Source organism: Micromonospora sp. NPDC048986, assembly GCF_040649335.1.
GTDB classification, from domain to species: Bacteria; Actinomycetota; Actinomycetes; order Mycobacteriales; family Micromonosporaceae; genus Micromonospora; species Micromonospora alfalfae.
Genome location: NZ_JBEZFJ010000016.1, coordinates 1 through 55256, shown reverse-complemented (window position 1 = coordinate 55256; position 55256 = coordinate 1). Strand labels below are relative to the sequence as shown.

Sequence of the window (55256 nt, the reverse complement as noted above, 5' to 3'; positions counted from 1 at the left end):
GAGATCGCGCGAACGCATCGAGAAATACACGTACTGGTGTACCCGCATGACCCCGATCGTGGCAGTGAACCGGCACAGCAAACACCCGCAATACCAGGGCATGCCCGATCCGTGCCCGACACTGTTGTCAATAACGGAGTCGGCGGTGGTGGGTGTGCGCCGCTGCGAGCCGGCATGGCAGGTCAGACGTGTTCCGTGGGTCCGTCGCCGGGGCGTACTCCCGTCGACGGACCTCAGCAGCAGACGGAGCCTACGGTTTGCGGGCGAGGAGCCCGACGAAGGTGTGATAGGTGTCGGTCTGCACCGTGGCCGGTGCGTCCGGCTCTGGGCGCCACTCGGCCAGCGGCACCAGCCCCGGCTCCAGCACCGTCAGCCCGTCGGCGAGCGAGAGGATCTCCTCGTCGGTGCGCCAGCGGCCGGTGCCCAACGATTCGTTGAAGACCCGCTCGACTTCGCGGGCCTTGCGGGAGCCTTCCGGGTCTCGTTCGCCCGGGTCGCGGAAGTGCGAGATCGCCACGTAGCTGCCGGAGGGCAGCGCGTCGATCAACGCGGCGGCGACCGCCTTCGGGTCCTCGTCGTCGCCAAGGTGGTGCAGGATCGCGAAGAGCAGCAAGCCGATCGGCCGGTCGAAGTCGAGGAACCGGCGTACGTCCGGGTGGTCGAGGATTTCCCGGGGCTCCCGGATGTCCGCCTGGATCACCGTCGCGGTGCCTTCCGCGGCGAGCAGGGCTCGCCCGTGTGTCAGGACGATCGGGTCATTGTCCACATAGACCACCTGAGCCTTCGGGTTCTGCTCGGTGGCGACCTCGTGCACGTTGCCCTGGGTGGGCAGCCCCGATCCGATGTCGAGGAACTGGTCGATGCCCGCCTCAGCGACAAGGAAGCGGATCACCCGACGCAGGAAGGCCCGGTTCGCCTGACCGGCGGCCGGCCCGTCCGGGGTGATGCGCAGGGCGTGCTCGGCGACCCTCCGATCGGCCTCGAAGTTGTCCTTGCCACCCAGGAAGAAGTCGTAGACCCGGGCCACGCTGGGAATGTTGGGGTCGATACCGGGGGGTGCCGCCTTGTCGCGGGTCACAGGCGTCTCCATTCGATGGGGATTGGCGCAGGTCGAGGTCTGCGGCGGTGCCGGCGTTCCGGCGAGTGTAACGATCGGGCGGGTTGAAGTTTGCCCCACTGGTATCGCTCCCAGTGAATCGTCCCATCGGTAATGGCGACACACCGGGTCGCGGCCGGCGGCCGGCCGCGACCCGCTCCGCCCGAACGACGCGGCCCCGGCGTCAGGAGCAGTTCTTGCCCTTGTTGATGCAGGTGGCGATGCGTTGCATCGTCTGGGCTGAGTTGACGTTGACGAAGTCGTTGTGGTCGGAGAAGGGGTTGTGGTTCTCCTCGGGGAAGGAGTCGAGGGCGTACTGGCCCTTGACCTGCACGTCGCGGGCGATGTCGTAGGCCACTGTGATCCGCAGTTGCGGGATCGCCCGGAAACCCTGTGGGCAGGCGCCGGTGGCCTTGTCGGCGAACGCGACGTGGTTGCGGTGGTTGTCGCTGTCGACGTTCCTGCCGTCCCAGCAGCCGGGGAAGTCGTGGATACGCTGCACCTGACTGCCGGCGGGGCAGATCGGGTACTTGTCGGAGAGCCGGTCGGTGAAGCCCGAGCAGGTCCAGGTGGCGCGGGCGTTGGCCGGGCCACGGCTGGTGGGCTTGGCGTCGCCGGTGAGGGCCCGGAGGAACTTCGGCATCGGCACCACAGGGCTGACGGGGTTGCCACGGTATTCGATCAGCACCTGCGCCGGGCGGACGATGCCGCCGGTGTTGCCGGGCAGCTCAAGGTTCGGTCCCTGCGGGTCGGGGAGCGCGGCGGCGGTGGTGGGTGCGCTGCTCGGTGCCGCCGGGGTGCTCGGCGCCTGGTCCAGCGTGCAGCCGGCGAGCGCGTCGAGACCCTGCGGGCGGGGGGCCTGCCGCCCGATCGCGGTGGCGATCCGGTCGAGCACGGCGACCCGCTTGGCGCGCAGCGGTTTGAGGATGGCGTTGTCGACGAAGGCCGGGCCGCCCTGGCCACGACTGGTGACCAGGCGCTCGTTGGCCTCGGAGATCTGCCGGTCGAGGTCGTCGAGGTTGCGGTTCACCTCGGCAAGCGCCCGATCGGGTACGCCGGGCAACCTGTCCCGCACGGCCGGGCACTGGATGCGTGGATTCGCGGCCTGGGCCGCCTTGACGCTCGCCCGGTGGGCGCTGCCGGGCATCCGGGCGTGCATGTCGTCGTAGCTGACGTCACAGTCGACAAGCGAGACCAGGCCAGGCTGGTTACCGCCAGCGGCGGTGATCGTGGTGCTGATCTGCTTGATCATCGCGGCGCGGCGGGCCCGCAGCGAGTCGATGACCTCCCGGTTGAATGCGGCGTCGATGCGGCCCCGGCTGGCGGTCATCCGGTGGTTCGCGGCGGCCTGCTGGCGATCCAACTCGGCCAGCAGACGGTCGACGGTGCCGCGGGCCCCGGTGGGGACGGCGCGCAGCCGTTTGCCGACCGAGGGGCAGACGACCATGGGTTGGGTCTGGGCGAGGGCCTGCTGGAGTTGCTTGCCGCCGCGGACGGTCTTGTCGATGCGCACCACCGGCCAGAAGTAGGACGACTTGTCGCCGTTGCGGCAGGTGGTGCCGGAGGCGTCCAGATCGGCGTCGGAGGAGTTCGCGGTGATGGCCAGGTTGCCGACGAAGTCGTGGACGTGTTCGGCGCCGTTGCGGATGCCGGGCTGGGCCACCGGATTGTCCGGGCTGAACTTGCCGTTGCCGTTCGTGCCGCAGTCGACGGTGAACCTGCCGGTCGACGCACCGGCGGCCGGCCTCGGGTTCTGCACGTTCGGCGGCACGTTCTCGATCGACACGAACTGGTCCAGGCTGGTGGCGGCATCCGCGACGCCCTTGCCGCCACCGGAGACGAAGGTGGCGGTGAGCGCGCCGGTGGCCGCCAGCACGAGCGCGGCCATGGCGAGTCGGGCCGGCCGGGTCTGGCCCAGTGCGGTCCCGTTCTTTCTGCGGTTCATCGGAATCTCCTCAAAGCCGGAAAGAGCTCCGGTGCTGTGCTGTCTCCCCTCGGTACGGGCCAACGGGCGGTCAACGGTCAGCGGTCACCGGGCACGTCACGGTTCGGTAAGAAGTCGGGCATGAGCCGCGCCGATCAGTGGCCGAGGCGTGAGACGCGTTGGCGATCATCGATCCCTTGTTGCATCGTCGACGTATGGCAGGCGTTCGCTCGTCCTCGCTGTTCCGCCGTCTGCGGCCGGGCCTGCTGGCCGCCGTCGTGCTGTCGACGGCGGTGCTCGGCACCGCTCTGAGCGCCGCACCGGCGGCCGACGCCGGCACCGTGACGCCCGCCGCGTACCCAGAGGTCGCCCCGGCGCCCGCTGGGGCCGCGGTGTCCGTCGCAGCGCCGGCCGGGACCGCCCCGCCAACGCCGACGCCGACAGCGCCGTCCAGTACGCCGAGCACCGCGCCCGTCCCGCCGAGCCCGCCTACGAACCTGACCGCCAGCGAGGTCCGGACCGGGTCGATCACCCTCACCTGGACGGCCGCCGCGTCCAGCTGCTGCGCCATCACCGGCTACGACATCACGTACTACCAGGAGTTCGGCGACGTCATCTTCAGCGCTACCGCCGGCGCGGTCACCACCACCACGATCACCGCCCACGTTGGGCCGGGTATGCAGCTCTCGTTCCGAATGATCGCCCGGGACAGCCTCGGGCAACGTTCGAACTGGTCGGACATGCTGACCGTGGTCACACCGGTGACGGACACCGGCCCGGACACCACCCCGCCGGGCGCGCCGCAGAGCCTGACCGTCGGCGAGATGACCGCCTCGACGGCCACGTTGTCCTGGTCGCCGTCGACTGACAACGTCGGCGTGCTCGGGTATGACGTCTACCGGTTCGACGGCTGGTTCATCTCCAGGCTGATCGCCACTGTGCCGGGTACGACGTACACGACGTCGCTACCTGCGTCGACGCCGCAGCGCAATCTGTACTACGTGCGGGCCCGCGACGCGGTGGGCAACGTGTCGATCGCGTCCAACACTGTCGAGTTGCCCGCGACGCCCCCGCCGCCCTCCACCTGCCGGGTGACCTACCGCAACCAGTCCGAGTGGCCGGGCGGCTTCGTGGCCTCAGCGACGGTCCACAACGCCGCGACGACGCCGGTCGACGGCTGGACCGTGACCTTCAGCTTCCCCGGCGACCAGCAGGTCACCTCGGGGTGGAACGCCACGATCGGCCAGACCGGTGCCACCGTGACCGCCCGCAACGTCGACTGGAACCGTGTCCTCGCGCCGGACGGCTCGGTGACCTTCGGCATCCAGGGCCGGTGGGGCGTCAGCGACGCGCCGCCGACCGGTTTCTCGCTGAACGGCACCCCCTGCACAGTGGGCTGAAGGAGTCTCGTGGACACCAAACCGGTCACCCCCCACCGCCGCCCCAGGGCCCTGCTCGGGGCCGTCACGGCCGGCATCCTCGTCGTCGCCACCACGCTCGGCGGCACGCCCGCACCCGCCTCCGCCGCGAACACGCTCACCATGCGCGGCGCCGACGTTTCGTCGTTGCAGCGCAGCCTGGACCTGGGTGCCAGGTACTACGACGCCGGCGGGGTCGCCCGCGACCCGCTGGACATCCTGAAATCCGTCGGCGTCAACTACGTCCGGCTGCGCGTCTGGAACAACCCCATCAGCGGCTACAACAACAAGAGCGCGGTGTTGGGCCAGGCGAGGGCGGCCAGGGCGAAGGGCCTCAAGGTGCTCGTCGACTTCCACTACTCCGACACCTGGGCCGACCCCGGCAAGCAGTACAAGCCGGCCGCCTGGGCCGGACACAACCTGAGCCAACTGCGTACCGACGTCTACGCCTTCACCTACGACGTCTGCTCCAGCCTCAGGGGGCAGGGCACCCCACCGGACAGTGTGCAGATCGGCAACGAGATCAACGTGGGGATGCTGTGGAACGAGGGCAAGGTCGTCAACAACGACTTCGCCCCGCTGGCCGGGCTGCTGAAGCAGGGCTACAACGCGACAAAGGCGTGCGGCAGTGGCATCCCGGTGATGATCCATACCGCAAACGCCGACAGCAACGCCAACGCCCGGTGGTTCTACGACGGCATCCGCGCCCAGGGTGTGCAGTGGGACATCACCGCCCAGTCGTACTACTGCATGTGGCACGGCAGCCTGGCGAACCTCTACAACAACATCGTCGACCTGCGCGGGCGCTACGGCAAGCCGGTGGTGATCGTGGAGACCGCGTACCCCTTCACCCGCAACAACGCGGACAGCGAGCCGAACGCCATCGGCGACGCGACCTGCGACGGCATCAGCGCGACCTGGGCCGGGCAGGCCCAGGAGTTCGACTGGGTGCAGAACACCGCCCGCAACGCGGGCGCCATCGGTGTCTTCTACTGGGAACCGACCTGGTACGCCGTCCGCGGCAACGGCTGGGACCCGGCCAACATCAACGGCACCGGAAACCAGTGGGACAACATGGCCGTCTTCGACTGGTCCGGGCGGGTGAACCCGGGCGTGCGCTGGACGCCCTGACCACTTCTGCGCGCGCGTAGAAACCGAGTGCAGCCACTACGACGATCGTCGTAGTAATGACACGAACTCAGGCCGCGCCTGCCCGCGTCTCGGTGCCGGCGGCAGCCACCACCGCCGAGAGTAGGCCGGGAAACCGGCGTTCGATCTCGTCCGCGCGCAGGGCGTTCATCTTGGTTGTTCCCACGTAGTATTGGCGGATCACGCCGGCCTCGCGCAGCGTGTTGAAATGGTGCGTCAGCGTCGAGACCGACACGGGCGTCTCGAACGTGCCGCAGCTCATGTCCGTGCCGTTGCTGGCCAATTGGGACACCACCGCTCGTCGTACCGGATCCGCCAACGCCTCCATGACCTGCTGGAGGGAGACCTCGGACAGGTCGGGGTGCTTCACGGTCCGGGCGGCACTACGAGGGCGGGGCACGGCAACTCCTTAGAACGGGCGCATCGCAACCCAGCCATCGTGCGACGCTAATCAAAGTATCCCGGACCGATCAGACCCGGGCCCCGTCGGATCGTCGCCCTGTCGGGCCGGGGATAGGCAGAACGCCGATAACGGCGCCGATCTGCCGCAGGCTGGTGATGAGCGCTCGGAAGGCGCTCGTGGCATCCAGGAAGAGAAACCAACATGATCTTGCAGAAGCATGCGATCGGTGGTCAAGGGCTGGTCGCCTCGGTCGAGGGACTCGGCACCATGGGCATGACCGCGATGTACGGCACCCCGGACGACGCCGAGTCCGCCGCCACCGTTCACCGCGCACTCGAACTGGGCGTGACCCTGTTCGACACCGCCGACATGTACGGCCCCCTCACCGGGGAGGAACTGCTCGGCCGCGCACTGAGAGGGCGTCGCCACCAGGCCATCATCGCGACAAAGTTCGGCGGCGTGACGCTCGACGATGCCGGCCGCATCATCGGCGGCGCCAACGGGCAGCCTGACTACGTCCGCAAGTCGCTCGACGGATCGTTGCGCCGGCTCGGCACCGACTACGTCGACCTGTACCTCCAGCATCGGGTCGACCCGAACGTACCGGTCGAGGAGACCTTCGGCGCGCTCGGCGAACTCGTCGCCGAAGGCAAGATCCGCTACCTCGGGATCAGCGAGGCGTCGCCGCAGAACATCCGTGCCGCGCACGCCACCGCGCCGCTGTCGGCGGTGCAGACCGAGTACTCGCTGTTCACCCGCAACGTGGAGACCAACGGCGTGCTCGACACGGTGCGTGAACTGGGCATCGGGTTCGTGGCGTACGCACCGTTGGGCCGTGGTTTCCTCACCGGCTCAGTTCGTAGTCTCGAAGACCTGCCCGAGAACGACTGGCGTCGTACCTGGCCCCGGTTCGCCGAGGAGAACCTGCGGCAGAACCTGCTCCTGGTGGACCGGATCCGCGCCATCGCGGAACAGGCGGGTGTCACGCCCGGCCAGCTCGCGTTGGCCTGGGTGTTGGCGCAAGGTGACCACATCACCGCAATTCCGGGCACCAAGCGCCGCACGTATCTGGAGGAGAACGTCGCCGCCGCGCAGCTCAAGATTGACGCCGGCTTGCTCGATGAACTGAGCGCCGCCGCTCCGGTCGGTGCCGCCGTCGGCGAGCGCTACACCGGACCGGCGATGGCCGCGATCCAGGAGTAGCTTCCGACATCGACGGGATTGGCGGCGCCACCAGCGGTGCTGGTGGCGCCGCGATCCGGAAGGGCAGTTCGTGGCACGAACCGAACTCGGCGACTTCCTGCGGGCTCGCCGACAAGCGCTTCGCCCGGCCGACGTCGGGCTCCCTTCACGCGGGCGGCGCCGCACCCCCGGCCTCCGCCGTGAGGAAGTCGCACTCCTGGCAAACGTGTCCGTCGACTACTACGAACGACTCGAGCAGTCGCGCAACACCAGCCCCTCGGAGGCTCTACTCGGCAGCCTGGCCCGGGCGCTGCGACTCTCCGTCGACGAACGGGACTACCTCTACCGCCTCGCCGGGCATCCGGCGCCGACGGCCTCCACCATCAGCGGGTACGTCGATCCCGCGATGATGTTCCTCCTCGACGCACTCACCACGGTGCCCGCGCACGTCATCGACGACCGCACCACCATCCTCGCCCAGAACGCCCTCAGTCGCGCGCTGCTGGGCTCCTGGACCGACGGCGACGACCGGCACTCGAACGTGACCTGGCGCTGGTTCACCCACCCCGAATCCCGCGCGCTCAACGTGCCGGAGGAACACGAGGCGATCGGCCGCGGTTACGTGGCCGACCTACGGGCAGCCGCCGCGCGCGGCGGCCACGACCCCGTATCCGAGCAACTGATCGCCGATCTCACCACCGTCAGCCCGGAATTCGCACAGTACTGGTCCGACATGCAGGTCGCCCCGCTACAGACCACCCGCAAAATCCTCGTCCATCCGCAAGCCGGGCGGCTGGACGTACAGTGCGACTTCGTTCTCAGCACCACCACGGGTCAGCGCTTGGTCATCTTCCGGCCGCAACCCGGCACGGCCACCGCCGACAGTTTCGACTTCCTGCGCGTCCTCGGCGAACAATCCTTCGATCGCTCCTGAATCGCTACGCCGATTCCGTCACTGTGCTGCGGCGGCCCGCTCCTGTGCGGCGTCTGCTCCCCAACTGGCCAGCAGCCGAAGCGCCTCTTCCGAGAGCGACCCGGGCTCGGCGTGGTAGGTGCTCAGCAACTGCTCCAGATCACCGGGGAGCGCGAGTGTCTCGTAGCGAAGAGTCAACTCACCCACGAGTGGGTGTGACAGGCGCATGATGCCGTGCGTCTTCTTCTTGACGTCGTGGGTGGCCCACAGCCTGCGGAAGTCTTCGCTCTTCAAGGACAGTTCGCCGACCAGGGACGCCAGCAACGGGTCGTCCGTGTGCAGGCCGGCACCCAGCCGTAGCTGTCCCACCACGTCGTACGCCTTGGCTTCCCAGTCAGGGAACAACGTCCGGGAAGCCGGGTCGAGGAAAGTGATCCTGGCCCAGTTCCGGTCCGCTGAGGCGCGAGCCGCCCAGTCACCGAAGAGGGCGGAGGCGGTCTGGTTCCAGGCCAGCACATCGGTGCGGGGGCCCCATACGTACGCTGGCACACCTTCCAGGGCGGCGAGCAGGTCTCGGATCTCGGGCCGCACCTGCTGGCGCGGTGGCCCGGGCCGGCGCTGAGGCCGTTTGGGCTGGGCGAGTCGCACCAGATGGGCGTGCTCGACTTCGGAGAGTTCGAGTACGCGGGAGATCGCGTCCAGCACCTCACGCGAGACGTTGCGGGCGTTGCCCTGCTCGAATCGCGTGTAGTACGCCGCGGAGACCCCCGCGAGTTGCGCGAGTTCTTCCCGGCGCAGGCCCGGGACGCGGCGGCGTCGGCTGTGGTCGGTCAGCCCAACATCTGCCGGTTTCCGGCGTGCCCTGCGGGTGCGCAGAAACTCGCTCAGTTCGGCGGCTGAGGAATCGCTCTGGGTGGCGTGGCCAGTTGCCATATCTCAATTGTTCCACGCTGTGGGCAGCCCAGCCTGTCCCTGCCAGTGATAGTCACACGAGACGTAGACCAAGCAGGTGGCTGGTTAGCACTGCGCGCCTGAAGCAGACTCGACGTGTCCTGAGGAAACAGTTTTCAAGCCCATCCGGGCCACGCAGGATTTCCGTCATCGGTCCACCCGGATGGGCTCACCGCCCTATTTCTGAAAGAGCACCATGACCACCACCGCATTCACAGGCCCGAGTCCGACGACCGCACGGCCGGGCCGCCTTCCGGGAAAAGCATTGTTCGGCCTTTTCATGGCCGGCTTTATCAGCATCCTCACCGAATGCCTGCCGGCGGGCCTGCTGCCGGAAATGAGCCGCACTCTGCACACGAGCGTCTCGCTCACGGGCCAGACGGTGACGATCTACGCGCTCGCCACAGCGCTCGGCGCCATCCCTCTCGCGTGGGCGACAGCCAGCTGGCCGCGCAAGCACATCCTGCAACTTGCCCTGGCCGTGGTCGCCGTCACCAACGCGCTCACCGCGCTGTCCGATGACTACAGGCTGACGATGGTGCTGCGCTTCGTCGCAGGTCTGGGAACCGGACTCATCTGGCCTCTTCTCGGCGGCTACGCTGCCCGGCTCGCGCCCCAGGGACGACAAGGCCGTGCCATCGCCATCGCCCTTGCCGGGACCCCGATCGGGCTGGCCCTGGGCATCCCACTGGGGACCTGGCTGAGCACCCTCGGGGGCTGGCAACTCGCCTTCCACGCCTCTGCTGCCGTGACCGTCATGACCATGGCCTGGGTCCTGGTGGCGGTGCCGAACCTGCCCGGCCAACCGGTCGACGCCCGTTTCAGGATCTCGCAGGTCCTGGTTGTGCCCGGACTGCGGCCCATTCTGTTCGCGCTGGCCACGTACATGATCGCTCACAACCTTCTCTACACGTACATCACCGACCTCCTGCTTCACCTGGGGATGGCCGACCAGACCGGCTGGGTGCTCTTCGTCTTCGGAGTCACCTCCGTGCTCAGCGTCCTCGTGGTCGGAACCCACATCGACCGCCACCTGCGCAAGCTAGCCGTGGGCAGCACCCTGCTCTTCGGGGCCAGCGTGCTCGTCCTGGGCGTCGTCGCGGACGCACCGGCGCTGGCCTACGTCGCCGTCGCCGCATGGGGCTTCGCGTTCGGCAGTTCCCCGAGCCTGTTCGTGGGCGCCACGATCAACGCCACCGGAGAAGCCGCCAACGTCGCTCAGTCGATCACCATCACGGTCTTCTCGGCTTCTATCGCAACCGGCGGTCTCATCGGCGGTCTCCTGCTCGCCGGCCTGGGCACCGCCTCGATCACCTGGGCGGCACTCATCCTCCTGATCGTCGCGGCCGCCACCGTCGTCGGCGGCAAGAAGTACGCGTTCCCCAGGAATGGCTGAAGCCGGGCGGCAGCGGCGGTGAGTGAACCGTGTTCGAGCCACAGTTGGCAGTGCGCGAGAATCGACAGATGGAAGATCTCCTGAGATTCCTTCACCACCGGTACGAGGCGGACTGCCACGCGTACACCGACGTGTTTCACCGCTTCGGGAGCGAAGCTCTCCTCGACAGCCAACTGCCGATGCTCGACCTGGTCGACATGCTGGCGAAGGAGTACGAGGCGATGGACCCCGGCGACGAGCGCTTCGCTGGTCTCGCGTACGCGCTCCGAGTGCTCGTACAGTCGTACAATGAGCACCCCGACTACCGCAAGGAGTGGCGTCCCTAGCTGCTCAGAAGCCGCCGCCCGATGAGGCAGGTCGAGACGCGCGAGATGCGTCTCCTGCTGGGTGACAAGGGGTACGCCCGAAAGCCGGTCGGAACGGAAGGCTGCGGTGGGGTTGGTTCGTCGCTCTCTGGCTATCCCGATCGAGCTGACGTGATCCACGGATGCCCGGGGACAACCACGCTCTCCAGCGTCCGTGGGTCGATACTCCACTGACCGGCGAGCGTGAGCACGGTTTCCTCATCCGGCCACGGCGAAGTCTCGTCATCGTCGTCCCACGGTTCGTCCTCGTCGGGGGCGACCCCGACCCCGAGCGCCTGCTCTTCCATCGTGCGTTCGCCGACGTCGAACAGCACCTCGCCGCGCTCGCCGAGGTAGGCGAATGCTCGCTCCACCACGCCGTCACGGGCGCGTCCCCACCCGTGGTATTCCACGACGCGATGGGTGCCGAAGTACTGCACCTCACCGAGCAGTCGGCTCAGCGCCGCCAGCCAGGCGGCGAATCGGTCGTCTTCGGGCGCGGAAACGTCTCTCGAAGCGGCGAGCGTCCACCGGTCAAGCGGCGGCGTGACCAGCCACTGGCCGTGATCGTCATACGCGGCGGCGACCGCATCACGCCAGTTGGCGGGAGTGGGACGGCTGAGGTTCAGCGCGGCAGCGACGGCATCGGCGTCCCGGTCACGTACGGCGAGCCAATCAAGCTTGTAGCCGAAGCCGAGCGCGGCATCGGGAGCCATCAGCGGTTGAGGTAAGCGGTCAGGCCACCGAGCTCCTCGCTGGCGATGAACACCGACCGTACGTTGAGAATGGCCTCTTCGACGTGGGCGGGGCAGCCCCACGCCGCGTCGCCCCACGAATCAGCGATCTTGACCTCGGCTGGCGCGGTGCACCCCGCGGCACCGCCGAGCTGGCAGTGCTCGGGGTGCGGCGTGGCGGCCTGCGCGGCCGCAGCGGCACGCATCTGGGTGGCGAGTGCCGCGGCGGCGGCGGCGCGCTGCTCAGCCTCGGCGCGCAGTTCCCGCTCCACGCGCAGCACCTTGGCCAGCTCGTCATTTGCCGACTTGGCGCGTGCCTCGGCGGCGAGCTTCGCCTGCTCGATGTGGTGGCGTTCGATGGCCAGGGCCGCGGTGCCGGCGAAGAGCCGGGTGAGGGCGAGGTCGGTGTCCTGCGGGACGCGCGGGGTGCGGTGATACATCGCGAAGGTGCCCAACAGGCCGCCGTCGCGGGCCAGGATCGGCGTGGACCAGCAGGCCGCCAACCCGGCCTGGTCGGCCAGGCCCCGGAAGTCGTCCCAGAACGGATCGGTGGCGATGTCGGTGACGATGACTGGTTCCCGCCGGTGGGCGGCGGTGCCGCACGAACCGACACCTTCGCCGGTCGCGATGCCGTCGATGGCCTGGTTGTAGAAGTCGGGCAGGCTCGGCGCGGCGCCGTGGCGCAGGTGCCGGGCGTCGGGATCGGCGAGCAGGACGGAGACGAGCACCTCCTGCGGTGCGAGGTTCTCGATACAGCGGGCCATCCCGTCGAGCACCTCGGTCAGGGGCGCCTGGCGGGCGATCTGCTCCAGCAGGGCACGGTGTTCGGCCATCAACCGTTGGGCGTGCTTGACCTGCGTCGTCTCCACGCCGAGCACACGGATCCCGGTCACGTTGCCGTCGGCGTCCCGACGCGGCTCGTAGGTGAAGTCGAAGAACGCCTCCCGCGCCTGCGGGCCGTTGCCCAGCACGACCCGGACGTCACGGCCGGTGTACGGCTCACCAGTGCGGAAGACCTGGTCCAGGAGCGCGATGAATCCCTGACCGGCCAGTTCGGGCATCAGCTCGGCGATGGCCACCCCGACCCGGGCCCGCTCCTCGCCGATGGTGGCGAAGAACGCCGGGTTCGCCGTCTCCACCAGGTGCGACGGCCCCGCCAGAGACGCGAAGACGGCGATGGACTGCCCGAACAACGCGCGCAGGTCCTCCTCCGCTGCTTGCTCGGCAGCCGCCGAACCCGCAACAGCAGTAGACCGTTGGCCTGGTACTGCGGTCATGGTGTGGCTTCGCCTCTCGTCTGCGGATACGGGAACGCCGGTGGTGCCACCCGGGCGGTGAGGGTGGCCGTGGTGCGGAGGTGCTTGGCCAAGGCCACCGCCGGTGCAGCGTACCCATCTGCCCGACACTCAGGTCCTACCCACCAACCAGGCACCGCAACCCGGCACTCGAACAGCACATCGGCACCGCCCCCGCTCGTCTGGAGAGCGGTCGGTTGCCGGCAGCCGAGCGGCGACGGGGCCGACGGTGCTGCGGGTTTCGGACGTCAGATCAGGGCCGCGGCGAGGGCGCGGAACGCGTCGGCGGGGAACGACGTGTCGTCGCCGCCGTTGAGCACCTGGATCGCCACCTCGTCCGCGCCGGCCTGGTAGTGCTTCTCCAACCCGGCCACCACCTTCTCGACGCTGCCCCACGGGATCAGGGCGTCGACGAGGCGGTCACTGCCGCCGGCGGCGAAGTCCTCGTCGGTCCAGCCGAATCGCCGCAGGTTGTTGGTGTAGTTCGGCAGCGCGAGGTACCCGCTCGTGTACTGGCGGGCGGTGGCACGCGCGGTGGTGGGGTCCGCGTCGAGAACCACAGCGACCTCGGGGGCGAGCAGCCGGTCGGGCCCGATCGCCGCCCGCGCTTCGGCGGTGTGCTCGGCAGGGACGAAGTACGGGTGCGCCCCGGTCGAGCGGTCGCGGGAGAGTTCGAGCATCCGCGGGCCCAGTGCCGCCAGGATGCGCCGCTCGGGCGAAAGACCGGCCGCGTCGAGGCCGTCGAGGTACTGCACCATCCGTGAGTACGGCTTGCGATAGTCGGTGCCGCCGCTCTCCACCACCACCGCGTGGCTGGCGCCGATACCGAGCAGGAACCGGCCGGGATGCGCCTGCTCCGCGTCCTTGGCGAACGCCGCCGCCTCGGGAGGCGACGAGTGCCAGATGCTGACGATCCCGGTAGCGACCCCGATGCGCGTGGTCCCGTCCAGGATCTCCCGGAAGCGGGGAGCGACGTTCTCGCCGAAACCACCGGAGAACCAGATTCGTGAGTAGCCGAGGTCCTCCAACTCGGTCGCGGCGTCGATGGCCGCGCCCCGACTCTCGCTAGCAAGGAAGAACGGTTGCCATACGCTGACGAGTCGTTGTGCCATAGCGCAACCCTACGACCCATCAACCGCTGACCGCGTCAGCTAGCGCTTCCAAGCCCGATGTGAACGGGCCGACAGGGCCGCCGGCAGAGTCTGTGGGGTCAAGCGCCGAGCCGGTCGACGATAGCCTCGCGGCGTGGGTTCAACCTGGTCGATGACCAAGCGGCTCAGCCTGATGTGGATATCGACCGTGCTCCTGCTTGTGCTGTTCGCGCACGGACCGCGTGTCGAGTACCTGCCGATCGAGGCGGTCACCGGCGGCGTCTGGGCGGCGCTCCTCGGCGCGGGGGCGATCCTGTCGAGCAGGTTGGCCAGGCGGGGGCACGGCAAGAGTGCCATTGCGCTGCTGTGCGTGGCTGCCCTGGTTGCCTGCGATGTGGCGGTCGTCGTCGACAGTGCGTTGATCTACGACGGGGCCGGTTACTGGACGCTCAACGGTGGTGTCGGCCTGCCGTACTCGTACGCGCCGTTGTGGTATCCGGCCTCGCTGCTGCCGGGGACCGATGTCGTCGGCATCGACCAGACGGCCATCACGGCGGGCGATGTCGAGTGGCAGGCTGAGCACGTCGCTCCGGTGGCCGTGGTGCTGACCATCGCGTCGGCCCTCGTCATCGCCGTCGTGGCGAGGGCGCTGACCGGGGGGCGGCAGGCCAGCCCGCAGCGCCGGCCGATCCGTACCGGCTCCTGACTCAGGGCGTCAGGCCGGCCTGGATCGCCAGGATGGCTGCTCGTACGCGATCACGGCTGCCGGTCTTGGCCAGCACGTTCGTGACGTGGGTCTTGACGGTGCTCATGGACAGGTAGAGGCGTTCGGCGATCTCGTTGTTGTTGAGCCCCGCGCCGATCAGGGCGAGCACGTCGGTTTCCCGGGCGGTCAGCTGGTAGGCCGCCAACTCCACGCGGGTGGCCGGGCCGGTCGCGCGGACCCGTTCGAGTACGGCGCCGGTGACCTCGGCGGAGAGGACCGCCTCGCCGGCCGCGACGGTGCGCACCGCGGCGATCAGCTCGCGGGCGCTGGACCGCTTGAGCAGGAACCCTCGTGCGCCGGCGGCGATGGCGTCCAGGACGTAGGCGTCGTCATCGAAGGTGGTGACGACGATGACGGCCGGGGCGTGGGGGATCGTGGCCAGCTCGCGGGTGGCTTGCAGGCCGTCGAGCACCGGCATGCGGATGTCGACGAGGGCGACGTCGATGCGGGAGTCTCGACGTACGGCGTCGAGGAACTGCCTGCCGTCGGCCGCTTCGGCCGCGACCTGAATGTCGGGTTGGGACCGCAGGATCAGGCTGAAGCCGTCGCGGACCAGTTCCTGGTCGTCGGCGATCGCAACGCGGATCATGTGTTCGCCACCGGCAGGTTGGCCTGCACCACCGTGCCGCCGCCGGGGCGGTGGCTCAGCTCCCAGCTCCCGCCGCGCGCGGCAACGCGTTCCCCGATGCCGAGCAGGCCCGAGCCGCTCGTTGGTGTGCGGGGCGGGCCGACGCCGTCGTCGCTGATCCGCAGGCGGGCATGATTGCCGACGCGGGCCAGTTCGACCCAGGCCTGGCTGGCTCCCGCGTGGCGGGCGATGTTGGTGAGGGCCTCCTGGGCGATGCGGTAGGCGGTCAACACGCCGATCTCGTCCAGGCCCGGCTCGGGGTCCACCTGGACGCGCACCGTCACGCCCTGCTGGCGCAGCGGCTGGGCGAGCAGCTCGTCGATGTCGGACAGGCGCGGCGGGGCGCTCACCGCTATCGACGCGTCCGGATCGCGCAGGTGCACGACGAGTGTGTCCAGCTCGCTCAGTGCGGTGCGGCCACTGCCCGCGATCGCCCGCAGCGCCGCCCCCGGGTCGTCACTGAGCTGGCCCGCCTCGGCCTGCACCACCATCGCTGTGACGTGGTGGCCGACCACGTCGTGCAGCTCGCGGGCCAGATTGGTGCGCTGTTCGAGCCAGGCGGCCTGGCCGCGCAGGTCGTCTGTCTCCCGGGTCAGGGCCCTGCCGCGTGACCACGATCGCAACAGGATCGCCAGGAGGTAGCCGGCTGTCACGAAGAAGAACGGCTGCTCGTACACCCCTCGCTCGTTGAACAGCGCGGTGACGAGGGCGCCGGCCGCGCCGATCAGGCCACCCACCCACCCCAGCCACGGGTGTCGGGCCGGGTCCTCGCAGACCGAGACGAACACCAGGCCGGCGGCCGCCAAACCCAACTGCACCGACTCGCCGGTGCTCACGAGGGCCACGAATCCCGCGCAGACCGCGAAGACGAGAGTTCGGTGGCGGGGGCGCAGCGCCGCGGCCCCGAGGCCGACCGGCAGCACCAGCCACGCCCAGCCTGCCGGCACCGAAACGCCGTCCTCGACGGTGGTGACCACGGCGGCGATGATCAAACCAACCGCACCGTACGCGAGTCGGCGCACTCGCTCGGGGTCGCGCACCAGGTCCCGGATGCCAGTCATCACCTGCACAGTCTCCGTGACCAGCCGGAGGACCGGCCAGTACCCAGGTACCGGATCGGCCGGCACCCTGGTACCACCCTCGGGACCAGATCGGCACCGTGGCATTTTCCGCGACAACGCTCACCGGACGACTCTGCGGAGGTGACTCTCGTCGACTCCCGCGCCGCCATCACCGTCGGCCCGCTCCGTACGGTGCCCAACTACATCACCGCCATTCGCACGGTCGCCGCTGTCACCGTCGGTGTCGTGGCCCTCGCCTCCGGGTCGGTGGCATTGATGGCGGTATCGTACGGTATCTACTGGCTTGGTGACATGCTCGACGGCTGGGCCGCCCGCCGTCTCGGACAGGAGACCCGCGCCGGGGCCGTCTTCGACATCGTGAGCGACCGCGCCTGCACCGCCGTACTCTGCGTGGGCCTGGTCTCCCTCGTGCCGGACGTCGCGGTCGTGGCAGTGGTCTTCCTGCTCTCGTTCCTGGTGCTGGACACCATGCTGTCGCTGGCGTTCCTGTGCTGGCCGGTGCTCAGCCCCAACTACTTCCACCTGGTCGACCGGCGGGTGTGGGCGTTGAACTGGTCGCCAGTGGCCAAGGTCGCCAACACCGCCGGCGTCATCGGCGCCATCGCGTTCGGGCAGCACCTGCTCGCGCTGGGCGTCGCCGTCGCCGTCGTCGCGGTCAAGCTGTGGTCGGTCGCGGCGGTGGTCCGGCTGCTCGAACGGGACGGCCGGGCATGAGCAGCCTCGCCGAGGCCGTGGTGGCGCTCGGCTACGGTGTCGCGTCGGCGCTCGTCCCGATCGTCAACGCCGAGGCCTACGCGGTGGTCGCCGGGCAACGCGGCTGCCACGCGCTCGTCGCCGTGGTCGCCCTGGCGCTCGGCCAGACCGTCGGCAAGCTGCTGCTGTTCGAGTCGGCGCGTCGCGGATCGGGACGGCTGGCCCGGACGGTCGCAAAACGGGGAAAGTCAGGTCGCGCGGCGGCTCGGGCCGCGCGGTGGACCGAGCCGATCCGGCGCTGGCTCTCCCGCCGCCGCACCGCACTACCGACAGTGCTGGCCTCCGCCGCGGTCGGGGTGCCACCGCTGGCCGTCGTCAGCCTCGCCGCCGGCACCGCGGGCCTTCGACGCTGGGAGTTCGCCGTCGCCTGCCTCTCCGGGCGGGTGATCCGTTTCGCCCTGCTCGTCCTGCCAGCGGTGCTGGCCTGACCCCGGCTCCCGGTCAGAGGAGCCGACCGTCGTGGGCGAGCAGGGCGATCTGGGTGCGGTTGTCGAGATCCAGCTTGGTCAGGATGTGCGAGACGTGGGCCTTCACCGTCGTCACGCTCATCAGCAGCTCGCCGGCGATCTCGGCGTTGGAGCGCCCCTGCGCGATGGCCAGCACGACGTCGCGTTCCCGGGGCGTGAGCAGGGCCAACCGCTGCTGCGCCCGCTCGTGGGACTCGGCCCCCGAGGCGACCCGCTGCATGAGGCGGCGCGTCACGCCCGGAGACAGCATCGGGCTGCCGGCCGCCACCGCGCGGACCGCCTGACTGATCTGCTCGGGCGGGGTGTCCTTGAGCAGGAAACCGCTCGCGCCGGCCCGGAGGGCTCGCACCACGTGCTCGTCGGTGTCGAACGTGGTGAGCACGATGATCTCGGGTGGCCGGTGGCGGCGGCGCAGCCGCTCGGTGGCGGTGATGCCGTTGACGCCGGGCATCCTGATGTCCATCAGCACCACGTCGGGCAGGTGCCGGTCCACCGCCGTGATCGCCGTGGCGCCGTCGGCGGCCTCGCCCACGACGACGATCCCGTCGGCGCCGTCGAGCATCAGCGTGAGCATTCCCCGTACGAGGGGATCGTCGTCCACGATGACAACCCGGATCGGAACCGTCACGTCGGCCACGGCAGCCACGCGGTGAGCTGGAACCGGCCGGCGGCGTCGACGTGGTGGGCGACCCGACCGCCGGTGAGCGCAGCCCGTTCGGCAAGGCCGATCAGGCCGGTGCCGGCGCTGCCGGTGGCGCTGCTGTCGGGCGTCGTCGGGTTGCTCACCGCGATGCTGAGGCCGGAGCCGGGCGCGCCGCCGAGCACCAGCCGGACCGGCTGACCGACGGCGTGCTTGCGGGCGTTGGTCAGTGCCTCCTGCGCGATCCGGTACGCGGTGCGGCCGACAGTCGGGGGGATCTCGACCGGCGGGCCGAGCCTGTCGTCGACCTCGATCTGTTGCCCGGCGGCCCGCGCCTCGTCGACCAGGCACGGCAGGTCGGCGAGGGTCTGCCCGGGCGGCGCGTCGGTCGGCGAGTCGGTGTCGTCGCTGCGCAGCAGGGTGATGACCTCGCGCAACTCGTCGAGGGCGTGGTGTGCGCTGGCCCGGATCACCCCGGCGGCGGCGCTGAGCCGCTCGGGCGGTGCGTCCGGCCGGTACTCCATCGCACCGGCGGCGGCCGCCAGCAGTGACAGCCGGTGTGCCAGCACGTCGTGCATCTCCCGCGCGATCCGGCTACGCTCCGCCGCCCGCGCCTCGTCGACCCGTCGTTCCTGCTCCTGCTCGGCCCGCCGGGCCCGGTCCCGCAGCGCCGCCAGCAGGGCGTTGCGGGCCTGCGCCCAGGTGCCCCAGCCGAGCAGGGCCGCGTAGGCGATCGTCATCAGCACCAGCCGCCACCCGTACGGCAGGCTGGGCACCGGTCGCCAGAACGCCTGCACCGCCTCGCCCGCCACGCCGACCGCCGCCACCGCCGCCGCTTGCCGAAACGGCCGGTTGCGGGCGATGAACAGCACCGCGAAACTGGCCACCGGCGTGAGCACCGGAGACAGCGCGACGAGCAGGCCGGCCAGCACGCCACCGACCTGCGGGCGGCGGACGACCACCGGAACGAGGGCCAGGGCGGCCACCGCCAGCGCGACGTCGACGCCGACCAGGCCGGCGGAGCTGGACCGGGTGGCGGACCACAGCATGGTCGCGACGAGGACGCCGATCGCCACCGTCGTCACCACCACCGGGACGGAACGCCACGTCCGCGGCGGCTCGACCTCGCACGTCGCCGCATCCACATCGCGCACGCTACTGGGCTCGCGGCGGTCCGGACCACCTCCTTTGGTAGTACGCCGAGCGGCCGGCGGACGTACCCGCTGCGGCGTCTCGACCGACGCGTCCGGCCCGGCCCGGTCCGCAGACTCAGGCCATGACGAACAACCTTCTCCTGGCACGGGCCGCGGTGGCGGCCGGCGCGACAGTGGTGGCGGTGGTCGAGTTCGCGCTGCTGAACTCGGTGGCCGGCGTCGACCTGGCGGTCAGGTCCGCAAACTCGACCCGGCAGATCACCGTGGCCGCTGTCATCGCGGCCACCGTGGTCGCGGCACTGGCCGGCTGGGCGCTGCTCGCGGTGCTGGAACGCCGCACCGGCCGCTCCCGCGTCTGGTGGACCTCGATCGCGGTCATCGTGCTGCTGCTGTCGCTCGTGGTCGGGCCGCCGAGTGGCGTCGGCGGGGCAGCGAAGGCGACCCTCGCGCTGCTGCACCTGAGCGTCGGCGTCATCCTCATCCTCGGCCTGCCCCGGTCACGTCCGGAAGGGGCGAACCGATGACCACGCTGACCGTACGCAAACAGGACGGGGCCTTCGTCCTCGACTCCGGGGGGCGCGCTTCGCTGCGTACCGGCTGGACCTGGCGGTGCGGCGAGATCCGCACCGGCACCGGCCGCTGGACCGTCGCGCCGACCGGCCGCCGACGCATCGGGTTCACCGCCCAGGGCGAGCACGGCGTGCCGGTGCGGCTCGATCCGGGCCGGTCGCACGTGCCGGGGCCCGGCGGGGTGGCCCGCTGGTCGCCCGGCCGCTGCGGGGGTGAGCTGGTACGCGACGGGCACCGCCTCGCGGTACGCCTGCCCGGCCGACGCGGCGGGCCGATCCGCGTCGAGGTCACCGGCGAGTGGGCCGAGCTGGAGCTGGTGGTGCTCACCGCCTGTTTCGCGCTGATGAGTCAGCGGCGGCGACGCACCCTGATCGTGATGGCTGTCGTCAGCGCGGGCAGTGGGTGACCGCCGGACCCTACGGTGAGGGTGAGTGCTCAGACGATGCGACGGAGCACCGTCTCCACGGCGTCGATCAGTGGATCACCCTCGGTCCGGGGGTGCCGGGCGAGACCGAACTCCACGTCCGGCAGGGCGGGCAGGGCATCAGTGTCGCGGCAGATCATGACCGGTTCGAGGTTCGCCGGCATGAGTGCCGCGACGCCGAGTCCGGCCCGTACCGCGGCGAGCACCCCGACCAGGCTGTTGCTCTCGAAGGCCACCCGCCAACGCCGATCGGCGGTCTCCAGCGCGTCCAGCACCGACGTACGCCAGGAGCACGGGTTGGAGAAGAGCACCACCGGCAGCGGATCGGCGCTCACGTCCACACCCTGCCCGGTCGCCCAGACCAGCGGGGCGCGCACCGTCCAGCGCGGCGGACCGGGAATGTCCGGTACCGCGTCCAGCACGAGTTGGACGCGGCCCGTGTCGTAGGCCTCCCGCATGGCCACGTTGGAGCAGCTGAGCACTTCCAGGGTCGCGCCGGGGTGCAGCCGGGCGAGGTCGGCGAGGGCCTGCGGAAGGTGGGACGCGGCGAGGTCTTCGAGCAACCCCACACCACAGTGGCCGGTGAGCGCGCGTCCGGTTTCGGCGAGCGCCTGCGCGGAGAGCGAGAGGATGCGTTCGGCGTACGGCAGGAGTTCCTCGCCCGCCCGGGTCGGCGAGACACCAGACGACGACCGGTGCAGCAGTGGACGACCGACGACGCTTTCGAGCTTGCGTAGCTGCTGGCTGAGGCCGGGCTGGGTCTGCCCGAGAGCGGTCGCGGCACGGCTGATGCTGCCCTCCCGCACGGCGGCGACGAACGACCGCAGCAGGGCGGTCTCCAGATCCTTTGCCATAAGAAATCATTATGCCAGCCTCAACGAAATCGAGTCTTCTTATGGCGGGCGGGTGGAACTAGCGTCAACCGGGTGACCAGCTACCGGCGGGTGCTCGCCGTGCCAGGGATGGCGCCGCTGCTGGGCGTCTCGTTGCTCGCCCGCACCGCGATAACGGCCGACGTGATGGCGCTGACCCTCGTGGTCGTCCTCGGCCTGGAGTTGAGCTACGCGGCGGCCGGTGCGGTCGCGGCGGCCCTGACCGCCGGAGTGGCGCTGGGTGGGCCGCTGCTCGGCCGCATGATCGACTCACGGGGCCTGCGCCTTGTCCTGCTGGTGACCGCCACCGCGCAGGTCGTGTTCTGGCTGGGTGTGCCGGTCCTGCCGTACGGGTTCCTGCTGGTCGCCAGCTTCGTCGCCGGCCTGTTGATGGTGCCGGCCCAGGCGGTCAGCAGACAGGCGATCGCCGCGATGACGACGGCGGAACAGCGCCGGGCCGCGTTCGCGCTGGAATCGGTGCAGGGCGAACTGTCGTACATCGTGGGGCCGGCGGTGGTGATCCTGGGCGCGGCGACGGTGTCCCCGACGTGGTGGCGTGGGGGGTCGGCGCCGCGATCCTGGCCGGCGGCGTCGGAATCGCCGTGCTCAACCCACCGATGCGCGGCCGGGACGAGGCGGACGCCGCGGCGGCGGAACGACCTGCGCGCCGGCAGTGGCTGGACGCCAGGATGATCGCCGCGCTGACGATGGCGTTCGGGACGACGACCCTGCTCAGCGGCGTCGACCTCGCCATCGTCGCCACGCTGCGGGAGGCAGGTCAGGTGTCCTGGGCCGCAGTGGTGGTCGTGGTGTTCGGCGTGTCGTCGGTCATCGGCGGGCTGGTCTACGGCGCGCTGACCCGGCCACTGCCGACCTGGCTGCTGCTCGGCCTGCTCGGGCTCGTGACGATTCCGGCCGGGCTGGCCGGCGACTGGCAGTGGTTGTGCGTGGCGGTCGTCGGCAGCGGGCTCCTCACCGCGCCGACCCTCGGCACGGTGGCCGACGCGGTGAGCCGGTTGGCGCCACCCGGTGTGCGGGGCGAGGTCATCGGTCTGCAGTCCTCGGCGCAGAGCGCCGGCTTCGCGCTCGGCGCCCCGCTGGTCGGCGTGGCGATCGACCTCTCCGTGCCGGCGGGCGGGTTCGCGACGGCCGGGCTCGCCGGCCTCGCCGCCGCGGGGACCGGATATCTGCTGTCCCGCCGCTCACCCGCGCGGACAGCGGGAGCGAGCACGCCGATCAGCGTTCAGACCCGCGTGCCGTAGCTGAGGGACGGGCGAGTGTCGGCGCCGGCGCGACGACGCGGCCGCGACGCGCGTCCACGGCGAGCAGCGTCAGGGCGGCCAGCGTCAGCAGCCCGCCGGCGAGCGCCAGCGGGCGTGCCCCCAGGGCGGGCAGGAGGGCGCCGCCGAGCAGTGACCCGCCGGCGATGCCGGCGTTGAAGGCGGTGCTGACCCCGGCCGACGCGATGTCGGTGCTGCCCGGGGCCAGTTGCAGCATCCGGTTCTGCACGGCGGAGCCGAACGCCGCGTACGCGAGGCCGATGCCGGCCAGAAGCGCTACCACGCCCGGTTTGAGCGCGCCGAGCGCGTAGAGCCCGAGCAGCGAGGCCGTGCCGATGCCCAGCGGCGTCAACAGCGAAGCGATCGGTCGGGTGTCCAGAGTCCGGGCCGCGACCAGGGTGCCGACGACACCGGCCGCGCCGGAGACGAACAGCAGCGGCGCCAGCACCGCGTCGGCGAAGCCGCTGACGTCGAGCAGGAACGGTGTCACGTAGGTCTGCAGGGTCATGAAGCCGCCGATGCCGAGGGCGGTGGCGATCAGCAGGACGGCGAAGCGCCGGCCGTCCGGTGCGCTGCCCCGGGCCGCGCCGCCGGCGGCCGGGGGATAGGAGGGGAGAAGGAGCAACACCGCGGCGGCGATCGCCACACCGATCCCGGCCAGCACAGCGAACGACGCGCGCCAGCCGGCTTGCTGCCCGAGCCAGGTGCCCAGGGGTACGCCGAGCACCGGAGCGAGCGTCGCCCCGGTCGCGAACAACGCCACCGCCCTACCGCGCACCGCGACCGGGAAGGGCCCGATCACTGTCGCCGTGGCGACGGACCAGAACAGCGCCTGGGCGAGGGCGGTCACCAGGCGGGTGCCGGCCAGCACGGCGTACGTCGGCGCGAGCGCGGCGGCGGCGTTCGCGGCGGCGAACAGGAACATCGTGACACCGAGCAGGTGCCGCCGGGGGACCCGCTGGGTCAGTCGGGTCAGCGGTACGGACGCCAGCACCACCACCACTGCGTACCCACTGACCAGCAGACCCACCTGCGAGCGGGAGCGGTCCAGATCGGGTGCGATGTGGGTCAGCAGACCGACGGGCAGCAGCTCGGTAGTGATGAACGCGAACGCGGCGAGGGAGAGCGTGACGAGCACCGCCCTGGCCCTTCGCGGCGACACCTGCGGTGCCATGGCCCCACCCCCCAGTGAAGTGGTCACCGTAACGAGGGCCTGACCTTGGGCCGCTCGCGGGCCTCGACGGAGGTCGACCACGTTGCCGCGACAGTCCGGCCGCTCGCCCCGTCCGGCGGCCGGACCTCCGGTCAGGTTCGGGTCCGGAACGGGGCGAGGACGGCGCGGATCTGATCGGCAGCGCCCCAATCGTCGTCGAACTGGGCCAGCACGGCGAGGTGTTGTCGCAGCTGGATGACCGGCATCCGGGCCTCCCAGCCGGCGTCCAGCGCGGTCAGCTCCGCGTAGACCTCGAACATCCGTCGAGCCTCGGGCGGGGGCGAGGTGGACCACACGTGCGCGAGGTCGACCTCGGCCCACAGGTACGACACGGCCGGGTCGATCAGCGCCGGCTCTCCGTCCGCGGTGGCCAGGATGTTCTGTGCCCACAGGTCGCCGTGTGTCAGACACGCCGGACGCTCCGGCAGCAGGTCGGGCAGCCGGTCGCAGAGCCGTTCCAGCGCCGACCGGTCCTCCGCGTCGAGCGCCGCCTCGACGCGGGGCTCGTCGAGCCAGCGCAGCAGCCGGTGCTCCGCGAAGAAGGCGAAGCCGTCGTCGTTCCACGTGTTGACCTGGCGGCGACGGCCCAGCCAGTTGTCGTGGTGCCAGCCGAAACGGGGATGGGTGGTACTCAGGTGCAGGCCGGCGAGCAGGTGTGCGACCTGCTCCCAGAAGGCCTCGCTGCGCGGCCTCTCGCTCAACACCGACAACACCAGGACGTCGCGATCCGCCAGAATCACCTCGGGCGTCGGCACACCGCCCAGCTCGCGCAGGGCGGCCAGCCCGTCCGCCTCGGCGCGGAAGACGTCGTCGGCCGGCGGGTCGTCGAAGGCCTTGACGAACACCGGCGGGGCATCCCGGCGGGTGGCGATGCCGGCGAGCGCCGCGAGCCCGCCGGTCGCCGGCCGCACCGTGACGACCTCGCGCATACCGGCCCGGTGCAGACGCTCCAGTAGGGTCACGGCAGGCTCCTCAGGTCCGGCGTACGAGGTCGTCCGATCCTATGTGGTTGATCACGGATCGCCCTGCCGGCGGCGGGGGCGTTGGACACTGCTGGGCATGGGTCACGTGTCGACGACCGGCCGCAGCGCCCGGGGCAACGGAGGACGACACCTGCTGTGGGTCGACCCGGCCCGGGAACTGGTCCTCGTCTCGCACTGGACCGAAGAGCCGCTCGGTCTGATCCGGGAGGTCTCTCGTACCGTCACGAGCCCCAGTTGATCCACCGGTGGGCGCGGCCGAGAATCGACGTCGTGGATTTGCCTCAGGACTGGGTCTCGCTGCTGGGCGAGCTTGACCGGCAGGTGTCGTCCGGGCGGCTCTCACCGGACACGGCGGCGCTGTCCGAGCTGATGAGCAGCTACGACGTGCCGGGGGTCAGCATCGCCGTCGGCCAGATGGGCGCGCAGGTCCGGGCGGCAGGGTTCGGCGTCACGGCGGCCGGGACGTCAACTCCGGTTACCGCGAGCACCGCCTTCGCCGCCTGTTCGATCAGCAAGCACGTCGCGGCGTTCGGCGCGCTGCGACTGGTCCAGGCCGGTGTCCTGGACCTCGACGGCGACATCGGCGACTACCTCACCTCGTGGCACCTGCCCGGCCGGGAAGACCAGCAGGGAGTCACGGTACGACAGCTGCTGGCGCACACTGCCGGACTGTCCGACACCTGGTACCGCGGCTACGCCGCGGATCCCGCCCCGTCGCTGTTGCAGGTCCTGGACGGCACCGGCACGACGACTACGCCACCGGTTCGGCCGACCCTGTTGCCGGGTAGCCGTTTCCGGTACTCGGGCAGCCACTACTCGGTGCTTCAGCAGGTGATGGTGGACGCGACCGGAACCCCGTTCGAAGACCTCCTGCGAACTCTGGTGCTGGAACCGCTGGCCATGGCCGACAGCAGCTTCGACAAGCAGTTTCCGCACCAGCGACCGGATCAGGTGGCGCATGGCCACCACGGCGGCGGCACCAGGATTCCTGGCGGCTGGCGAACGCAACCGGAGCTGGCCGCGGCCGGACTGTGGAGCACCCCTACCGACCTGCTCCGGCTCGACCTCGAGATCGCCCGGGCCGTCTCGGCAGGTTCGAAGCTGCTCGACCACGACCTGGCCATCCAGATGTGTACGACGCAGATTCCTGGCGGCAGCTACGGCCTCGGTACCGAACTCGACGAACGCGCCGAGCGTCGTCGTTTCGGGCACACCGGGTTGAACGTCGGCTACACCTGCTTCTCCTACGTCTGGCCGGACAGCGGCATCGGGGTAGCGGCGATGACCAACTCGGAGGATGGCTGGGAGCTGCTGGTCAGCATCCGCGCCGCCGCGGACCGTCGCTACGCCGCCGCCAGAGTCACCGCCGCGCCGCCTGCGGATGTCACGGGCCGTTACGTGCTGCGCGACGACTACCCGATCGACATCGCGCTCACCGACGGCCACCTGACCCTCGCCGCCTCAACCCAGCAACCGGTTGTCCTCCTGGCAGGCCCGGACGGTAGCTACCGACACCCGGACCTCGATCTGGAGGTGCGTTTCGTCCGGACCGACGACCAGCCCCACGTCCTCGAACTGCGCCAGGAAGGGCTCACGCAGACCGCGAGGCCGGTAACCGGGGGGCAACTGGAACAGCCAACGCTGTCAGGGTCGGTTGTGGACGAACCACGCGTCACCGGCCGGTAGGGCGACGGCGACTTCCCACTGGCTCAGTTCGAGGTCCGGAGCGAGCGCCTTGAGCTGACCGGCGGCAGCCCACGCCTCGTCACCCGGCGTCGGGCGACGACCCACCTGGAACTGGAGCATGGTGTCCCATGATGCGACCAGGCGGGCGTCCCACCGGTGCCGCCACCGCGCCAGCACTTCGGCGAGCCCTTGGTGTTCCTCCTCGGTGAGCGCACCGTAGAAGTCCACCCAGTACGCCGAGGCGCGGACGTCGCTGGTGGGCAGCAACATGAGCAGGACGCTGTCCGGCGTATACCAGTAGTCGGTCTGCGTCACGAGCCGCACGTTGCCAAGCACCTGGGCGTGCAGGTCGGCGTCGGCGAGCAGCCCGTCGTACAGCGCCCGCTCCAGCACCGGAAGTGGTGCCGGCAGCACCACATCCGGCACCAGGGCGCTCAGGTCGACGCCGGTCGTGCCACGCGCGTAGAACTCGATCTCGTCCTCGTCGACCTGGTGGTCCTCGCTGTGGTGGCGGTAGGTCAGCCAGGGTTCGCAAGACGCCGCCGCCTCGACGAACGCGCGCAGCTCCGACTCCGACGGGCCCCGCTCGGGCTCGGACCGGATGGTCAGCGCGTCGTCGAAGTCGTCGGTGACCATGACGGGTCGGCGTCCGATGACCGGCACCAGCGCGTCGGCGGCCTGCCAGACCTCGTGCAGCCGATCGGGGTCGACGTCGGCGACGAGGAGGGTGCCCGACGGGCCGTGCCCGATCGGCAGGCCGGCCAGTGGCGTGCCCACGAACGCCGCTTCGACCTGGGCCAGCTCGTCTCGCCCGTCGACGGGTTCGCCGATCACGCGAAGTGGTCGGCCAGCTTCGTCAGCTTGCTGACGTACGCCGGCCAGTCGTAGTCGTCGGGGATGTTGGGGTTGCCCTGTCGAAGGCCGATCGTTGTGTCGTGCTGTTCGCGGATGATGTCGGCGTGCCCGGCGTGACGGGCGAGATCGCAGGTCACGTGGATGATGATCCGCTGCAGGGTCACGTCCTGCGCGCCGGGCCGCCACCACGGCACCTGCCCGGGCGCGTCGAGCGACAACTCGTCGATCGTCTGGTCCGCGAACGCGCCGACCCGGCGATACAGGTCGATCAGCCCGTCCTTCGTCTCGTCCTCCCGGGCGTACCAGTCTGCCTGGGGGTCCTCGTCGAACGCCGCCATCGGGACCAGCTCGTCAGGGGTCGGGAAGTCGCGGCCGAAGGTGGGCCCGAAGTAGCCGGCTTCGACATTGAGGCAGTGCTTGATGATGCCCAGCAGGTTGTTGCCGGTCGCCGTGCGGGGCAGCCTGACCTCACGTTCGCTGAGCCCGTCGAGCTTCCAGATGAGGTCCTCGCGGGTCCCGCGAAGGTAGGCGTGCAGCGCGGCCTTCGCATCGCTCAGATCAGCCATGCCGGCCAGTCTTCCCTATCCGGCGGGCCGTCGCGCACCCACGGCGGGCCGGTGCCGGGGCACCGGCCCGCCGAGCGGATCGATTTGTCTGGGGTGTCAGCTTCCGGCGCAACTCGCTGTGGCTCCGCTGCCGCTGCCGGTGCCCTGGAATCCGAAGCTGGTGGCCTGACCTGCGGCCAGTCTCCCGTTGTAGCTCTGGTTGGCGACGGTGATGGTCCCGCTGGTGCCGCTGCTGACGCCGTTCCAGAGCGAGCTGACCGACGCGCCGCTCGGTAGGGTGAGGGTGACCCGCCAGCCGGTCAGCGCTGTGGATCCCGCGGTGACGCTGACGTTGGCGACGAATCCGCCGTTCCACTGGTCCTGGACGGAGTAGACAGCGGTGCAGCCGGGGGTGCCGGTCGGCGGCGGTGTCGTCGGCGGTGGCGTGGTCGGCGGTGGCGTGGTCGGAGGTGGCGTGGTGGGAGGCGGAGTGCCGTCGTCGAGCGTCAGGTTCTTCTGCTGGACGCTCCACTGGCTGCCGCACAGACCGCAGTCGGCGCCGACGAAGTTGCGGCCGGCGGTGGTGTCGCCCTTCAGCCGCCATTTGAGGTAGAGAGTCGCCACCCGGCCGAACTCGCCGCCGTTGGCCTGGTCGTAGGTGCCGCCATGCCCGACGTTCAGGTTGCCCATGAACGCGGGCAGGCCGGCGGGCAGCTTGCCCCAGTCGTCAATGGCGTTCGGGTAGGCGATGTCGCTGGGCCCGCCGACGAAGTAGGCGATCGGCTTGGTCAGTCTCCTGAGCTGGTAGTCGTCGGCGTCGTTCAGCAGTCCGCTGCTGAAGATGCCGGTCGTGGTGACGCGCGGGTCGTTCGAGACGGCGTACGCCTCCAGTCCTCCGCAGGAGAAGCCCGCGACGGCGACCTTGCTCGTGTCGATCTTGTTGTAGTACTTGCTGCCCTGCCGGGAGTTCTCCGCTACCGCCCAGTCGATGGACTGGGTGAGCATCTGGGAGGTGGTGGAGCCGGAACCGTTCGGGGCGCCGTTGGCGATGGCGAGGAAGCCGTGGGAGGCGATCTCGCGGAGGAAGTTGCCCTGGGAGAGGCCGTTGGCCGAGCAGCCGCCGTTGCCCCACACGACGATGGGTAGGCGTTCGGACGGGAGGGTCTGCGGTCGGAAGATGGTGTGGTTGGCCAGGGTGGCCGAGGTTTCGTAGTCGGCGGGGTAGGGGCCGGAACCGCCGATGGCGGCGGACGCCGGTGTCCCGCCGAGCGCCATGATCACGGAGGTGACCGGGACGATGGCGGCCGCCAGCCCCGCGTAGATCTTCGCTCGCCTTCTCATTGCACCCTCCAGGAACAGTCACTGTGGCGCTCCCCGCGGTGGCGGTTGGGTCACTCGCGTCCCGACGAGAGTGGTCAGCGCTGGCCACGGGTCTGGTCGACGGGGGCGCGTCGCGGCCTGAGTGGCGGCCGTGCCCTCGGTCGCCACTGCCCGCTCATTCAGCGCCGGCGACCGCCCGGCCGCGGTCCCTACAGGCGCTCCGATGGGAGCTGTGTGCAGTTACTATCACTGTCGCAACGAAAAGTGTCAATGTCTGGTTGGCTCTGAGTGGCCGCGACGCCGTCAGCCGGGGCGTGGGCCGCTGCCGTGGGTTCCGCCGGTCGGCTCGGGCCTTGATGGATCCCTCGACGCCTGGAAGTGGGTGATCCACGAGGCGGCATCCGGCCAGTGCGGAGTTGCCACCTCGACCAGGCGCGCCTGAGCGAGCGAGCCGAGCGTGGTGTGGATGTCGAGGAAGGTCTCCCTGGCCTCCTGGCGAGGCCAGGGCTCCGGCAGCAGGTGTGGGGGGAGGTCCGGGTCGATGTCGGCGAACTTCCGCCAACAATCCATCGCGGAGGTCCGAGCCACCAGCGCCCGGGCCGGATCCACCTCCCCGGTGCGCGCGGCTGCCCGCAGCTCCGCGTACTGCTCGATGAAGGCCGAGTACGCCGAGGCGAGGCCGGTCAGGTCGTACGCGGAAGCCGGCCCGTGTGGCCCTGCCTCCTCGTCGAACCGGGCGTGCAGGACCGACCATCGGGCACCCTCGACGTGCTGCAGCAGCGCGTGCAGCGCCTCCCGCGCCGGCGCGGCGTCGGATCCCGGCCGGATCCACACGCTGTCGTACAGGCCCACGAACCCCAGTGCGGTGAACGACCTGCGCAGCGCATGGCGGGACGCCTGGCCGGCGCTCGGAACGGAGAAGGAGGCCAGCACCCATTCGCCGGTCCAGGGCGTCGGGTGGGAGCCGAAGTTCAGGAAGTGCCGCATCCGGGAGCGGTGCTTGGCGATCGCCTGCGGCGTGAGGTGGTAGACCGGCGACCGGTCCTTCCTCCGCGCCGCGATGAGACCACGTTTGACCAGCCGGGACAGCGCGGCACGGGCGCTGGACTCGCTGATCCCGAACTCGCGCAGAATCGCGATGACCGCCGTCGACGGCAGGTCGGCGTCGGAGGAGTCCAGGTACTCGCCGAGCACTGTCGTCAGCAGATGCTGCGGGCTCGACCCCGCCTGGGCCCGGGGCACTCGGACGTCGTCGGCGTTCACCTCATCAGACTGCCGCACCCGGATGCCCACGGCTTGTCAGGTGTGGCGGGGCAAGGCGCCTTCCGGGGCGGGTGGAGGCATTATCGTTTCGGCGTGCACATCCGCTTTGACGTTCCCGCCGATCCCGCCTACCCGAGCCGGGTGGCCGCTGCCCTCGGCAACGTCCGGCTACGCAGATTCGGCTACATCGGGGCGGTCCTGACGGCGGTCGGGGTCATCGGTCTCGTCGTCTCGCGGGGGTTCGGGTGGGGCGAGCGGAGTTCGCCGCTGTGGACCGCGCTGGTAGTGGCCGGCGTGCTGTCGATGCTGTACCGGCCGTGGGTGCTGGCGCGCGCCCGACGCCGTTCCGGTAGTTACGCCGTCGAGGGCGCCTACGACATCACCGATGACAACATCATGATGCGCAGCGGCTCGGAGTCCGGCGGCATCGCCTGGGACGGGGTCGCCCAGGTGCAGGACGCCGGCGACTTCTGGGTCGTGTACGTCGGCCGAATGCCGGCGACCGTGATCCCCCGCTGGCTGATGTCCGCCGAGGATGCCGAGACGTTGCGGGCCTACATGACCGAACGAGGGCTGCTGCCCCGTCGGTGAACTCGGCATCCCCGCCCCTGATCGTCTGCGGCTACCTATCCTCGACGGGGATGCACCATTCCGAGTCATGGCCGTCGGCCCGACGGCTCACAGGAGGCCGTCATGAGCACCAAGGATCGACCCGAGGGGATCAGCCCCACAGCGGTGGAGTCAGCGCCAGGGCTGTGGCGGATCGATCTGCAACGGCACGACCTCAGCATCCCCGGGCGAGAGGTCATTCAGACTCGGGTGGAGTTCACTCCGGATTCGCCACCGTTCAAGCATTTCCACCCCGGCGAGGAGATCATCTGCGTTCTGCAGGGAACGCTCGAATATCGGCTGGAGGGGCAGCCACCGGTGGTGTGCAATGCCGGCGACGCGCTCACCGTTCCATACGGTGTGCACCACCAGGCCCGCAACGTTGGCGAGGGTATCGCCGTCGAACTGGCCACGTACGTCGTCGAGAAGGGGAAACCACTTCTCACGAAGGTGCAGTGAGATCTCCACGGTCGGCGATGGACCACCGCCGGCCGGGCGGACAGCGGTGGCCCGATCCACGTCGCACCGTTTAGCCGATCGGCGCCTCGGGCAGAAGGCACACCATGACGAATGAACGGGTCAGGTCTGTCGGTGGCTACACCATGCGGATCCTCGGCGTGCTGGCGGTCGTCGTGGGCGTGCTGGGGATCGTCTCCAGTCTGTCTCAGGGCAACCTCGTCGGGGTGATCCTCGGCGTCGTCTTCATCGTCGGCGGGGCGTTCCTGCTCAAGCGCTCGGGCCCAGCGGCGACACCGAGGCCGCGCAGCACGCACTGACGGCTGCGGGGTTCTGGTCGCCGGGGCCAGGCGAGGTCGCCTGGCCCCGCACGTTCGGGCTCGGTCAGCCCAGGTACTTCTCCCACGGACCGGTGATGGCCAGGGTGAGGCCCGGGTCCTGCATGTTGACGAAGAGCACCTTGCCGTCCGCGCTGAAGGTCGGCCCGCAGAACTCCGAGTCGTTGAGCTGGTTGCGGGCGATCGCGTACGTGGGCCCGCCCGGGATCGTGCTGAGCACGTGCGAGGCGCCGGTGCCGTCCTCGGCGAGCACGAGGCTTCCCCACGGAGTGACTGTCACGTTGTCCGGGCCGTCGAAGGTGAGGTCGGTGTACTTGACGGCCGCGCCCTCCTCGGACTGGGTCTGGTGCGGGAAGTACGTCACCAGCTGGATGGTCTGGTTCCGGTAGTTGTAGAACCACACCATTCCGTCGTGCGGCGCCGCGTCCGCCGGCAGGTCACCCTCATCCCAGGCGTACGAGTTGACCACGTACACGCCCTCGTCGGTGGCCCACACGCCCTCGAACTTGCGCCCGCGGGTGACCTGACCGTCGGCGAACTGCTCGCGCACCGACGTGGTGCGCGCGTCGCGGTCCGGCACCTCGATCCAGCGGACCGGGAAGGGGCGACCCAGCTGGGCGGAGGTCAGGTACGCGACGTCCGGCAGCACCGAACCGTCATCCATGATGATCTGCATCGCGGCGAGGACGCCGGCGTTCGGTGCGAGGCGGGTGAGCACGCCCGGGCCCAGCTTGACGCCGTGTGGCGCCGTCCAGCGGTAGAAGAGGCCGTTGGGCTCGTCGGCGTCCTCGGAGAGGTAGATCCGGGTGCGGTCCTTGTCGACGGCCAGGGCCTCGTGGGAGTAGCGGCCCAGGCACTTGATCGGCTTCGGGTCGGCGCTGCCGTCGGCCCACACCTCGAAGACGTAGCCGTGGTCCTTCTGGTAGACGCCGGCCCGGCCGCCCTCTTCCCACGTGTCGCCGGCCCGGTCCTCGGTCTCCTCGCAGGTGAGCCAGGTGCCCCAGGGGGTCGGCCCGCCGGCGCAGTTGGAGATGGTGCCGGAGAGCGCCACGAACTCACCCAGGTTGCGGCCCGCGAGGTCGGTCCTGATCACGGTGCAACCACCGGCGTCGACGGCGCCCGCGTCGTAGACCGTTCCCTTGACGTGCGGCACGCCGAACTCGGCGCCCGGGTCGATCTCGTGGTTCTGGATGAGGGTGTACCGGCCGTGGCCGGCGTCGTAGACGGCCATGCCGTCATGATCCGACGGGGTAACGCCCTGGCCGCGGTCGAGTCGGGTGACACCGGTCCGGGTGATCACTGTGTAGCTGAAGCCCTTGGGCAGGGCCAGGATTCCCCTGGGGTCGTCCACGAGCGGCGGGAAGGGCACGTTACCGGGCTTCACCGGCGGGTGCGGCCGGGCCGGGCTGGCCTGGGCCAGGGACGGCAGACCGCCCGCGACGGCAAGGCCGACGCCGGCGGCGGTGCCACTGGCGAGGAAGGTACGACGAGAGGAAGGCACGTGGATCAACTCCTGGTCCAGGCAAGTGCGACGTCTGGCAGCCAACTCCTTCGGGCGAACAGCGACACGTCACCAATGGGATCGGGCGGTGACATCGGAGTTAAGAGTCAGGGTCGCGCACGCGTCGCCGGCAGCAGGGTGGGCCAGTCCTGGGCGGCGGCCCAGTCGGCGAAGCTGTGCCAGCCGACTTCCGGGTAGTCGCGACGCAGCGCGGCGACGTCGACGGCCAGGCCCACGGTGCTGAAGTAGTCGAACATGGCCGCCAGGTCGGTGGACCGCTGTCGGACCTGGGCCAGCGGCACCTGCGCGTGGGTGATGGGGCTGCCGATGGCGCCCGCCAGGATCTCGGCCAGTTGGCTGGGTGTGCGTTCGTCGGAGGCGATGTCGATGCGGCGACCGGCGAACTCGTTCGAGCGCTGGAGGACGAGCGCGGCGAAGGTGCCGATGTCGACCGCCGGGATGAGGGTGAGCGGCCGGTCCGCGGGCATCGGCCAGGCGAAGGTGCCCCTGCGCAGGCCGTCGAGCGTCCAGCCGCTGGCGTAGTTGTCCATGAAGGCGGCTGGCGCGATGACCGTCCAGGGCACCGTCGAGGTGCGCAGATGCTGCTCGACCATGTGTTTGCTCTCGTAGTGCGGGACGCCGGTGTCGCGGTCGGCGTGTGCGACGGTGCTCAGCACGAGGTGGCCGAGGCCGGCGGCTGCCGCGGCATCGACGAGGGCCCGGCCCTGCCGGACCTCGGTGGCGAGGTCGCTGCCGAACGGCGTGGTGACAGCGAACAACGAGTCGGATCCGGCGAGCGCGGCGTCGAGGGACGCGCTGTCGTCGAAGTCGGCCTGGCGCACCTCCGCCCCGAGGTCGCGCAGGGCTTCGGCGGCCGGCGAGGTGGGCTGGCGGGTGATGGCGCGTACCCGCTGACCGGCCGCCAGCAGGGCGCGGGCGGTGGCACCGCCCTGGGCTCCGGTGGCGCCGGTGACGGCGACGGTGAGCATGGGTTCTCCAGGAGGTAAGATAGCTGCGTAACGCATTAACTGCGCCACGCAGCAGATTATGGTGGATTGCTGCGTCGCGCAACTGATTGGGATGTGATGCGGATGACTGCGAAGCGTCGAACCCGGCTGTTCGAGGAGCTGTCGATGGCGTCCCGGCGTTATCTGGCCTCGTACGTCCTGTTCAACCAGGCCATCGCCGATCACCTGGGGCTCCACCCGACCGACGTGCAGTTCCTGAGCCTGCTCTCGGCGGCTCCCGCGCCGCCCACCGTGCGCGAGGTCGCCGAGATGACCGGCCTGACCACGGGATCGGCCACCCGACTGGTCGACCGGCTCGAACGTGGCGGCTACGTCAAACGGACGCCCGATCAGCAGGACCGGCGCCGGGTGCTGGTCACCCCGGTGCCGGATCGCCTCGACCGGGTCACAGCGGTCTGGAACGACCTCGGCCAGTCCTGGCAGACACTTCTCGACGAGCACACCGACGAGGAGCTGGAGGTGGTCACACGCCACATGAACCGAGCGCACGACCTCAGCCACGCCCAGATGCGTCGCCTGCGGTCCCAACCCAAGCCCGACTGAGACCCGCGGCGCCGGGCTTGACCTTGACGCTGCGTCAACCCGCCATGCTGCCGCCATGAGCAATTCGCGCACAACAGCTCAGGCCGAGCAGCCCGCGATCCACGTGCACGGCCTGGAGAAGTCGTTCAAGCAGCTCAAGGTGCTGCGCGGCGTCGACATCGAGGTCGCGCGGAGCAGCATCTTCGCCCTGCTCGGCTCGAACGGTGCCGGCAAGACCACAGTGGTGAGGATCCTGGCGACGCTCCTCAGGGCCGACGGCGGGACGGCCCGGGTCGCCGGCTTCGACGTGGCGACCCAGGCCGCCGACGTACGGCAGTCGATCAGTCTCACCGGGCAGTTCGCGGCGGTCGACGAGATCCTCACCGGGCGGGAGAACCTGGTCCTGGTCGCCCGGCTGCGGCACCTCAAGGAACCCGGTTCGACAGCGGACGACCTGCTGCGGCGCTTCTCGCTGACCGAGGCGGGCGCCCGGAGGGTACGGACCTACTCCGGCGGCATGCGTCGCCGTCTCGACATCGCGATGAGCCTGATCGGGAACCCGCCGGTCATCTTCCTCGACGAGCCGACGACAGGGCTCGACCCCGAGGCGCGCATCGAGGTGTGGCAGGCGATCAGGGAACTCGCCCGCGGCGGCACGACGGTGCTGCTCACCACCCAGTACCTCGACGAGGCCGAACAACTCGCCGACCGGATCGCGATCCTCCACGAGGGACGCATCGTCGTGAACGGCACCCTCGACGAGCTCAAACAGCTCCTGCCACCAGCCGAGATCGAGTACATCGAGAAGCAGCCGACCCTTGAGGACGTCTTCCTCACCCTGGTGGGCGCCAAGACCGAGAAGGAACAACGATGAACAGGCACTTCCTCGGCGACACCACAGTCCTGCTGGGACGCTCGCTGCGCCACATCGCCCGTAGCCCGGACACCATCATCACGACGGCGGTCATGCCTGTCGCCTTCATGCTGCTGTTCGTCTACGTCTTCGGTGGCGCTATCGAGACCGGCTCCGACTCGTACGTGAACTATCTGCTCCCTGGCATCCTGCTCATCACGATCGCCTCGGGCATCTCGTACACCGCCTTCCGGCTCTTCCTGGACATGCAGGGCGGCATCTTCGAACGGTTCCAGTCCATGCCGATCGCACGATCCTCGGTGCTCTGGGCGCACGTGTTGACCTCGCTGGTCGCCAACCTGATCTCGTTGGTCGTCGTCGTCCTCGTCGCCCTGCTCATGGGCTTCCGCACCGGGACGAGCGTGCTGGGGTGGCTCGCCGTGGCCGGCATCCTGGTGCTGTTCACCCTGGCGCTGACCTGGATCGCCATCATTCCCGGCCTCACCGCCCAGTCAGTGGACGGCGCGAGCGCCTTCTCGTACCCGCTGATCTTCCTGCCGTTCGTCAGTTCGGCCTTCGTGCCCACCGCGTCGATGCCCGGCCCGGTGCGCGCTTTCGCCGAGCACCAGCCGGTGACCGCGATCGTCAACGCGATCCGAGACCTCTTCGCCCAGGAGCCGGTCGGATCGGGCATCTGGACCGCCCTCGCCTGGTGCGTCGGCATCCTCGCGGTGGCCTACCTGTTCGCCAACCTGACCTACCGCCGCAAGATCTCCTGAGCTGGATTCGGGTGGGGGCCGAGCGCTTCGAGGGGCAGGATCAGGGCATGCTGACGATCAGTCAACTGGCGGCGTACGCCGGCGTCACGGTGCGGGCGGTACGGCACTACCACCAGATCGGCCTGCTGCCGGAGCCCGAGCGGGACGCCTCGGGCTACCGGCGGTACAGCGCGGGAGCCGTGGTGTCCCTCATCAGGATCCGGATTCTCGCCAACGCCGGCGTGCCGCTGTCGCAGATCGGTCAGATGCTGGAGGCCGACGCGTCGACCTTCGCGGCCGCGGTCGAGGAGATCGACAGGCAACTGGGCGACGAGATCGCACGACTGGAGGCCAGCCGGAAGCAGATCGCGCAACTCGCCGCCGGGGATCGTCTGGCCCTCGCACCGGAGGTGACCACCTACCTGGACCGGCTCCGGGACATTGGCGTCTCGGAGCGGGTGGTGGCGGGTGAGCGGGACAGCTGGATCCTGATGTCGGCGCGCTGGCCCGATCGTGTCCGCGAATGGATGCCTGACAAGATCGCGCAGCTCGACGACCCGCAACTCATACGGCTCTATCGGATCCTGTCGGAGATCTTCGAGAGTGACACCGGCGACGACGCGGGTCTGGTGGAGGCCGCCGACATCCTGGCCAGCCTGGCCGAGCAGGCATACCGCTCTGGCGAGATCGACCTCGGTGAGGTGGCGCAGGACGATCTACCGTTCGACCTTCTGGACGCGCTGGCCGTCGAGGCGGACCCGCGGGTGAAGCGACTGCTGGGTCTGATGCGTGAGCGTGGCTGGGATGGTCTGGCGCGGCTGGAGCGGCTGGCAGAGCCGGCGTCATGATCGACTGTCAGCTCTGTTGGTAGTTCACCGCGGCGAACCCGCACGGCTGGTGCAGGTGCAGGTAGTAGGCGCCCTCGCCGACGTCGTCCAGGTCCGCGCCGCCGATCAGACCCAGGTAGTCCATCGGTTCCCCGCAGCCGGGGCAGTCGGCGTGCTCGGCGTCCTGGATCCAGTCCGGTCGACCGCCCAGGGTGGAGCCGCCCTGATTCCAGGCGCTGGCCTGGTACGGGCTCACCAGTGCCGGCCCCGCAACCGGGAGCAGTGTCGGCGGGTCCTCCGGCCCGGCGTCGGCGCCCAGGTAGCTCGGACGGGTGTTGCCGGCCCACCAGGTGGTGGCGCCGGCCGGCGTGACCCGGCTGTACAACGTCGTGTAGCAGGCGCAGAAGTGGCAGGTCTCGATCACCAGGCGGCCGGACCAGCCGGTGTGGGCCAGCGCGGCACCGATGGCGGGGTCGGTGGTGTCGAGGTCGGCGGCGACCCAGAGCGGAGACGCGCACCAGGGGCAGGCGGTGCGGTCCGCGGGCGCCGGCGCGTCCCGCATGACCCACCGGTACGCGACGTCAGCGCACAGGTCGCGTCGGTTGCCGTCCGGGCCGATCGTCCAACCGCCCTCGACCGCGTAGCTCAGCGGGCCCACGTGCAGGTCGTCCGCGCCGGCTGGCGGGTGCGTCGACCAGCGACGCATGGCGCGCTCGGCGAGTGGGTGGGCGCTGTGGGCCAGGATGAGGAGCAGATGGTTGAGTCGGTCCGGTGTCCGCCCGCCGTCGACCTGCTCGACGACCCGGCCGACCACGTCGGCGCCCGCCGCCCGGTACAACGTCGGCGGCCACAGCAGGTCGAGGTCGAGAAGGGCCCCGTGGTACGGCGACAGCCGCTGTGGATCGGCAGCGGCGATCTCGCTCAACTCCTCGATCGCGTCGTCGTCCTCGTCCGCCGCTCTCCTGATCAATTCCTCGATCACCTGCGGATGGTAGCTCCCTCCTCCGACGCTCAGCGTCGCGCTGCCGGGGCCCGCCGAGGATGACTATCTGTGGACGCGTCGGGCTTGACCGGCCACCAACGGCGTGACGCCAGCGCCGCCAGCCCGGCGCCCGCTGCGTTGAGCAGGACGTCGTCCACCGAGGACACCCGGTCCAGCCGCAGGACGTACTGGGCGGTCTCGACCACTACCGAGCAGCCGGCCGCGAGGACCAGGATCCGCGGCACCGACGCCAGCGCCGGGAACCGCAGCGGGGCGAGGAACCCCAGGGCCGCGAAGACCAGCAGGTTGCCGACGACCTGGACCGTCGCCGTCAGCGGCCCCCCGTCGGAGAAGATCGTGAGCAGGTCGCGCAGCGGCACCAGTGTCACCCGGCCGGAGACGGCACCGGCCTTGTCGCCCGGCAGCATGATCATCCATACCCAGGGGACCGTGCCGTAGACGATGCCGACGTCGGCCAGCGACGTCCGCCACGCCGACGTGGCGCCGGCGGCCCGTCGGCGGTGGGCCAACGCCCACACCGCAAGCGCGGCCAACGGCAGGACGACCACAGTAATGAGGACGACGCCGTTGAACGTACCGAGCCAGCCGTGCCAACCCTTGACCATCCGACCCCCGCTGTTCGCCAGCCCCGAAACATACCCGCACCGGGTCGCCGGCCGGCGCAGCTGTGGGCCGCCAAGCAACTAAAGGTCGTGCCGCCCCCGGTGGCACTGCGGGGGCGGCACTGGTGATCAGTCGTGCGGCGGGTCAGCTGCGGGTGGACCACCGTTGGTTGCTGCCGCCGTTGCAGGCCCAGAGGATGAGCTTGGTGCCGTTCGCGGTGCCGGCGGCGTTGGCGTCGAGGCAGAGCCCGGACTGGACGCCGGTGATGGTGCCGTTGGAGTTGAGGTTCCACTGTTGGTTGGTGCCGCCGTGGCAGTCCCAGATGATGGCCTGGGTGCCGTTGGTAGTGCCCTGGCCGAAGGCATCAAGGCACTTGTTGCCGTACACCTGGAGTTGTTTGCCGGCGGTGTAGGTCCAGCGCTGCGCGGTGTTGCCGGTGCAGTCCCAGAGTTGGACCTGGGTGCCGTTGGTGGTGCTGCCGTTCGGTACGTCGATGCAGCGGCTGGACTGGGCGCCGACGACCTGGACGTTCTGTTGCGGGTTGCCGCCGCCGGACGGCGCGTAGGCGGCGGCGTTGATGTTGGCCTGGACGGCGTTCTCGGTGGCCGCCGTCGGGTAGCCGGAGGTCAACACGCCCTCGAAGAAGGTGCCGCGACCGGTGATGCTGTTGTCACCGCCGATGCCGAGCAGGATCGCGCCTTCCTTCTTCATCGGGTGGTAGCCGTTGGGGCGTGGCCCGTCGAAGTAGGTCGTCAGGCTGCCCGACTGGGCGTTGCCGCCCCGGATCGCCCAGTGGTTCGGCTCGCCCTTGACCATGGCGGTGACGAAGCGGTGGTTGATCGACGCGATGTTGTTGTAGCCCGCGTTGACCCCGGAGAAGAGTCCCCACTCCAGGTCGGCCATGATCCAGGGTCCGGCTCCCGCGCCGTAGCCCCACTGCTTGTTGGCGCCGAAGTAGACGGTCTCCATGATGGCGCGTTCGTCGGCGAGGCTGTTCGTCTGCGCGTTGCCGTAGTCGAAGCAGCACCACTGGTTGTAGTGCGTGCCGTCGACCACCGCGTAGATGCCCTCGGGCTGGTCGCCGGTCGCGACCCCGTTCGTGTTGTTGTTGCGGTAGCCGGTGCCGGGGGCGATGTAGACGCCGTACGCCTTCTGCCCGCCGACGGTGACCGGCGCCGCCTTCGCGTCGGCGAGGTTGTCGAATCCGCCGGGAGCGGGGCCGACGAAGTAGCCGGGGGGCGCCTGGGTGAGACGGTTGTTGCGGCCGGACTGGTCGTAGATGATCGTGATGACGCAGTTGGTGTTGGCGCAGAACGTGTCCTGGGTGGCGGCGTTGGCGTAGCCGCCCTCGCTGAGCACACCGACGTCGCGGGTGGTGTTGTCCGACGATCGTCGGACCTGGTAGAGCGGGCCGTTGTACGCGCCGTACAGCGCGCGGGTGGTGCTGTGCGCGGCCACGCACGGCGTGCCGCCGGAGGCGTAGATGTCACACGGGCCGGTGCCGGCGGCGTGGGCGACGCCCGGTGCGTCCGAGACCGCGTAGGCGCCAGCGCCGACGACGAGGACGAACAAGGTGCCGGCGGCGGCCATCAGGCGACCCAGTTTTCTCTTCACCTTCATTGGAACCTTCCGGTGGGTGGTGTGGGGTGGGGTGCGGCGATGGAATTGACGTCACACGTCATACCTGTGACATTAATGGTCGTCCATCTATTAGCGCTAGTTGGCACGCGTTGGTCATCGATCGATGAGCCTGAGGACGGATATGCTGGTCAGCGGAGCACGGTGCGTCCCCGTATCGGGGCAAAAATCGATTCGAGGGCGATTGATGAACATCGGGGAGATCGCTCGCCGGGCGGGGGTGTCCCGCAGCACCGTTTCCTACGTGCTCAGCGGAAAACGCAGCGTGTCGGAGGCGACCCGACAACGGATCCAGTCGGTCATCGACGAGTTGGACTACCGGCCGAACGCCAGCGCCCGTGCTCTGAAGGAGGGGCGCACCCGTACCCTCGGGCTGGTCATCCCGCCAGCGAGCCAGCGGTTGACCGACATGCAGCTGGGCTTCGTCGCCAGCGTCGTCGAGGCCGCCGCCCGACACGACCTCGACGTGCTGCTGTCCCCCTCCGGTGGCGACCATGACCGGTCGTTCGAACGGATCGTCACCGGGCGTCGGGTGGACGGCGTGGTCCTCATGGAGATCCGGTTGGCAGACGACCGGGTGACCCGGCTGACCAGGGCCGGGCTGCCGTTCGTCACCATCGGCCGGACCGCCGAGCCGCACGGAATGAGCTGGATCGACATCGACTACGCCGGGCTGATCGCCCGCTGCGTGCAGCACCTGGCCGATCTCGGGCACCGGCACGTGGCACTCGTGAACCGTTCCGCCGAGTTGGTGGCCGCCGGGTACGGCCCCAGCCATCGCGCGCTGACCGGCTTTCGCGCGGCGGCGGTGGAGCGGGGGTTGACCGGCGTGGAGGTCTGCAGCGGCGATGACACCGCCTCCGGCGAGGCGTGTATGGAGCAACTGCTCGCGACGCACCCGGAGGTCACGGCGGTGGCCACCATCAACGAGGCCGCACTGCCCGGAATGCAGCGCGCGTTGACCGGCGCCGGGCTGTCCGTGCCACGCGACTTCTCCGTCACCGGAGTCGCCGCGCAGCACTGGGCCGAGGATTTCCGTCCGCCGCTGACCGCCGCCGACGTGCCGATGGTCGAGATGGGCGCCGAGGCGGTGTCGCTGCTGCTGGAGAGCATCGCCGCTCCCGGCGCCGTGCCACGACACCGCCTCTACAGCCCGCCCATCTCGTTGCGTTCCAGCACCGGCCCGGTCCGGGCCCGCTGATCCGAACCGGCTACCCGCCGGTGACCCGCCGTTCCTCCTGGGCGGCGGCGAGGATGAGATAGCTGCTGGCGGTCCAGGTGTAGGCACGGTCCCGCAGCCCGGTGCCGGTCTCGGCGTCGAAGTTCTCCGCGAAGCCGGACTTCTCGCACAGCGCGAGGAAGCGCCGACTGATGTCGTCGGCGATCCTGGTCTGCCCGGCCCGGCGCAGGCCGTCCTCGACCAGGACGGTGGAGGGTGCCCAGATCGGGCCACGCCAGTAGCCGTCGGCGAGGTAGTGGGCCGAGTCCGTCGGCTCGGTGGCCAGCCCGTGCGTGGTCAGGTGGGTTTCGACGCCGCGGGCCAGCGCGGCGGCGACCGGGGCCGGTAGGTCGGCCCCGAGCGCGACGGGCATCAGGTCGAGCAGGCTGCGGCTGGGTCGCCGGTGCCCGGTGCGGGGGTCTCGGGCGCAGAAGCGTTCGCCGTCCCACAGGTCGCGCAGCATGGCCTGATGGATCCGGTCGGCCTCCCGGGACCAGCGGGTGGCGGGCTCACCCAGCTCGGTGGCGAGGTCGGCGAGGCAGCGCAGCTGCGAGACCAGGAACGCGGCGAGGTCAGCCGTCTCGAGGACCCGGTTCTCGTCGAAGGTGGTGGCGTTGTCCCAGCCGCTGTCGTTGCCGTGCTGGTAGTGCGGCAGGTCGTGGCCGGGGGCGCGCCGCGCGTCGAGCCAGAACCCGGTCCAGCGGGCGAGCCGGTCGTACGTCTGCGCCAGCGCCGCCCGGTCCGGCGGCTGGGGAAGGCGGCGGCGCAGGTGCCGCAGGGCCCAGCCGTGGATGGGGGGCTTGACGTAGTTGTGCAGGACCTCGGAGTGGGTGACCGAGTCGGGCAGGGCGCCGGCCTCGTCCTGGTGGTCGAAGGGCAACTGGAACTGGTGCCAGGCCAGCTCCGGCTCGCCGGCCGCCAGGGCGATCGCGTTGAAGCAGTGGTCCCAGCTCCACACCTTGTCCATCCAGTGCTTGGACATCAGGACGGCCGGCCGGGTGACGAAGCCCGCCGGGGCGACGGTGGCAGACCACAGGACGTACGCGGCCAGCTCGGCGGCCGGGGTCTCCGGGCCGCGCCAGGGCGCGATCGCGTCGACGAACGCGGTGAACTCCGCGAACCGGTCACTGCACAACAGCTCGAACGGAACGGATCCGGCGTACGGGCGGCGGGCGGTGGCGTACTCCTCGATCGCGATCTCCCAGGGCTGGTCGCCGGGAAGGTCCAGGAACCGGTCGGCGGTGCCGAGCGCCTGCGCGCCGTTGGTACGCAGCAGAGCGCCGGAGAGCACAGTGATCCGGTATCGGCGACCGGTCTCGTACGAGGTGAACACGTGTGATCCGTCGACCGGGTCGGCATACAGGTAGGTGCCGCTGAAGGGGGTGAGGGTGGGCGCGGCGGCTGCCACCCGCAGGCCGAGTCGGTGGCCCCGGATCCGGACCGTGTCCGGCCCGTCGTAGACGGCCTCGATCCGGTCGGCCCCGTTGCGCCAGGTCAGCAGCGCGGGCGTGGCGACGACTGTGGTGCCGGCGACGGTGGGGGTGAGCCGCAGCACGGGGTGCAGCCCGGTCTGGTGGGAGACCAGGTGCAGGTCGTCGGCGTACGTCTTCTCGGCTACCACCGGGGAGATGTTGAACCAGGATCCGCGGTAGCTGAACGGGATGTCCTGGATTCCGAACTCCGGACCGGACGGGGCGACGGTCATGGGTGGCGGGTGCCTTTCTGTGGTGCGGGTGGTCAGTCCTCGACCGCCGCGGATGGTCAGTCCTTGACGGCGCCGGCGGTCACGCCCATCGAGACGTATCGCTGGGCCAGGATCAGCAGCACGGCTGCGGGGATCGAGGCGACGACGGCGGTGGCCATGATGGCGTTCCACTGCTGGTTGTTGTTGCCGATGTAGTGGTAGATGCCGAGGGTGATGGGCTGGTAGTCGCCGCCGCCGGCCAGGGTCGAGGCGAAGATGAAGTCCGACCAGGACCACAGGAACGCGAAGAGCGACACCGTGACGATCGAGTTGCGGCTGACCGGCAGCACCACCGACCAGAAGGTCCGCAGCCGTCCGGCACCGTCGACCACGGCGGCCTGGAGCAGCTCGTCGGGGATGCCGGACATGAAGGCCGTGAAGATCAGGACTGCGAACGGCACCGCGAGCGTCGTGTCGGCCAGGATCAGGCCGGGCAGCGTGTTGAGGACGCCGAGGGTGAGGTAGATGGCGTAGAAGCCCATCGCCATGATGATCCCCGGGATCATCTGCGCGATCAGCAGCACGAAGCTCAGCGCCGGGCCGCCGGGTGGCCGGAGCTTCGCCAGCGCGTAACCGGCGGGAGCGGCCAGCGCCACTGTCAGCGCCACAGTGCCGAGGCCGACCAGGAAGCTGGTGCCGAGGTACGGCAGTTGCTGGTCGAGCACCGCCCGGTAGCCGTCCAGCGTGCCGTTGGTGGGGAACAGGTGCGGGGGACTGGCCCGCATGTCCTGGTCCCGGGTGAAGGACACATTGATCATCCAGTAGACGGGGAAGAGCATCAGCCCGGTCAGCACCAGGCCGACGCCGGTCTTCCACCAGGCCCGAGGCGTCGAGGTGGTCATCGCAGCTGCTGCCTCCGCTCGATCCGGATGTAGAGGAGGCCGGCGATCAGCGCCAGCACGATGAGCAGGTTTCCGATGGCCGCGCCCGGGCCGAACTCGGGCAGCAGGTTGCCGAAGCCGAGCCGGTACGACCAGGTGGCGAGCGTTGCCGAGGAACTGGTCGGGCCGCCCTTCGTCATGATCCAGATGATGTCGAAGACCTTCAGCGTGTAGATCAGCCCCAGCAGCAGCGTGATCAGGGAGACGGGCCGCAGCAACGGGAAGGTGATCCCCCAGAACCGTTGCCACCCCGTCGCGCCGTCGAGCGCGGACGCCTCGTACATCTCGGTCGGGATCGCCTGTAGGCCGCTGTAGAGCACCACCAGGTTGAACGGGATGCCGATCCAGACGTTCGCGATGATCACCGAGGTGAGTGACCAGCCCGGCGAGGTGAGCCAGTTGACCGGGTCGATCCCGACGACCCCGAGTGCCGCGTTGACCAGCCCCGAGTCGCTGTTGAGCAGCCACGACCAGGTCGACGCCGAGACGATCAGCGGCAGCAGCCACGGTACGAGGATCAGCGCCCGCAGCGTGCGTGACAGCGGGAAGTGCTGGTGGAAGAAGAGGGCCAGGGCCATGCCGATGGTGAACTGGAAGGCGAGCGAGGCCGCTGTGAAGACCACTGTGTGCGTCAGCGTCGGCCCGAACGCCGGGTCGGTCAGGACCGTCCGGTAGTTGTCGAGGCCGGCGAAGGGCGCTCCGCCCTGCACGAACGAGCGGACTGTGTACTCCCGCAGGCTCAACTCGACGTTGCGGTAGAGCGGGTAGGCGTAGAAGGCCGCCAGGTAGATGGTCACGGGTGCCAGGAAGCCCCACGCCCACCATCGGCTGGGCCGGCGGGCACGGGACGGGGGAGACCCAGGTGGGACGGCGGTCGCCGCCCCACCCTGGTCCCGTACGTCGGTGGAGGTCTCTGTCGTGGAGGGCATGGTGTCGGGTCGGATCGCTTACCTGGTGGTGGCGGCGGTCTGCGCGGCGGCCAGTGCCTCCTGTGGCGACTTCCCGCCGCTGAGGGCCGACTGCACCGCTGTCCACAGCGCTTCGGAGATCTTCGGGTACTTCGTGCCGAGGTCGTCACCGGTGCGGCCCTTGGCTGCCCGGACCGCCTCCACCCAGACCTTGAGCTTGGGGTCCGCGGTGGCCTGTCGCTCCTGCACGGCGGCGACGGGTGCGACGTAGGAGAGCGTGGTGTCAGTGGTGAGGAGGTTGTCGGCGTTTGTCAGGCAGGTGACGAGCTTCTGCGACGTCTCGTACCGGCCGGTCTTCTTCTGCACCGGAATGGAGACGAACTCACCGCCGGTGGGCGCCGGGGCGGGGCCGCCCGCACTGGCCGGGATCGCGATCGTGCCGTACGAGAAGCCCAGCTTCTCCGCGTTGGCCAGCTGCCAGGTGCCGTTCTCGGCGAACGCGTAGTCGCCGGTGGCGAACTCCTGCCAACTCGTGGTCTGGGTGTTGTTGATGACGGAGTTCGGGGCGTGGCCCTGCTTGAGCCAGTCGGTCCAGAGCGTCAGCGCGGACACCGCCTGCGGCGAGTCCAGGCTCGTCAGTTGGGCACCCGATCCCCAGAACCAGGGCAGGAACTGGAAGCTGCCCTCCTCGGTGCCGATCGCGGAGAAGGTGATGCCCTTCTTCCCCTTGGCCTTGACCTTTGTCAGTGCCGCGGTCAGTGCGGTCCAGTCCTTGACGGCGGCGGGATCGACGCCGGCGGCGGTGAGCAGATCCTTGTTGTAGTAGAGGGCGAGGGTGTTCGCCCCGATCGGCACCCCGTAGGTCTTGCCGCCGCTCTGGCCGGCGCCGAGCAGGTTCTTCTCCATGGCCGAGACGTCCAGCTTGTTGTCGTCGGTGGTGGTGAGCGCACCGGCCTCGGCCAGAGTTGAGATGACCGGGTTGTCCACGATCAGCACGTCCGGTGAGTTTCCCTGTTGGGCCGCGAGCAGCGCCTTGTTGGTCAGGTCGGTGGTGTCGTAGCCGGTCCGCTCGACCGTCACCCCCGCTGAGGTGCCGCACTTCTTCAGCAGCGCGACCCAATCGGAGTCGTCGGCGAACTGCGGGTACGGGTCCCAGACGAGGTAGGCGCCACCGTCGGCGCCGCTGTCGGCGGACGACGAGCAGGCGCTGCCTGTCACTGCGGCGAGTGCTATCACGGCGACGGCGGCCAGGCGCCGCCGACGACTGAGTCCGGTCATGTGTGGCCTCACTTCACATCGATCATCAGGGGTCGTGCGGATGTGATCGTCGCGGGCCGGACCAGTCCGGCCAGTATGCGAATCGATTCGACGAATCGGTTCGCCCGAAGATAGGTCTGGCCATACCCGGGGGTCAAGGGCTGGTCGGCCGCGTCAAGAGGAACGCTGGGCAACACGGGCTTCATCCGGCCGTCACTTCATTGACATCGTTCAGTCCCCGGTCCTACGATCCGTGCGAATCGATTCGCAAGCGCTGCCCTCCGGAGAGCGTCCCCCGCGCCCCACCAAGGAGCCGCCCGTGAAAACCCCGTCCCGCAGCAGGTCAGGACGAGCCCGCGCGCTCGTTTCCCGACTCGTCGTCGGCCTGCTCGCCGCCGCTGCCGCCGTCACCGTCGTCTCGTCCCCCGCCCAGGCCGCCGACGAGTCGATCAGCGTCAACTTCGCCACCACCAACGGGGCGCCGACCTACCGCGCCTCCGGCTGGATCTACGGCATGACCGAGAACGCCAGCGGTCCGGCCGACCACTTCTACCGGGACGTCAAGTTCCAGTACATGCGCGCCGGCGGCGCGCAGCTCCCGGGCAGTGGCTGGGTCGGTGGCACCTACGACCGTCGCTGGAACTCCACAGTCGCCCAGGCACGTCGCACCACAGCCCTCGGCGGCAAGTTCATCATCCTGCCGCACGACCTCTGGGGTGCCGACGGCGCAGGAATCTCCCGCTTCCCCGGTGACAACGGCAACTGGACCGACTACGACAACTTCCTGACCCGCCTGATCAACGACGTCCGGGCGTCCGGCCTGTCGGTGCAGTGGGACATCTGGAACGAACCCAACATCACCATCTTCTGGAACCGGCCGATCTCCCAGTACCTGGAGTTGTGGCGCCGGACCTACCAGCGCATCCGGGCGGAGTTCCCCAGCCAGCTCATCGTCGGGCCGAGCTGTGCCTGCGTGCCGTCGACCAACCACGCCTTCTGGAACCAGTACCTGGACTTCGTCCGCTCGACGAACACGGTGCCGGACATCATCAGCTGGCACTCGCTGCCCGGTGACCCGGTGGCGAACGTTGCCGCCGCCAACGCCACCCTCGACCCGCGCGGCATCGCCCACCCGCGCCCGTACCAGATCAACGAGTACGGTGCGCCCGACGAACAGAACCCGGCCGACGGCGCCTGGTACATCGCGCGCCTGGAGCGGGCCCGCGCCGACGGCCTGCGGGCGAACTGGGCCAGCGGCGGCAGCCTGCACAACGACCTCGGCAACCTGTTGATCCGTAACTCGGCCGGCCAGCACCAGCCCAAGGGGGAGTGGTGGAACTACCGCTTCTACGCCTCCCAGGTCGGGGAGATCGTCGCGGTGACCCCCAGCCAGTCGTACGACGCGTACGCCACGAAGACGGCCGGGGTGGCGAAGGTGTTGGTCGGCGGTGGTCGTACCACCGGGAACCTGACCGTCAACCTGCAGCGCCTGGACACCACCAGTGGCATCGTGCAGAACAACCAGGTCAGGGTCCTCACCCAACGCATCCCGCACAACGGTGGCAGCGCCGTGGCCGGGCCGGTCACTGTCTCGAACAGCGTGGTCGGGGTGTCCAACAACAACGCCACAGTGACGGTGCCGTACACCAACCAGACCGACACGTACACCGTCACGCTGCTGCCCCCCTCGGACGGTGGCTTCCAGTCGGTGGCGGTGGCCCAGCACTCCCAGCAGTGCCTGAACAACCCCGGCCTGAGCACCACCGACGGCAACGTCCAGCAGCAGAACTACTGCGACGGCGGTGACCAGCAGTTCTGGAACTTCCGCCCGGTCGCCGGCGTGGCCAACACCTACACGGTGGTCAACCAGCAGAGCGGCAAGTGCCTCGACGTCAGCGGAGTGTCCACCGCCGACGGCGCGGCCGTGCACCAGTGGACCTGCCTGAACAGCCTCAACCAGCAGTTCACGCTGCGGAAGGTGACCTACTCGGGCAACGACTCGCACGACTACCAACTGGTCGCCCGGCACAGTGGCAAGTGCGTCGACGTCAACGCGGTCTCCACGGCGGCCGGCGCGCTGGTCCACCAGTGGACCTGCAAGGCGGTCAACCAGGGCAGCCCGTTGAACCAGACGTGGCGTCTCCTGGGGCGGTAGGCGTCCCTGGGGAGGTGGTGTGCTGGCCGTCCGCCCAACGGCCAGCGCGCCACCCCGTCACCACATTCATTGACATGAATTAAACAAAGGTCATACGATTCGCTGCGAATCGATTCGCCATCATCACCACCATCCCCCTGTGGCGCGTCGACACCCCCACCGCGCTTCCACGACTCCGAGGAGCCACCTCGTGCGAACCCCGTCCCCCACCGGGCCAGGAAAAGCCCGTAAACTCATCCCGAGACGTCATCGCGCCCGACGATTGACCGCCCTGGCGGCCGCCCTGCTCGGCGTTGTCGTCGGCCTCGGCGCCACCCCCGGTGCCTCGTCGCCGTTCGCCGGATCGGCCGCGATGGCGGCCACCATCACGCCGGGGCAGAGCACCACCATCGTCGGTACGCCGTCCGGCCGCTGCATCGAGGTGCCCAACTCCAGCACCACCAACGGCACCCAGACGCAACTCTGGGACTGCAACGGCGCCGCCGGCCAGACCTGGACCTGGACGTCGGCGAAGCAACTCCAGGTGTACGGCAACAAGTGCCTGGACGCGTCCGGCCGCGGCACCACCAACGGCACCCAGGCGATCATCTGGGACTGCAACGGCCAGAACAACCAGCAGTGGAACGTCAACAGCAACGGCACCATCACCGGTGTGCAGTCCGGGCTCTGCCTGGACGCCAACGGCGCGGCCACCGCGAACGGCACCAAGCTGATCCTCTGGGCCTGCAACGGCGGTGCCAACCAGCAGTGGGCCTCGCCGACCACCACCCCGCCGACGGACCCGCCGACCGACCCGCCGACCGGCGCGCGCCCGTGCGACATCTACGCCTCGGGCGGCACTCCCTGCATCGCGGCGCACAGCACCACGCGGGCGCTCTACGAGGCGTACGCCGGCAACCTCTACCAGGTCCGGCGCTCGTCGGACAACACGACCCGCAACATCGGGCTCACGGGTACGGGCGGCACCGCCAACGCGGCGACGCAGGATTCGTTCTGCACCGGCACGACCTGCGTGATCACCGTGGTCTTCGACCAGTCCGGGCGCGGCAACGACCTCTGGTACCAGGGGTCGAGCGTGGTCCCGGGGTCACCGCAGAGCCGGCCGGCGACCGCGACGACGGAGTCTCTGACGGTGGGCGGCTCCAAGGCGTACTCGCTCTACATCAACCCCGGCAACAGCTACTGGCGGGACGGGCACCTGACCGGCGTACCGACCGGCGCCGCGCCGGAGGGCATGTACATGGTGACCAGCGGCACCCACGTCAACAGCGGCTGCTGCTTCGACTACGGCAACAGCGAGACGACCAGGAAGGCCGACGCCGCCGGTGCGATGGACGCCATCAACTTCGGCAAGCAGTGCTGGTTCGGCGGCTGCTCCGGCAGCGGCCCCTGGGTGCAGGCGGACCTGGAGTGGGGCCTGTTCCCCGGCGGGAGCAGCTCCTGGAACCCGAACCAGCGTGCGTTCACCAGCAAGTTCGTGACCGCGACGCTGAAGAACAACGGCACGTCCCGCTTCGCGATCAAGGGCAGCAACGCGCAGTCCGGCAGCCTCTACACGCTCTATGACGGCTCGCTTCCGCCGGGATACAGCCCGATGAAGAAGCAGGGCGCGATCATCCTGGGCAGTGGCGGTGACTGCTGCAAGCCCGACGGCGGCGCGAACCTCAGCGCCGGCACCTTCTACGAGGGGGCCATGGTCGCCGGTTATCCGTCCGACGCCACCGAGAACGCCGTGCAGGCCAGCGTGATAGCCGCCGGCTACCGCTGACTCCGGGCAACGCACGAACCGTGCGCCGGTCACCACTGTCGTGGTGACCGGCGCACGCTCGTGGACGTCGACTGGCCTCAGGCGACGGTGCAGGACGCGCCGTTGAGGGTGAACGAGGACGGTCGGGCGTTGTTACCGGTGTGGGTGGCCTGGAAGCCGAAGCTCACCGACCCGTTGGCGGGGATACCGCCGTTGTAGGCGACGTTGCGGGCCGTCACCTGCCCCGAATTGGGCGAGTAGGTGGCGTTCCAGCCCGAGGTGATGGTCTGCCCACCCGGCAGGGTGAAGACCACGGACCAGCCGTTGACGGCGCTGGTGCCGGTGTTCGTGACGGTGATGTTCTCGGTCAGCCCGGTGTTCCAGGCGTTGACGTCGACAGTCACCCGGCAGGCGCCGGAAGCTGGCGGCGGCGTGGTCGGCGGCGGTGTGGTCGGGGGAGGTGTGGTCGGCGGCGGTGTCGTGGGTGGCGGTGTCGTGGGTGGCGGCGTCGTGGGGTCGGTCAGTCCGAAGAACGCGATGGCGGACGCGGCCATGCCGCCGGAGGGCAGACTGTGTCCGGCCCCCTGGATGCTGTACGCCTCGACCTGGACGGTGCCGCCGCTGTCGGCGTACCGACGCCGGTTCCAGTTGGCCTGCGGCGTGTCGGTGGAGGTGGGTGTCTGGCTCAGCCCGAACACGTTGGTCCACTGCTCGATCGTCTCCTGCAACAGCGAGTACGGCACGAGCGTGTCGCTGGTGCCGTGCCACAGCTGCACCCGCGGCCGGGGCCCGGAGTAGCCGGGGTACGCCTGACGGACCGCGTCACCCCACTGCTGCGGGGTCCGGTTCATGTTCCCGCCGGTGCACTGGCTGCTGCCGGGCGGGTAGTCCGCCGCGTTGGCGAAGCAGTTGTAGGGCACTCCCATGAACGCGGCGCCGGCCTTGAACACGTCGGGATAGAGAGCGAGCATGTGGTTGGTCATCATGCCGCCGGACGAACTGCCGGTGGCGTAGACCCGGTCCGGGTTGGCCGCGTACTGCTGCTGCACGTACCGGATCATGCTGATGATCGACACCGGGTCGCTGCCCCCACCTCGCCGCTTGGCGGCGTCCGACCAGGTGTCGAAGCAGTTGCCGAAGCCGGCCTGCTGGGTGGCGGACGGGTAGATCACTATGTACCCGTAGCGGTCGGCGAGGCTGGCGAACTCGCTCCCGGAGTAGAAGCCGGGGCCGGACCCGCCGCAGCCGTGCATGGCCACCACGACCGCCGGCCGGGCCGGGCGGTTGTCCGGCACGTAGACGTGCATGCGCATCCGGCCGGGGTTTTCGCCGAAGCTGGTCACCTCGGTCAGTGACGCCGCGTACGCGGGTCCGACGGTTGGGGCCACCAGGCCGGCCGCCACCAGTGACGCGGCCAGGGCGAACAGCAGTTTCCTTCTGATTCTCAACGGACGACTCCTTCGATTGGCTGTGCAGGCGGGATTGGCCGTGCGATCGGGTCGCGGGTCTGCCCGACTCCCGCGGTGGTCGCACGCTGCCCGCTACCTGTGGCTCGCCCAGCCCGGCTTCGGATGGCATCGCGTGGCAATTAGTGTTCCCCTCGGGCCAACAAGTGTCAATCGAGGCTTCTCTATTTATGACGAGTCGCGGAGGTCCGTCTAGAGTCGTCATACCGTCCCCCGAGGAGCACGGAGCGTCTGTGGCAAGCCTCTTCGACATCGACGAGATCTATCCGGACGACGGAGACCACCCACTCCGGCTGCCCCGCCGGCAGGTCGGCAACTCGCCCCAGGGTGTCGCGGTGACCCTGTTGGCGGACTACACGCTGCGGACCCGGGTCGCCCTCCCGTCCGCCGCCATCGTCGCGTTGCTCGGGGAGGCCGGCGTGACGACGGCCGGAGCGCGGACGGCGATCAGTCGGTTGGCCCGCCGTGGCGTGTTGGAGGGCAGTCGACTGGGACGGCGCAGCTCCTACCGGCTCAGCCGTGCCGCCGCCGCCAACCTCTCCGCCGGCGGGCACTGGATTCTCGCCTCCACCACCTCGACGGCGAGGTGGGACGGGTGTTGGACGATCGTCGCCTTCTCGCTGCCGCAGGATCGCAGTACGCAGCGTCGGGCCCTGCGGGCGCAACTCCGGTGGCTCGGTTACGCACCGCTGTACGACGGTTTGTGGATCTCCCCGCAAGAGCTGACTCCCGCAGCTCGGGCCCAGCTCGACCGGCTCACCCTCGGCGCCGTGACAGTGTTTCGCGGGCGGCAGACCGCGCTCGCCTCGACCATTCACCGTGCGCCGATCGAGGCCTGGGACATCGAGGCGATCAGCCGGAGCTACGACGCGTTCCTCCGGCGTTGGACGCCACTGTTGCCCGCCGTGGTGTCCGGACAGGTCGCCGGCGCCGCTGCGGTGCGGGCCCGTACCGAGGTGATGGACACCTTCCGGCGGTTCCCCGTCCTCGATCCGCAGTTGCCTGTGGAACTTCTCCCGCGCGACTGGCTCAGGCAGCCGGCGCGGGAGTTGTTCGAGGCTGTCTACGACGGTCTCGCCGCACCCGCCGAGCGACACGTCCGGGCGGTCGTCGAGCGGTTCGTCGACGCCTCGCAGCCCGGCATCGCGGCCCACACCACCGCCGACCTGGTCGCCGGAATGCGCGCCGACGCCGGCCCGGCGCAGCCGTCTCCGAGCGGCCCGGCCGCCGGCAGCTCGTGAACCGCGAACAGCGGGCTCCGGCGACTGTGAGCGATAACAGGGTTGCCGTCCGGCGTGCTCCGAGCGGCCCGCTGGTACGACCCGTCAGCTGACCCACCGTGGCTGAGCACTGTTGCGCTGGGCCTTTGGTACCGGGTGAAACGTGGCGTTCCGGGAGATCGGCGTGAACGGCCCGTTACGTCTTGACGAACGGCATGTTATCGCTCACTCTCGATATAGAGGACGATCGCTGTCGTGGCTCACCGGGCGAGCCGCACAGGTCGTACCTCCGATCACGACGTCCGCAAGGGCATGCGGACGTCACCTCGGGACCCGGCGGGTGCCGGCGACAGCCCTCTCGGACTGTGCGTGCTGACGCCGGACGGCCAGGATGACCGCCCCGATCGGCCGCCCCGAGTGAAGTGGCACATCACCACCACCGATGCAACCACTGAAAAGGAACGCCATGAAATCCATGAGAACGATGCTGGCTGCGGCGTCAATCGCCGTCGCCCTCACCACCGGTATGACGGTGGCGATGACCCCCGCGTCCGGTGCCGGCACGACCCTGAAGGCGGCCGCCGCCGAGAAGGGCCGCTACTTCGGCGCGGCCGTCGCCGTCGGCAAGCTGTCGACCAGCGCCTACACGACCATCCTGAACCGTGAGTTCAACAGTGTGGTGCCCGAGAACGAGATGAAGTGGAGCTCCACCGAGCCGCAACAGGGCGTCTTCACCTACTCGAGCGGCGACCGGCTGGTCAGCCACGCGCAGGCCAACGGCATGAGCGTGCGGGGTCACACGTTGTTGTGGCACGCCCAGCAGCCGGGCTGGGCGCAGGGCATGTCGGGCAGCGCGTTGCGCAACGCGGCGATCAACCACGTCACCCAGGTGGCGACGCACTACCGGGGCAAGATCTATGCCTGGGACGTGGTGAACGAGGCGTTCGCCGACGGTGGTGGTGGTGGGCGTCGTGATTCCAACCTGCAGCGCACCGGCAACGACTGGATCGAGGCGGCGTTCCGGGCGGCACGGGCGGCGGATCCGGGTGCGAAGTTGTGTTACAACGACTACAACACCGACGGGATCAACGCGAAGTCGACGGGCATCTACAACATGGTGCGGGACTTCAAGTCCCGTGGCGTGCCGATCGACTGCGTGGGCTTCCAGTCGCACCTGGGCACCTCGTTGGCCAGTGACTACCAGGCCAACCTGCAGCGGTTCGCCGACCTCGGCGTGGATGTGCAGATCACCGAACTGGACGTGATGACCGGCGGCAACCAGGCCAACATCTACGGCGCCGTCACCCGCGCCTGCCTGGCCGTCTCGCGTTGCACCGGCATCACCACCTGGGGGGTGCGCGACTGCGACTCGTGGCGCGGCTCGGACAACGCGCTGCTGTTCGACTGCAACGGCAACAAGAAGGCCGCGTACACCGCCGTCCTGGACGCCCTCAACGGCGGCTCGACCCCGCCCACCACGCCCCCGCCGGGTTCCGGGGTGGACACCAGCGCCTGGTACGTGTTGTTGAACCGCAACAGCGGCAAGGCACTGGACGTCTACGCCTCGGCCACCACCGACGGGGCGCGAATCAGCCAGTGGACGCGCAACAACGGCGTCAACCAGCAGTGGCAGTTCGTGGACTCGGGGAGTGGCTACTACCGGGTCAAGTCCCGCAACTCCAGCAAGGTGCTCGACGTCAGCGGCTTCTCCACCGCCGACGGCGGCGCGATCGTGCAGTGGTCCGACCTCAACGGCACGAACCAGCAGTTCCGACTCGCGAACTCGGCCGACGGCTACGTGCGCCTGATCAACCGCAACAGCAACAAGGCCGTCGAGGTGCAGGGCGCATCCACCGCCGACGGTGGAAATGTCGTCCAGTACGCCGACTGGGGCGGCACCAACCAGCAGTGGCAACTGGTCCGGATCGGCTGACGACCGTCGTCATCGACAAGGGGGAGCGGGAACTGCCGGCCGCTCGGGATCCGGCCGGCGCCCGCCCAGGCGAGGTGTGACCAGTGGCGGCCCGCCCCATCCGGGGCGTCGCCTCGCGCTGGCTGGTGTGCCCCAGCTTGCCGAAGTTCATCGCGCCGAGCACGAGGGTGCTGACCTGGACGCCGGTGCGCCC

The 55256-nt window shown here is 69.8% G+C and carries 56 protein-coding genes (1 of these 56 running past the window's edge); 27 read left to right on the top strand and 29 right to left on the bottom strand.

Translation table 11 applies throughout. From position 1 onward, the window contains the following. The 3 genes from AB0B94_RS27680 to AB0B94_RS27670 form a co-directional block, all read right to left on the bottom strand. Positions 1-48 carry the 5' end (the start) of a DUF4279 domain-containing protein gene (locus tag AB0B94_RS27680; RefSeq protein WP_357286753.1) on the bottom strand. 381 nt of this gene lie to the left of the window's left edge, so the window shows 48 of its 429 coding nt (coding positions 1-48); it begins with the start codon at positions 46-48; the stop codon falls past the left edge of the window. Between the two features lie 202 nt (positions 49-250). Beyond that, the gene (locus AB0B94_RS27675) at positions 251-1078 is read right to left on the bottom strand and encodes an SAM-dependent methyltransferase (RefSeq protein ID WP_357286750.1); all 828 of its coding nucleotides are present in this window, start codon (positions 1076-1078) and stop codon (positions 251-253) included. Positions 1079-1280: 202 nt separating this feature from the next. Further along, complete coding sequence (locus AB0B94_RS27670; RefSeq protein ID WP_357286746.1) at positions 1281-3041, bottom strand: DUF1996 domain-containing protein; 1761 nt, start codon at positions 3039-3041, stop codon at positions 1281-1283. A 194-nt stretch (positions 3042-3235) separates the two neighbouring features. Between AB0B94_RS27670 and AB0B94_RS27665 the strand changes: the two genes are divergently transcribed. Further along, a complete protein-coding gene (locus AB0B94_RS27665; RefSeq protein ID WP_357286742.1) occupies positions 3236-4420 on the top strand; it encodes a cellulose binding domain-containing protein in 1185 nt (394 codons plus the stop codon). Between the two features lie 9 nt (positions 4421-4429). Beyond that, a complete protein-coding gene (locus tag AB0B94_RS27660) occupies positions 4430-5569 on the top strand; it encodes a glycosyl hydrolase 53 family protein (protein ID WP_357286738.1) in 1140 nt (379 codons plus the stop codon). Between the two features lie 67 nt (positions 5570-5636). Here AB0B94_RS27660 and AB0B94_RS27655 read toward each other — a convergent pair whose 3' ends face one another. Further along, entirely contained in the window at positions 5637-5957 is a 321-nt protein-coding gene (locus tag AB0B94_RS27655; protein WP_357286735.1) for a helix-turn-helix domain-containing protein, read from the bottom strand. A 234-nt stretch (positions 5958-6191) separates the two neighbouring features. On the opposite strand from AB0B94_RS27655, the gene AB0B94_RS27650 reads away from it, so the two are divergent. Both AB0B94_RS27650 and AB0B94_RS27645 read left to right on the top strand, forming a co-directional pair. Further along, complete coding sequence (locus AB0B94_RS27650) at positions 6192-7193, top strand: aldo/keto reductase (protein ID WP_357286730.1); 1002 nt, start codon at positions 6192-6194, stop codon at positions 7191-7193. Then, complete coding sequence (locus AB0B94_RS27645; RefSeq protein ID WP_357286726.1) at positions 7138-8106, top strand: helix-turn-helix transcriptional regulator; 969 nt, start codon at positions 7138-7140, stop codon at positions 8104-8106. Before AB0B94_RS27650 ends, AB0B94_RS27645 begins: the two co-directional genes overlap by 56 nt. A gap of 18 nt (positions 8107-8124) precedes the next feature. Here the strand turns inward: AB0B94_RS27645 and AB0B94_RS27640 are convergent, their stop codons facing one another. Continuing rightward, complete coding sequence (locus AB0B94_RS27640; protein WP_357286723.1) at positions 8125-9018, bottom strand: helix-turn-helix transcriptional regulator; 894 nt, start codon at positions 9016-9018, stop codon at positions 8125-8127. A 214-nt stretch (positions 9019-9232) separates the two neighbouring features. Between AB0B94_RS27640 and AB0B94_RS27635 the strand changes: the two genes are divergently transcribed. Both AB0B94_RS27635 and AB0B94_RS27630 read left to right on the top strand, forming a co-directional pair. Next, positions 9233-10432: an MFS transporter gene (locus AB0B94_RS27635; RefSeq protein WP_357286720.1), complete on the top strand. Its 1200-nt coding sequence runs from the start codon at positions 9233-9235 to the stop codon at positions 10430-10432. Positions 10433-10500: 68 nt separating this feature from the next. Next, complete coding sequence (locus tag AB0B94_RS27630; protein ID WP_357286717.1) at positions 10501-10758, top strand: DUF6221 family protein; 258 nt, start codon at positions 10501-10503, stop codon at positions 10756-10758. 131 nt (positions 10759-10889) lie between these two features. On the opposite strand, the gene AB0B94_RS27625 is transcribed toward AB0B94_RS27630, so the two are convergent. From AB0B94_RS27625 to AB0B94_RS27615, 3 genes are all read right to left on the bottom strand, one after another. Continuing rightward, positions 10890-11492, bottom strand: coding sequence for a hypothetical protein (locus tag AB0B94_RS27625; protein WP_357286714.1), 603 nt, complete (start codon positions 11490-11492; stop codon positions 10890-10892). Beyond that, entirely contained in the window at positions 11492-12787 is a 1296-nt protein-coding gene (locus AB0B94_RS27620) for a GAF domain-containing protein (protein WP_357286710.1), read from the bottom strand. Before AB0B94_RS27620 ends, AB0B94_RS27625 begins: the two co-directional genes overlap by 1 nt. 266 nt (positions 12788-13053) lie before the next feature. Further along, positions 13054-13917 (bottom strand): LLM class F420-dependent oxidoreductase, encoded by an 864-nt coding sequence (locus AB0B94_RS27615; protein WP_357286706.1) that lies wholly within the window; start codon positions 13915-13917, stop codon positions 13054-13056. Positions 13918-14050: 133 nt separating this feature from the next. Between AB0B94_RS27615 and AB0B94_RS27610 the strand changes: the two genes are divergently transcribed. Continuing rightward, positions 14051-14602 carry a hypothetical protein gene (locus AB0B94_RS27610; RefSeq protein WP_357286703.1) on the top strand — a complete coding sequence of 184 codons (552 nt, stop codon included), beginning with the start codon at positions 14051-14053 and terminating at the stop codon, positions 14600-14602. A gap of 1 nt (position 14603) precedes the next feature. Here the strand turns inward: AB0B94_RS27610 and AB0B94_RS27605 are convergent, their stop codons facing one another. Together AB0B94_RS27605 and AB0B94_RS27600 are read right to left on the bottom strand one after the other, a co-directional pair. Then, complete coding sequence (locus AB0B94_RS27605; RefSeq protein ID WP_357286699.1) at positions 14604-15251, bottom strand: response regulator transcription factor; 648 nt, start codon at positions 15249-15251, stop codon at positions 14604-14606. Next, entirely contained in the window at positions 15248-16351 is a 1104-nt protein-coding gene (locus tag AB0B94_RS27600) for a sensor histidine kinase (RefSeq protein ID WP_357286696.1), read from the bottom strand. The genes AB0B94_RS27605 and AB0B94_RS27600 overlap by 4 nt, the downstream gene beginning before the upstream one ends. 141 nt (positions 16352-16492) lie before the next feature. Between AB0B94_RS27600 and AB0B94_RS27595 the strand changes: the two genes are divergently transcribed. Both AB0B94_RS27595 and AB0B94_RS27590 read left to right on the top strand, forming a co-directional pair. Next, a complete protein-coding gene (locus tag AB0B94_RS27595) occupies positions 16493-17086 on the top strand; it encodes a CDP-alcohol phosphatidyltransferase family protein (protein ID WP_357286692.1) in 594 nt (197 codons plus the stop codon). Then, positions 17083-17553 carry a hypothetical protein gene (locus tag AB0B94_RS27590; RefSeq protein WP_357286689.1) on the top strand — a complete coding sequence of 157 codons (471 nt, stop codon included), beginning with the start codon at positions 17083-17085 and terminating at the stop codon, positions 17551-17553. The genes AB0B94_RS27595 and AB0B94_RS27590 overlap by 4 nt, the downstream gene beginning before the upstream one ends. 13 nt (positions 17554-17566) lie before the next feature. Here the strand turns inward: AB0B94_RS27590 and AB0B94_RS27585 are convergent, their stop codons facing one another. Beyond that, on the bottom strand, positions 17567-18166 hold the full coding sequence (locus AB0B94_RS27585; RefSeq protein ID WP_357287128.1) for a response regulator transcription factor: 600 nt from the start codon (positions 18164-18166) through the stop codon (positions 17567-17569). Positions 18167-18216: 50 nt separating this feature from the next. After that, positions 18217-19377, bottom strand: a complete 1161-nt coding sequence (locus AB0B94_RS27580) for a histidine kinase (protein WP_357286685.1) — start codon at positions 19375-19377, stop codon at positions 18217-18219. A 131-nt stretch (positions 19378-19508) separates the two neighbouring features. On the opposite strand from AB0B94_RS27580, the gene AB0B94_RS27575 reads away from it, so the two are divergent. Further along, on the top strand, positions 19509-19910 hold the full coding sequence (locus tag AB0B94_RS27575) for a DUF6069 family protein (protein ID WP_357286680.1): 402 nt from the start codon (positions 19509-19511) through the stop codon (positions 19908-19910). Next, positions 19907-20362 (top strand): hypothetical protein, encoded by a 456-nt coding sequence (locus AB0B94_RS27570; protein ID WP_357286677.1) that lies wholly within the window; start codon positions 19907-19909, stop codon positions 20360-20362. Before AB0B94_RS27575 ends, AB0B94_RS27570 begins: the two co-directional genes overlap by 4 nt. 29 nt (positions 20363-20391) lie before the next feature. Here the strand turns inward: AB0B94_RS27570 and AB0B94_RS27565 are convergent, their stop codons facing one another. Next, positions 20392-21234, bottom strand: coding sequence for a LysR family transcriptional regulator (locus tag AB0B94_RS27565; protein WP_238666813.1), 843 nt, complete (start codon positions 21232-21234; stop codon positions 20392-20394). Positions 21235-21306: 72 nt separating this feature from the next. Here AB0B94_RS27565 and AB0B94_RS27560 point away from each other — a divergent pair, with 72 nt between their 5' ends. Both AB0B94_RS27560 and AB0B94_RS27555 read left to right on the top strand, forming a co-directional pair. Then, a complete protein-coding gene (locus tag AB0B94_RS27560; RefSeq protein ID WP_357286670.1) occupies positions 21307-21945 on the top strand; it encodes an MFS transporter in 639 nt (212 codons plus the stop codon). Then, complete coding sequence (locus tag AB0B94_RS27555; protein WP_357286668.1) at positions 21855-22514, top strand: MFS transporter; 660 nt, start codon at positions 21855-21857, stop codon at positions 22512-22514. The genes AB0B94_RS27560 and AB0B94_RS27555 overlap by 91 nt, the downstream gene beginning before the upstream one ends. Here AB0B94_RS27555 and AB0B94_RS27550 read toward each other — a convergent pair. Together AB0B94_RS27550 and AB0B94_RS27545 are read right to left on the bottom strand one after the other, a co-directional pair. After that, positions 22489-23706: an MFS transporter gene (locus AB0B94_RS27550; protein WP_357286665.1), complete on the bottom strand. Its 1218-nt coding sequence runs from the start codon at positions 23704-23706 to the stop codon at positions 22489-22491. The genes AB0B94_RS27555 and AB0B94_RS27550 overlap by 26 nt on opposite strands. 131 nt (positions 23707-23837) lie before the next feature. Further along, positions 23838-24707, bottom strand: a complete 870-nt coding sequence (locus AB0B94_RS27545; RefSeq protein ID WP_357286662.1) for a fructosamine kinase family protein — start codon at positions 24705-24707, stop codon at positions 23838-23840. Positions 24708-24804: 97 nt separating this feature from the next. On the opposite strand from AB0B94_RS27545, the gene AB0B94_RS27540 reads away from it, so the two are divergent. Together AB0B94_RS27540 and AB0B94_RS27535 are read left to right on the top strand one after the other, a co-directional pair. Beyond that, positions 24805-24966, top strand: a complete 162-nt coding sequence (locus AB0B94_RS27540; RefSeq protein WP_357286658.1) for a hypothetical protein — start codon at positions 24805-24807, stop codon at positions 24964-24966. 32 nt (positions 24967-24998) lie between these two features. Then, entirely contained in the window at positions 24999-26414 is a 1416-nt protein-coding gene (locus tag AB0B94_RS27535) for a serine hydrolase domain-containing protein (protein WP_357286655.1), read from the top strand. On the opposite strand, the gene AB0B94_RS27530 is transcribed toward AB0B94_RS27535, so the two are convergent. From AB0B94_RS27530 to AB0B94_RS27515, 4 genes are all read right to left on the bottom strand, one after another. Next, positions 26373-27248 carry a DUF4253 domain-containing protein gene (locus AB0B94_RS27530; protein ID WP_357286652.1) on the bottom strand — a complete coding sequence of 292 codons (876 nt, stop codon included), beginning with the start codon at positions 27246-27248 and terminating at the stop codon, positions 26373-26375. The genes AB0B94_RS27535 and AB0B94_RS27530 overlap by 42 nt on opposite strands. Beyond that, the gene (locus AB0B94_RS27525; RefSeq protein WP_357286649.1) at positions 27245-27835 is read right to left on the bottom strand and encodes a DinB family protein; all 591 of its coding nucleotides are present in this window, start codon (positions 27833-27835) and stop codon (positions 27245-27247) included. The genes AB0B94_RS27530 and AB0B94_RS27525 overlap by 4 nt, the downstream gene beginning before the upstream one ends. Positions 27836-27931: 96 nt before the next feature. Further along, positions 27932-29155 carry a cellulose binding domain-containing protein gene (locus AB0B94_RS27520; RefSeq protein ID WP_357286646.1) on the bottom strand — a complete coding sequence of 408 codons (1224 nt, stop codon included), beginning with the start codon at positions 29153-29155 and terminating at the stop codon, positions 27932-27934. A gap of 282 nt (positions 29156-29437) precedes the next feature. Continuing rightward, a complete protein-coding gene (locus AB0B94_RS27515) occupies positions 29438-30397 on the bottom strand; it encodes a PaaX family transcriptional regulator C-terminal domain-containing protein (RefSeq protein ID WP_357286642.1) in 960 nt (319 codons plus the stop codon). 93 nt (positions 30398-30490) lie between these two features. Between AB0B94_RS27515 and AB0B94_RS27510 the strand changes: the two genes are divergently transcribed. The 3 genes from AB0B94_RS27510 (at position 30491) to AB0B94_RS27500 (ending at position 31782) form a co-directional block, all read left to right on the top strand. Next, on the top strand, positions 30491-30988 hold the full coding sequence (locus AB0B94_RS27510; RefSeq protein WP_357286639.1) for a YcxB family protein: 498 nt from the start codon (positions 30491-30493) through the stop codon (positions 30986-30988). A gap of 102 nt (positions 30989-31090) precedes the next feature. Next, positions 31091-31465 (top strand): cupin domain-containing protein, encoded by a 375-nt coding sequence (locus AB0B94_RS27505; protein WP_357286636.1) that lies wholly within the window; start codon positions 31091-31093, stop codon positions 31463-31465. Positions 31466-31569: 104 nt separating this feature from the next. Further along, positions 31570-31782, top strand: coding sequence for a hypothetical protein (locus AB0B94_RS27500; RefSeq protein ID WP_357286633.1), 213 nt, complete (start codon positions 31570-31572; stop codon positions 31780-31782). A 64-nt stretch (positions 31783-31846) separates the two neighbouring features. Here AB0B94_RS27500 and AB0B94_RS27495 read toward each other — a convergent pair whose 3' ends face one another. Continuing rightward, positions 31847-33301, bottom strand: coding sequence for an alkaline phosphatase PhoX (locus tag AB0B94_RS27495; protein WP_357286630.1), 1455 nt, complete (start codon positions 33299-33301; stop codon positions 31847-31849). A 107-nt stretch (positions 33302-33408) separates the two neighbouring features. Continuing rightward, a complete protein-coding gene (locus AB0B94_RS27490) occupies positions 33409-34290 on the bottom strand; it encodes an NmrA/HSCARG family protein (protein ID WP_357286627.1) in 882 nt (293 codons plus the stop codon). Positions 34291-34392: 102 nt separating this feature from the next. On the opposite strand from AB0B94_RS27490, the gene AB0B94_RS27485 reads away from it, so the two are divergent. The 4 genes from AB0B94_RS27485 to AB0B94_RS27470 are packed head-to-tail and all read left to right on the top strand — an operon-like array spanning position 34393 to position 37310. Then, positions 34393-34872 carry a MarR family transcriptional regulator gene (locus tag AB0B94_RS27485; RefSeq protein WP_357286624.1) on the top strand — a complete coding sequence of 160 codons (480 nt, stop codon included), beginning with the start codon at positions 34393-34395 and terminating at the stop codon, positions 34870-34872. 55 nt (positions 34873-34927) lie between these two features. Then, positions 34928-35725, top strand: coding sequence for an ATP-binding cassette domain-containing protein (locus AB0B94_RS27480; protein WP_357286620.1), 798 nt, complete (start codon positions 34928-34930; stop codon positions 35723-35725). Further along, a complete protein-coding gene (locus tag AB0B94_RS27475) occupies positions 35722-36483 on the top strand; it encodes an ABC transporter permease (protein WP_238666832.1) in 762 nt (253 codons plus the stop codon). Before AB0B94_RS27480 ends, AB0B94_RS27475 begins: the two co-directional genes overlap by 4 nt. A gap of 47 nt (positions 36484-36530) precedes the next feature. Next, the gene (locus AB0B94_RS27470) at positions 36531-37310 is read left to right on the top strand and encodes a MerR family transcriptional regulator (protein WP_357286615.1); all 780 of its coding nucleotides are present in this window, start codon (positions 36531-36533) and stop codon (positions 37308-37310) included. A gap of 7 nt (positions 37311-37317) precedes the next feature. On the opposite strand, the gene AB0B94_RS27465 is transcribed toward AB0B94_RS27470, so the two are convergent. From AB0B94_RS27465 to AB0B94_RS27455, 3 genes are all read right to left on the bottom strand, one after another. Next, positions 37318-38271: a hypothetical protein gene (locus AB0B94_RS27465; protein WP_357286612.1), complete on the bottom strand. Its 954-nt coding sequence runs from the start codon at positions 38269-38271 to the stop codon at positions 37318-37320. A gap of 29 nt (positions 38272-38300) precedes the next feature. Next, positions 38301-38897 carry a VanZ family protein gene (locus AB0B94_RS27460; RefSeq protein ID WP_357286609.1) on the bottom strand — a complete coding sequence of 199 codons (597 nt, stop codon included), beginning with the start codon at positions 38895-38897 and terminating at the stop codon, positions 38301-38303. A 142-nt stretch (positions 38898-39039) separates the two neighbouring features. Further along, positions 39040-40515, bottom strand: coding sequence for an arabinofuranosidase catalytic domain-containing protein (locus tag AB0B94_RS27455; RefSeq protein WP_357286606.1), 1476 nt, complete (start codon positions 40513-40515; stop codon positions 39040-39042). A gap of 205 nt (positions 40516-40720) precedes the next feature. On the opposite strand from AB0B94_RS27455, the gene AB0B94_RS27450 reads away from it, so the two are divergent. Continuing rightward, complete coding sequence (locus AB0B94_RS27450; RefSeq protein WP_238666837.1) at positions 40721-41734, top strand: LacI family DNA-binding transcriptional regulator; 1014 nt, start codon at positions 40721-40723, stop codon at positions 41732-41734. Between the two features lie 10 nt (positions 41735-41744). Here AB0B94_RS27450 and AB0B94_RS27445 read toward each other — a convergent pair whose 3' ends face one another. The 4 genes from AB0B94_RS27445 to AB0B94_RS27430 form a co-directional block, all read right to left on the bottom strand. Continuing rightward, a complete protein-coding gene (locus tag AB0B94_RS27445) occupies positions 41745-43457 on the bottom strand; it encodes a trehalase family glycosidase (protein WP_357286602.1) in 1713 nt (570 codons plus the stop codon). Positions 43458-43513: 56 nt separating this feature from the next. Next, positions 43514-44338: a carbohydrate ABC transporter permease gene (locus tag AB0B94_RS27440; protein ID WP_238666839.1), complete on the bottom strand. Its 825-nt coding sequence runs from the start codon at positions 44336-44338 to the stop codon at positions 43514-43516. After that, entirely contained in the window at positions 44335-45174 is an 840-nt protein-coding gene (locus AB0B94_RS27435) for a sugar ABC transporter permease (RefSeq protein WP_357286598.1), read from the bottom strand. Before AB0B94_RS27435 ends, AB0B94_RS27440 begins: the two co-directional genes overlap by 4 nt. A gap of 150 nt (positions 45175-45324) precedes the next feature. Then, positions 45325-46563 carry an extracellular solute-binding protein gene (locus AB0B94_RS27430; protein ID WP_357286595.1) on the bottom strand — a complete coding sequence of 413 codons (1239 nt, stop codon included), beginning with the start codon at positions 46561-46563 and terminating at the stop codon, positions 45325-45327. 298 nt (positions 46564-46861) lie between these two features. On the opposite strand from AB0B94_RS27430, the gene AB0B94_RS27425 reads away from it, so the two are divergent. Beyond that, positions 46862-48697, top strand: coding sequence for an RICIN domain-containing protein (locus tag AB0B94_RS27425; RefSeq protein ID WP_357286591.1), 1836 nt, complete (start codon positions 46862-46864; stop codon positions 48695-48697). A gap of 262 nt (positions 48698-48959) precedes the next feature. Continuing rightward, on the top strand, positions 48960-50465 hold the full coding sequence (locus AB0B94_RS27420) for an arabinofuranosidase catalytic domain-containing protein (RefSeq protein ID WP_357286588.1): 1506 nt from the start codon (positions 48960-48962) through the stop codon (positions 50463-50465). Positions 50466-50542: 77 nt separating this feature from the next. On the opposite strand, the gene AB0B94_RS27415 is transcribed toward AB0B94_RS27420, so the two are convergent. Beyond that, on the bottom strand, positions 50543-51892 hold the full coding sequence (locus tag AB0B94_RS27415) for a PHB depolymerase family esterase (RefSeq protein WP_357286585.1): 1350 nt from the start codon (positions 51890-51892) through the stop codon (positions 50543-50545). A 251-nt stretch (positions 51893-52143) separates the two neighbouring features. Here AB0B94_RS27415 and AB0B94_RS27410 point away from each other — a divergent pair, with 251 nt between their 5' ends. Beyond that, positions 52144-53151, top strand: a complete 1008-nt coding sequence (locus AB0B94_RS27410) for a PaaX family transcriptional regulator C-terminal domain-containing protein (RefSeq protein ID WP_357286581.1) — start codon at positions 52144-52146, stop codon at positions 53149-53151. A 454-nt stretch (positions 53152-53605) separates the two neighbouring features. Next, positions 53606-55063, top strand: coding sequence for an endo-1,4-beta-xylanase (locus AB0B94_RS27405; RefSeq protein WP_357287124.1), 1458 nt, complete (start codon positions 53606-53608; stop codon positions 55061-55063). Positions 55064-55256: the final 193 nt, after the last annotated feature.

Excerpts from the sequence above, each read along its gene's own strand:
- AB0B94_RS27470 (WP_357286615.1), top strand. The coding sequence starts at position 36,531 with ATGCTGACGATCAGTCAACTGGCGGCGTACGCCGGCGTCACGGTGCGG.
- AB0B94_RS27640 (WP_357286723.1), bottom strand. The coding sequence starts at position 9,018 with ATGGCAACTGGCCACGCCACCCAGAGCGATTCCTCAGCCGCCGAACTG.
- AB0B94_RS27550 (WP_357286665.1), bottom strand. The coding sequence starts at position 23,706 with ATGGCACCGCAGGTGTCGCCGCGAAGGGCCAGGGCGGTGCTCGTCACG.
- AB0B94_RS27440 (WP_238666839.1), bottom strand. The coding sequence starts at position 44,338 with ATGACCACCTCGACGCCTCGGGCCTGGTGGAAGACCGGCGTCGGCCTG.
- AB0B94_RS27450 (WP_238666837.1), top strand. The coding sequence starts at position 40,721 with ATGAACATCGGGGAGATCGCTCGCCGGGCGGGGGTGTCCCGCAGCACC.
- AB0B94_RS27670 (WP_357286746.1), bottom strand. The coding sequence starts at position 3,041 with ATGAACCGCAGAAAGAACGGGACCGCACTGGGCCAGACCCGGCCGGCC.
- AB0B94_RS27505 (WP_357286636.1), top strand. The coding sequence starts at position 31,091 with ATGAGCACCAAGGATCGACCCGAGGGGATCAGCCCCACAGCGGTGGAG.
- AB0B94_RS27455 (WP_357286606.1), bottom strand. The coding sequence starts at position 40,515 with ATGAAGGTGAAGAGAAAACTGGGTCGCCTGATGGCCGCCGCCGGCACC.
- AB0B94_RS27620 (WP_357286710.1), bottom strand. The coding sequence starts at position 12,787 with ATGACCGCAGTACCAGGCCAACGGTCTACTGCTGTTGCGGGTTCGGCG.
- AB0B94_RS27590 (WP_357286689.1), top strand. The coding sequence starts at position 17,083 with ATGAGCAGCCTCGCCGAGGCCGTGGTGGCGCTCGGCTACGGTGTCGCG.
- AB0B94_RS27525 (WP_357286649.1), bottom strand. The coding sequence starts at position 27,835 with ATGGCTGATCTGAGCGATGCGAAGGCCGCGCTGCACGCCTACCTTCGC.
- AB0B94_RS27430 (WP_357286595.1), bottom strand. The coding sequence starts at position 46,563 with ATGACCGGACTCAGTCGTCGGCGGCGCCTGGCCGCCGTCGCCGTGATA.
- AB0B94_RS27520 (WP_357286646.1), bottom strand. The coding sequence starts at position 29,155 with ATGAGAAGGCGAGCGAAGATCTACGCGGGGCTGGCGGCCGCCATCGTC.
- AB0B94_RS27575 (WP_357286680.1), top strand. The coding sequence starts at position 19,509 with ATGACGAACAACCTTCTCCTGGCACGGGCCGCGGTGGCGGCCGGCGCG.
- AB0B94_RS27460 (WP_357286609.1), bottom strand. The coding sequence starts at position 38,897 with ATGGTCAAGGGTTGGCACGGCTGGCTCGGTACGTTCAACGGCGTCGTC.
- AB0B94_RS27475 (WP_238666832.1), top strand. The coding sequence starts at position 35,722 with ATGAACAGGCACTTCCTCGGCGACACCACAGTCCTGCTGGGACGCTCG.
- AB0B94_RS27565 (WP_238666813.1), bottom strand. The coding sequence starts at position 21,234 with ATGGCAAAGGATCTGGAGACCGCCCTGCTGCGGTCGTTCGTCGCCGCC.
- AB0B94_RS27405 (WP_357287124.1), top strand. The coding sequence starts at position 53,606 with ATGAGAACGATGCTGGCTGCGGCGTCAATCGCCGTCGCCCTCACCACC.
- AB0B94_RS27615 (WP_357286706.1), bottom strand. The coding sequence starts at position 13,917 with ATGGCACAACGACTCGTCAGCGTATGGCAACCGTTCTTCCTTGCTAGC.
- AB0B94_RS27570 (WP_357286677.1), top strand. The coding sequence starts at position 19,907 with ATGACCACGCTGACCGTACGCAAACAGGACGGGGCCTTCGTCCTCGAC.
- AB0B94_RS27625 (WP_357286714.1), bottom strand. The coding sequence starts at position 11,492 with ATGGCTCCCGATGCCGCGCTCGGCTTCGGCTACAAGCTTGATTGGCTC.
- AB0B94_RS27600 (WP_357286696.1), bottom strand. The coding sequence starts at position 16,351 with ATGACTGGCATCCGGGACCTGGTGCGCGACCCCGAGCGAGTGCGCCGA.
- AB0B94_RS27485 (WP_357286624.1), top strand. The coding sequence starts at position 34,393 with ATGACTGCGAAGCGTCGAACCCGGCTGTTCGAGGAGCTGTCGATGGCG.
- AB0B94_RS27500 (WP_357286633.1), top strand. The coding sequence starts at position 31,570 with ATGACGAATGAACGGGTCAGGTCTGTCGGTGGCTACACCATGCGGATC.
- AB0B94_RS27650 (WP_357286730.1), top strand. The coding sequence starts at position 6,192 with ATGATCTTGCAGAAGCATGCGATCGGTGGTCAAGGGCTGGTCGCCTCG.
- AB0B94_RS27585 (WP_357287128.1), bottom strand. The coding sequence starts at position 18,166 with ATGCTCACGCTGATGCTCGACGGCGCCGACGGGATCGTCGTCGTGGGC.
- AB0B94_RS27635 (WP_357286720.1), top strand. The coding sequence starts at position 9,233 with ATGACCACCACCGCATTCACAGGCCCGAGTCCGACGACCGCACGGCCG.
- AB0B94_RS27480 (WP_357286620.1), top strand. The coding sequence starts at position 34,928 with ATGAGCAATTCGCGCACAACAGCTCAGGCCGAGCAGCCCGCGATCCAC.
- AB0B94_RS27445 (WP_357286602.1), bottom strand. The coding sequence starts at position 43,457 with ATGACCGTCGCCCCGTCCGGTCCGGAGTTCGGAATCCAGGACATCCCG.
- AB0B94_RS27605 (WP_357286699.1), bottom strand. The coding sequence starts at position 15,251 with ATGATCCGCGTTGCGATCGCCGACGACCAGGAACTGGTCCGCGACGGC.
- AB0B94_RS27630 (WP_357286717.1), top strand. The coding sequence starts at position 10,501 with ATGGAAGATCTCCTGAGATTCCTTCACCACCGGTACGAGGCGGACTGC.
- AB0B94_RS27490 (WP_357286627.1), bottom strand. The coding sequence starts at position 34,290 with ATGCTCACCGTCGCCGTCACCGGCGCCACCGGAGCCCAGGGCGGTGCC.
- AB0B94_RS27665 (WP_357286742.1), top strand. The coding sequence starts at position 3,236 with ATGGCAGGCGTTCGCTCGTCCTCGCTGTTCCGCCGTCTGCGGCCGGGC.
- AB0B94_RS27540 (WP_357286658.1), top strand. The coding sequence starts at position 24,805 with ATGGGTCACGTGTCGACGACCGGCCGCAGCGCCCGGGGCAACGGAGGA.